Below are 57,671 nucleotides of genomic sequence, written 5' to 3'. Positions count from 1 at the left end.
TCAGGATCTCGATGTCGGGAACTTCATCAGTACGATCGGGGTATTCGGTATGACGATCGGTACCATCCTGTTCCTGGTTAACGTCGTTGTTTCCGCAAAAGGCAAACGCGCTCCTGCAGACCCGTGGGATGGACGTTCGCTTGAGTGGGCGATTCCGTCGCCACCGCCTGAGTACAACTTTGCGCAAACACCGCTGGTTCGCGGTCTGGATGCATTCTGGATTGAGAAAATGGCTGGCAACAAAGGCATGACACCTGCTGAACCGCTTGGTGACATCCACATGCCGTCGCCATCGTTCCTGCCTTTCCTGATGTCTGTAGGCTTGTTTGTTGCGGGTTACGGCTTCATGTACCACAACTACTTTGTCGTGGTTATCGGCTTGCTCGTGACATTCGCCAGCATGTTCGCCCGTTCTGTAAAAGACGATCCTGGTTATCATATTCATGAGGACGAAATCGAAGAGAAAGGGGTTAAGGCTTAATGGCTACACATCATGCAAACGCAGTATTACCTGATGAACCGGAAAAAGCCACCCTTGAAGGCAAGAACAAGATTCTTGGCTTCTGGCTCTTCCTTGGCGGGGAGACAGTTCTTTTCGGTTCCTTGTTCGCAACATTCATCGCGCTCCGCGATCAAGTAAACGGCGGTCCTACATCGCAGCAACTGTTCGACATGCCGCTGGTTGCAGCCGCAACGCTGATCCTGCTTACCAGCTCGATGACAAGTGTTATGGCTACGCTCGCCCTGCACAAGAAAAACCTGAAGATGATTCAGGTATGGCTGACCATCACTGTACTGCTCGGCCTCGGGTTCCTTGCGCTGGAGATTTACGAGTTCGTGCATTACGTGCATGAAGGCCACAAAATCTCGACGAGTGCATTCGGTTCCGCGTTCTATACGCTGGTTGGCTTCCACGGGGGCCACGTAGCGTTCGGGATTTTGTGGATCATCCTGTTGCAGTTGTCGGCAGTGAAAAAAGGTCTGACGGTAGTAACGGCTCCGAAGTTCTACCTGGCCTGCTTGTATTGGCACTTTATCGACGTAGTGTGGGTGTTCATCTTTACCGTTGTATATCTTATGGGTATGATCGGTGGAAAGGTGGGGTAATCTATGGGAGCACATGCTCAAAATGAAGAGGTACGCAAGCCGAAAGTAAAACACGACAGTCCTAAACGACACGTAGTGGCTTTCATCGGATCTCTCGTATTGACCGCACTGGCATTTATTGCAGTAGCGTATGAAGTGGTTCCGGCAGGTTTCACCGTACCGTTCATCGTCGTACTGGCCTTCGTTCAGGCGCTCTTCCAACTGTTTGTTTGGATGCACATGGACCAAAAAGGCCATGAGTTTGCACGAGTCAGCATTTTCGCCGGGTTGTTCTTTATTCTGGTTGCGATAATCGTCTTCGTTTACTGGGTGTGGATTTAGAACGCCAGGCGCGACAAAGAGGGCAGACGCCATGTCTGTCCTCTTTTTTTACAGATAAGAATGGATAAGGTTCTTATCCCGTATAGGGGCAACTAAGGCTGCGCCCATGGCTTGGCGCAGCCAAGTTTTCTGATCGGCTGTCGGAAGTCATTTCTGGCAGCCATTTTTTTGTACTATCGAAGCAAAACAAAGATAAGCATGATGATAGTAGCAGGTTTTGCACCAGAAGATTCCGGCGACAGAGTTTTCTTGCTTTTTGAAAAATACTTGCACCTGTCGGAAAGGCTTTATATAATAAAAATATAAACATGCGTTAAAATAACGTTATATCATTATCTCGTCACATGTTTTGTGAAATAAACTGATGAAAGCAGGGATCGTAATGGTGAAATTGGTGGCAATTTATCGCAAGCCTGAAGATATCGAGGCTTTTGACAAGCACTATTTCGAAGTGCACGCTGCACTCGCAGAAAAAATGCCTGGCCTGGTCAAGATGGAAGTGAGCAAGGTTTACGGCACGCCAATGGGCGAGTCCGATCTGCACCTGATCGCAGAAATGTACTTTGAAACAAAAGAGGCTCTGTTGGAAGCGTTGTCATCTCCAGAGGGACGTGCAGCAGGAAAAGACTTGCGTGGATTTGCCGGCCAAGTGGTGTCCATGCATTTTGCTGAAGTGGTCTAATCGATGAGCGGGAAAACATTTGTCGACGAGCGAGAGCTTCATCGCAAGCACTACGATGAAATTTGCGAAAAGCTGAAGCAAGACCAATTTGCCCAATTTTTAGGCGTCAAGCTGATCGAGCTTGGGGAAGGGACGGCGACAGCGGAAGTGACCGTGGCCGAACACATGCTGAACGCACACGGCACAGCGCATGGCGCGATCATTTTCTCCCTGGCTGATTTTGTTTTCGCAGCAGCCTGTAATTCCTACGGCAAAACATCCGTGGCGTTGTCTATGAACATCGGATTTTTGGCCGCAGCCATGAAAGGAAACCGACTGGTGGCAACTGCCACGGAGGAGAAGAAAAACAACCGGACAGCCTGGTACCGCATCCGTGTAGAAACCGAGCATGGCCTGGTAGCGACATTGGACGCACTGGCGTATCGGAAAAACGAATACTTCGTCGCGATTGACGAACCGAAATAAACCAAATGCGAAAATCAGACAGGGAAAGGAAGCCGAATGCGAGGAGCACAGGCTCCTTTCACTGTTTCACGAGGATACTAACACGGGGGCGAGAGGATGACAGTGGAAATCCGCAATCGTTTTAACCACTACCTGGGCATAGAAGTCGTACATCGAGATGAACAGGGCTGCAAGGTAGCGCTGAAAATTCGCCCTGAGCTGTTCAATAGCATCGATGGCGTCGTGCATGGAGGCGTAACGGCGACACTGGCTGATGTAGCGATGGGACATGGAGCCGCTCCCCATGTAGACGGTGTGCAACAATGCGTCACGGTAGAGAGCAAGATTCAATATTTGTACCCTGCTCGCGGAGAGCGGCTGGAAGCCGAATCGCGCGTTTTGAAGCAGGGAAAAAGCCTGATTATTATGGAAGCGCGCGTGACCTGCGACGGGAAGCTGGTTGCTTTTGCGACAGGGACGTATGCGCGGGTCAACCCGAACCGCTAACCGCACTGGAGGAAATGGCTGCACAAGGAGGACGCAGAGCATGGAGGAAACCGTTCGCTTTGAACGAGACGGCCACGTGGCGATCATCACGCTGAACCGTCCGGATGAGCTGAATGCACTGAACTACGACACGCTGGAACGTCTGGGTGACCTGATCGAGCAGGTGCGGCTGGAGTCAAAAGACATCCGCGTCCTGCTGATAAAAGGCGAAGGCCGGGCGTTTTGCGCAGGGGCCGATTTGAAAGAACGCCGCACGTTAAACGAGCAGCAAGTACGGCGCAACGTCCGCAAAATTCGCGATGTGTTCACCGCGTTGGAGCGGCTGCCACAGCCGACGATTGCGCTGATTAACGGCTTTGCCTTTGGCGGAGGCTTCGAGCTGGCGCTTGCCTGCGACTTCCGCTACGCACTGGAAGACGCCAAGATGGGGCTGACTGAGGTGAGCCTGGGCATCATTCCAGGGGCAGGGGGGACGCAGCGTTTGTCCCGGCTGATCGGTCCGGCCAAAGCGAAAGAGCTGATTTTGACGGCACGCCGCATTCAGGCGACGGAAGCCAACCGCTTAGGAATCGTGAATGGGACAGCCCTCGATCAGGAAGAATTGCATGCGCTGGCAATGGGACTGGCCCATGAAATTCTCGGCAACGCGCCGCTCGCCGTCTATCAGGCAAAAGCCGCCATCGACCGCGGCAGCAGCGTCGATTTGCAAACAGGGCTGGATGTAGAAACGATGTGCTACGAGGTCATTATTCCAACCAAAGACCGTCTGGAGGCGCTGGAAGCGTTCCGCGAAAAGCGCAAACCTGTATTCAAGGGCGAATAAGCAGCAAGCATGCAAAGACATAACGTAATGGAATGAGGGAAACGGCATGATCTTTAATACGGAAATGGAAACGCTGTCAAGAGAAAAAATGACTCAACTCCAACTGGAGCGCTTGAAGGAAACGGCCGCACGCGTCTACGAACGAGTGCCGTTTCATAAAAAAGCGTTCGACGAAGCAGGGGTAAAACCGGAAGACATCCAGTCCATCGAAGACATCCGCAAGCTGCCGTTCATGAAAAAGACAGACCTGCGGGAAAACTACCCATTCAAGCTGTTTGCGGTAGACATGAACGAAGTCGCCCGCATCCACGGCTCGTCGGGGACAAAAGGCAAACCGACCGTTGTCGGCTACACGAAAAAGGACCTGGAAAACTGGGCGGAAATCGTGGCCCGCGCGATCTGCTGTGCCGGCGGCCAGCCAGGGGACATTTTCCACAATGCGTACGGCTACGGCCTGTTCACAGGAGGGCTTGGCCTGCATAACGGCATCGAGTATCTCGGCGCAGTAGCGGTTCCTGTATCCGGCGGCAACACTTCCCGCCAGATCACGCTGATCGAGGACTTCCAGCCGCGCGGAATCGCAGCGACGCCTTCCTACGTGCTCAACATCGTCGAGGAAATGAAAAAACAAGGCATCAACCCGCGGGAAACCAGCGTCAAATACGGAATTTTCGGGGCGGAACCGTGGTCCGAGGAAATGCGCGTACAGCTTGAAGAAGCGCTCGATATTAAAGCGGTGGACATTTACGGCTTGAGCGAAGTCATGGGGCCAGGCGTATCCATCGAGTGCCACGAAGCGCAGGATGGACTGCACATCGCAGAAGACCATTTCTACGCCGAAATTATTGATCCGAATACAGGCGAAGTGCTGCCTTACGGACAGGAAGGCGAACTTGTTTTCACCTCTTTGACCAAAGAAGCGTTCCCGGTGATCCGCTATCGCACAGGAGACATCGCTTCGCTCAATCCGGAGCCCTGTAAGTGTGGCCGCACGACCATGCGCATGTCGCGGATCAAAGGGCGCGTAGACGATATGTTGATTATTCGCGGCGTCAACGTATTCCCGACAGAGATCGAGTCTGTTTTGCTGACCTTCAACCAACTGGCACCGCACTATCAAGTTGTGATCGAACGCGACGGAGCGCTTGATCGGTTTGAAGTCCACTGCGAGCTGACACAGGAGTACGCCAGCGAGATCAGCGGAAATGAAAGCGCTGCTTTGTCGCATCTTGTAAAAGAGATTGGGCACATGATTAAAAATACGTTGGGCGTATCCGTTGTGCTGCGCATTCAACCGCCGAATTCCTTGACGCGCAGCGAAGGAAAAGCAATCCGCATCGTAGACAATCGGGGCAAGGCTCAGGCTGCGATTTAGCTTGCGATTGTCGGATCGACTACCTGCGAAAAAGGGTGTGAAAAGCGCATGGCTTACGAATATATCCTAACAGCCAGCGAGGATGGAATCGGGATTATTACGTTGAATCGACCGAAGATTCTCAACGCACTGAATTTGCAATTAGTGGATGAGCTGGTTGCCGAGCTGGAGCGGATGGACCGGGACCCGGACATTCGCGCGATCATTTTGACGGGCAATGACAAGGCATTTGCAGCCGGAGCCGACATCAACGAGATGGCCGAGGCGTCCGCGATCGAGATCATGAAGCGGGACCAATTCGCCGTCTGGGATCGGATGTCGCTCATTTCCAAGCCGATTATCGGCGCAGTCAGCGGCTTCGTACTTGGCGGCGGCTGCGAGCTGATGATGAACTGCGATATCGTTATCGCTTCGGAAACAGCCGTGATCGGGCAGCCGGAGATCAAGCTGGGCGTCATGCCGGGGGCAGGCGGCACGCAGCGGCTGACCCGCGCGGTCGGCTTGCGCAAGGCGATGGAAATGCTGCTCACGGGCGAGCCGATCTCGGCGAAGGAGGCGCTGCGTTACGGGCTGGTCAATCGGGTCGTGCCGGTAGAGGCGTACTTTCAGGAGGCCCGCAAGCTGGCGAAGCAAATCGCCGCACAGCCGCCGCTCGCCGTGCAGATGATTAAAAAAGCGGTCCACAAAGCAGACGATTTGCCGCTGGGAGAAGGCATGGATTACGAGCGAAACGGCTTCTATCTGCTGCTCGCCAGCGAGGATCGCAAGGAAGGCATGCAAGCTTTCCTGGAAAAGCGCAAACCCCGGTTTACGGGTAAATAGGAGGCGGCCATGTACGAAACCATTCTTTATGAAGTAGCGGAAGGCGTAGCAGTCGTGACCTTGAACCGGCCGGACAAATTCAACGCTTTTACCGAGGTCATGCACAAGGAAATCGTTGCGGCGCTCAAAGAGGCGCAAAAGGATGACGCTGTGCGCTGCATTCTCCTGACGGGAGCGGGGCGGGCGTTCAATGCCGGACAGGACCTTGGCGAAGTATCGGGCGAAGACATCGACTTTGGCGGATTTTTGCGCAAGCGCTACAATCCGATGATCCTCCAGTTGCAAAAGACGGAAAAGCCGATTGTCGCGGCCGTAAACGGCGTGGCGGCAGGAGCAGGCATGAGCCTGGCGCTCGCCTGCGACATTCGCCTGGCATCGGAAAAGGCGTCTTTTGTCAACGCATTTGTCAGCATCGGGCTTGTGCCCGATTCGGGGGGCTGCTACTTCCTGCCGCGCATCGTCGGCATCGGCAAGGCGCTGGAGTTGGCGATGACTGGAGAAAAAGTATCGGCAGAGGAAGCGCTGCGCATCGGACTCGTGAACAAGGTGTATCCGGCGGAGAGATTCATGGAAGAAGCGGTAGCCTATGCGCGCAAACTCGCTGCCCTCCCGACGCGAGGCATTGGCCTCATCAAGCGCACGATGTACAAAGGGCTTGAAATGGGACTGGAAGAGACGTTGGACTACGAGGCGTATGCACAGGAGGTCGCAGGCAGCACAGCGGACCACAAAGAAGGGGTCGCGGCCTTCATGGAAAAGCGCGCTCCCCGTTTTACCGGCCGTTAGGAGCGAAGGGAGGCACAAGTCTAGTGAATACAAAAACAGTGGGCGTCATCGGTGCGGGAACGATGGGAGCGGGCATCGCTCTCGTCTGTATCCGCAAAGGGCATCAGGTAGTGCTGTTGGACGCCAATCAGGCGGTTTTGGACAAAGCACTCGCCTATTTGCAATCCATTTTGGGCAAGGACGTGGAAAAAGGCAAAATCAGCGAGCAGGAGCGGGCAGACACACTGGCCCGGGCAAAGCTTGTATCGGATATGGAGCAGTTGGCGCAGTGCGACATCGTCATCGAAGCAGTGCCGGAGCGCCTCGACCTGAAAAAAAGCATTTTCAGCGAGCTGAGCCGGATTTGCCGGGCAGATGCGCTGTTGCTCACCAATACTTCCTCCATTTCCATCACGCAAATTGCCGGAGGGCTTCCCCATCCCGAGCGCATTCTCGGGTTTCATTTTTTCAACCCGGCGCCCGTCATGCCGCTGGTGGAAGTCATTCGCGGCAAAAAATCGAGCGAGGAAAACGTGCAGGCAGCGTATCGCTTCGCAACGGAGCTGGGCAAAGTGCCCGTGCTGGTGACGGATACGCCCGGCTTCATCGTCAATCGCATCGCGCGTCCGTACTACAACGAGGCGCTGCGCATCTTGGGCGACCATGTCGCAGAGGTAGAGCAGGTCGACCGGATCATGAAGCGCGCAGGCGGGTTCAAAATGGGACCGTTTGAGCTGCAAGACATGATCGGCATCGACATCAATTTTGCCACGACCGAATCGGTCTATACCGACTTCTTCCATGAAGGACGATTTAAGCCCAGCCGGATTCAGCAGCGGATGGTGCAGGCCGGCAGCCTGGGCAGAAAGACGGGGGAAGGCTTCTATGACTATGACAAATAAGGCGGTCGTGCTCGCGGGTACAAGTCCGCTTTTTGCAGAGCTTCAACAGCTTTTTACAGAAAAAGGATACCAGGTGCTCTCTGTGGCGGAAGCGGCAGCAGAACCTGCGGCGGTTTCGCTCGCGGTAGAGGTGAGCAACCTCGACTTGCAGCAAAAGGGAGAGCTGATTCGCGCGCTGGACAGCCTGCTTGCCCCGGCAGTGCCGATCCTCACGACCTCGCTTGCGATCACGGCGACAGAAGTAGCTTCCTGGGCGCAGCATCCAAAGCGGGTGTGCGGGTTCGGGACGCTCGTGCCGCTCGCGGAGCGGGAGCTGATCGAGATCGCGCCTGCCCTGCAAACAGCGCCAGCGACGATTCAAGCGGCCGAAGTCTTTTTCCAGTCGCTCGGCAAAGAGACGGAAATCGTCGCGGACGAGGTGGGACTGGTTTTCCCGCGCATTCTCTCCCTGATTATTAACGAGGCGGCGTTCACGCTGATGGAGAAGGCGGCGACGGCCAGCGATATCGACATCGCGATGAAAAAAGGCACCAACTATCCGTATGGACCGCTGGAATGGGCGGACCGCATCGGGCTGGACGAGATTTTTGCCATTGTCAGAGGCTTGCAGCGCGATCTGGCGGAGGAGCGTTACCGCCCGGCACCACTGCTCAGAAAGCTCGTGCTGGCAGGACGCGTCGGCGTGCGCAGCGGACAGGGCTTTTACACCTATGAGAGCAAAGTGGGTGTGAAGGCATGACGATGAAAAAAAGTGACGTCTACGTAACGGCTGCCGTGCGCACGCCGATTGGCAAGCTGGGAGGCAGTCTGAGGCATACGCCGATTGATGACCTGACAGCCATCGTGCTGAACGGAGCATTGGCGCAAGCGGGACAAACCGGGGATGCTGTCGATGGCGTCATCATGGGCAATGTCATTTCGGCGGGGCCGTTTATCAATATTGCTCGCGTAGGTCTGCTCAAAGCAGGGCTGCCCGAGACGATTCCAGGGCTGACGGTGAACCGGGTGTGCGCGTCCGGGCTGGAAGCGGTCAATCTCGCTGCCCAGTCCATCCAGGCAGGACACAGCCAGGTCATGCTCGCAGGCGGAGTAGAAAATTTGACCCGTTCCCCGTACATCATGGAAAAATTCGAGCAGCCGTACCAGCGCGGCGCCCAGACGCTGATCGAATCGTTTGGCGGGCCGCGCTCTGCGCCTGTGTCGCTTTACGGCGATTTGACCATGGGCGATACCGCGGAAAACGTGGCGGAGCAGTTTGGCATCAGCCGCGAGGATCAGGATTTGTTTGCCGCCGAGAGCCAGCGCCGCGCGATCGCCGCGATTGACGCAGGCTTGTTCAAGGACGAGATCATTCCCGTCCTGTTGCGCGGGAAAAAAGGGGAAGAAACGCTGTTTGACACAGATGAGTTTCCGCGCCGCGACTCCACGGTCGAGTCGCTTGCGAAGCTGCGCCCTGCCTTTCGCAAAAACGGCAGCGTGACGGCCGGCAACTCCTCAGGGATTAACGATGGCGCGGCGGCTCTTTTGCTCATGAACGAAGAAATGGTGAAGCGTACAGGAGTCGCTCCGCTTGGGCGAATCGTGCATTTTGCCTGCGCCGGAGTCGATCCGCGCATCATGGGCATAGGACCAGTCGCAGCCATCCGCAAGCTGCTTGCCGAAGTCAGCATGACGGTAGAGGACATCGACCTGTTCGAGCTGAACGAAGCGTTTGCCTCCCAGTCGCTCGCCTGCATGCGCGAGCTGGGGCTTGATCCGGAGAAGACAAATGTAAACGGCGGAGCGATCGCCTTGGGCCATCCGCTCGGCATGAGCGGCGCCCGGCTGGCAGGCACGATCCTGTACGAGCTGCGCCGCCGCCAGAAAAAATACGGAATCGTCTCGCTGTGCATCGGCGGCGGCCAAGGGCTGGCGACGCTGGTAGAAGCGCTGTAGCAGAAGAGAAGTCCTACTGCATTGGAGGAGTGGAAGATGAAAACAGCGGTCATTATCGATGCTGTGCGGACGCCAATCGGACGGATTGGCGGCGCCTTGAAAGAAGTGCGCCCGGATGATCTGGGGGCATTGGTCATTCAAAAGCTGCTGGAACGAAATGACATTGATCCGAAGACGATTGATGACGTCATCATGGGCTGCGCCAACCAGGCAGGCGAAGACAACCGCAACGTGGCGCGGATGTCTTTGCTGCTGGCCGGAGTGCCTGTCGAAGTGCCGGGAGTGACGGTCAACCGCTTGTGCGGCTCCGGCCTGGAAGCTGTCAATCAGAGCGCGAATGCGATCAAGGCAGGCGCAGGTCAGGTGTACATCGCAGGCGGGCTGGAGAGCATGACGCGCGCTCCGCTGGTGATGATGAAGCCGGGGACTGCTTTTCAGCGCGGAAATCAGCAACTGGTCGACACGACGCTCGGCTGGCGGCTGGTCAACGATAAAATGAACGAGCTGTACCCGCCGATCAGCCTTGGAGAGACGGCGGAGAAGGTCGCGGAGCAGTACGGCATCAGCCGCGAAGCGCAGGACGAGTTCGCGCTGCGCAGCCAGCAAAACTACGCCCGCGCGCTCGCAGAAGGAAAATGGGCGCAGGAGATCGTTCCGGTCGAGCTGAAAGGGCGCAAAGGCGATGTGACCTTGTTTGACCGCGACGAACATGCGCGTCCGGAGACGACGATCGAGCAACTGCAAAAGCTGAAGCCTGCTTTTCAGGCCAACGGCACGGTCACAGCGGGCAATTCCAGCGGCTTGAATGACGGGGCGAGCGCCCTGCTCGTCATGGAGCAGGAGGCGGCTTTGACGGCCGGGCTGAAGCCTCGTGCGCGCATCGTCGCGTCCGCAGTGGCAGGGGTCGATCCGTCCGTCATGGGCATTGGGCCGGTTCCGGCAACGCGCAAGGCGTTGAAGCAGGCGGGCCTGTCGATTGAGCAAATCGAACTGTTCGAATTCAACGAAGCGTTTGCCGCACAAGCAGTAGCCTGCGTGCGCGAGTTGGGGGTCAACCCGGAGCTGGTCAACGTCAACGGCGGAGCGATTGCGCTGGGCCATCCGCTCGGGGCAAGCGGCGCGCGCATCCTCACGACCTTGCTGTATGAGATGGAGCGCCGTGAAGCCCGCTATGGCCTGGCTGCGATGTGCATCGGTGTGGGCCAGGGGATTGCGACCATCATCGAGCGCGTATAGGCGCTTGCGGGAGACTGGAGGCGAAGGCGTGTGAAGGAAGGACTGCAACCGGGGACGACGGCCGAGTTTACGGTGACCGTCACCGAAGACATGCTGCCTAAGTTTGAAGGCGAGGTCGTGCATCCGGTCATGTCGACCGTCAGCATGATCTACTACATGGAATGGGCAGGACGCCAGGTGATTTTGCCTTATTTGGAAGAGGATGAGGAAGGCTCCGGCTTCGCTGTGGACATCCGCCATGTCGGCCCCGCAGTAGTCGGCCAGACAGTGACCTTCAAGGCGGTTTGCCAGGAAGTGACGAAAAAACGGGTGGTGTGCGAGGTGACAGCGGACACCGCCCGCAATCGCGTCGGGGTCGGAACGTTTACCCAGGCGATCTTCAACAAGCACGAAATCAGGCAGCGTTTTGAGGCATTGCAAGCCGAAATCAGCGCTGAAAAATAAATCATCCAGAATAAATTGACTCTTTTAAAATGTTTTAATATAATTGCGTTAAAATAACGTAATATCATTTTGTCGTCATACTCTCAATCGATTCACGCACTCACTAGAGAATATGGTACAATTTCACAGCGAATAGGTATGAATCGATCTGGGGGTTGAAGAAACGTGAAGCCACAATCCATGCTTTTTACGATTTACGGGGAATACGTCCGTCATTACGGGAGCGAAATCTGGATCGGCAGCCTGACGCGGCTCATGGGAGAGTTCGGCCTGTCCGAGCCTGCTGTTCGCGCAGCGATCTCCCGGATGCTCCGCCAGGGCTGGCTGGAGTCGAGAAAAGTAGGCAACAAGAGCTATTATTCGGTATCCGAGCGTGGGAAAAAACGGCTGGAGGAAGCGGCGGCCCGCATTTATAAAGTCGAGACAGACGTGTGGGATGGCAAGTGGTGCATTGCCAGCTACAACATACCGGAGGAGCGCCGCGCTCTGCGCGACCAACTGCGCAAGGAACTGGGCTGGATGGGCTTCGGGATGCTGACGACGAGCACGTGGATCAGCCCGAACGACCTCGCCGACCGGGTAAAAGAACTGACCGAGTCGCACGAGATCACGGAGCACGTCGAAATTTTCAGCGCAGGGCACCTGGGCTGGAGCGATCCCAAGCAGTTGGTGCAGAAGTGCTGGAACATCGACGAGATCAACGCGAAGTACAAAGAATTTATTGATACGTATCGCGAGCAGTTCGAGCAGCTATCCGCGAAGATCAGCAGCGGCGAGGAAGTAGCCGACAGCCATTGCTTCGTGGAAAAGACCAAGCTCGTCCATGAATATCGCAAATTTTTGTTTATCGACCCGGACTTGCCGCAGGAACTGCTGCCGGATCTGTGGCTGGGCAAAGAAGCGGATCAATTGTTCCAAAACTATTATCAACTTTTGAATCCAGGGGCAGTTCGATTCTTCGAGACGGTGTATGAAGCTGCACCCGTACATTAGGCGGTTGCTACGAAGAAAGCGCCCTAGTCAATATGCTAGGGCATTTCTTCTGCAATAATATTTCCAATAAATAAAATGTAAGCGTTTTATGTGGTAGTTTTGTTCGGACGCGATACAAAAGGGGGTACAGCACGAATATGACGGAACTGTTGCAGTATGTCGCAAACGGCCTCGTCAGCGGCGGTATTTATGCGATCGTCGCGGTAGGGTTCATCACGATTTACAACGTGAGCAAAGTCATTAATCTCGCACAGGGAGAATTTTTGATGCTGGGCGGAATGGTGACGGTTGCCTTGATCGGGATGAATCTGCCGTACGGATTAGCAGCGCTGCTCGCCATCATAGCAGTGACGGCAATCGGCATCATCATGCAGAAGTATGTCATCGCTTATGTGAAAAAGGCTAGTCCTATTAGTTTGATAATTTTGACAATAGGCATTTCCACTTTGATTCGAGGCATCGCCAGCTTGATATGGGGCAAGGATGCATTTGCGCTGGAGCCGATCACGAGCAACGAGCCGATCTCGTTCGGGGGCGTGACGATTGCTACGCAAAGCGTGTGGATTTTGGCCGCTGTCCTTATTATTCTGTTTCTTCTCTGGTACTTGATGGATAAGACGATTTTGGGGAAAAAGATCAACGCCTGTTCGGTCAATCCGATGGCTGCCCGCCTGATGGGGATTTCACCCACGAAGATGAGCATGCTCGCCTTCGCAATCAGCGGAGCCACCGGAGCGATTGCCGGAATCGTGATTGCCCCGCTTAGCGTGACCTCCTACGACATCGGGGTGCTGCTCGGAATCAAAGGATTCTCCGCAGCCATTCTGGGCGGTCTGGGCAATCCGCTCGGTGCAGCGGTTGCCGCCTTTTTGCTCGGCATCGTCGAGTCGCTCGGAGCAGGCTACGTCAGCTCCGGGATGAAGGACGCGATCGCGTTTCTCGTTCTGATCGGCATGCTGCTGGTGAAGCCATCCGGCCTCTTTGGAGAACGCAGCGTAGGAAAAGGAGGGCTGTAGATGAAGCGGTTGTTGACGAAATGGGGAAAAGGCTTCGGCATTTATCTCGCCTTGATGGTGGTGTTCCCGTTCGTGATGCCGGATGAGTATTACCGCTCCGTCGGGATTATTATCGGGCTGCATGCCATCGTGACGATCGGGCTTTGTCTGGTGATGGGGCTTGCCGGACAGATTTCGCTCGGACAAGCAGCCTTTTGGGGAATCGGTGCATACACGTCCGCCGTTTTGACCACGAAGTACGGCCTGTCGCCGCTCGTCGGCCTCGTCGCCTCCGCAATCATTCCCGGCCTGTTCGCCTTTATTCTCGGCAGGGCGATCGCCGGGCTGCAAGGCTACTACCTCGCCATGGCGACCTTGGCCTTTGGCTACATCGTCCAGATCGGCATTACCGAGTGGGAGCCGGTCACTGGCGGGGCGAGCGGGATGATTAGCATTCCGCAGGTGCCGCTGTTCGGCGGCAGCGAGCTGTCCATGTACTACCTGATCTGGGCGATCGTCACCTGTGTGCTGTTATTCTCGCTCAACCTTATGCATTCGCGGGTCGGCAGAGCTTTTCGCGCGATTCACAAAAGCGAGATTGCCGCAACCTCGATGGGCGTTGACGTGCGCAAGTTCAAGCTGAACGCCTTCGTGGTCAGCGGGATGTTCGCCGGAATTTCCGGCGGCTTGTACGCCCACTACATGGGGATTCTCGATCCGCAGCCGTTCGGACTGCACGAATCGATCAAATTTCTCACCATGGTCGTCATCGGGGGGATGACGAGTATATGGGGGGCGCTGATCGGCACCGTACTGATCGGCTTTATCAGCGAAGGATTGATTCTGCTCAGCGAAGTCATTCCAGGCTTGCAGGGCGACGTCGATACGATCGTCTTCGGCGGCATCCTCGTCTTGATCGTCATGTTCATGCCAGAGGGACTTGTGCCGCGGATTCGTTCCGCCTATGAAAAAGCGCAAGCGAAAAAGGCAAAAGAACTGGCCGCGAAGACGCAGTCTGGCGAGCGGGTAGAAAGGAAGGCGGCAACATGACAACTCTGTTGGAAGTGCAGGAGCTGTCCCGCGATTTCGGCGGGGTACGAGCTGTCAACCAGGTGAACTTTCAAGTGCGGGAAGGCGAGATTTTGGCGCTGATCGGCCCGAACGGCGCGGGGAAAAGCACCGTGCTGAACATGGTGTCGGGCGTCATTCCTCCCTCCGAAGGCGAGATTCGCTTCCAGAGCAAGCCGATGACGCGAGTCCCCGGCTACGAATACGCCGGATTGGGGATCACCCGCACGTTTCAAAACCTCCAGACGTTTGACGATATGACCGTACTCGAAAACGTCATGGTCGGGATGCATACGAAGACGCGCTCCAGCCTGTTTGCCTGCGGCATGAACCTCGGCAGCGCGAAAAGAGAAGAGAAAATGATGGAACAAAAGGCGCACGCCTGGCTCGGGCGTGTCGGACTGGCGCCGGAATCCCAGCAGCTTGCGGGAAGCTTGCCGTACGGAAAGCTGAGGCTGATGGAGATTGCCCGGGCGATGGTCGCCGGACCGAAGCTGCTCTTGCTCGACGAGCCGGCGGCAGGCTTGAACCATACCGAGACGGCGGAGATGAGCCGGATGTTTTGCGAGATTCGCGACAGCGGCACGGCGATTTTGCTGGTAGAGCATGACATGGACATGATTATGACGATCGCAGACCGCATCGTCGTTCTCGATCAGGGCACGAAAATTGCGGAAGGAACCCCGCGCGAAATCCAGGAGAACCCGCGCGTCATCGCGGCCTATTTGGGAACGGAAGAAGAGTAGGGGGAAAACAGATGGAGAAAGCGATTTTGAAAGTGGACAACATCACGGCTCGCTACGGTCCCGTAGAAGTGTTGCACGGCATTACGATGCAAGTCAACGAAGGGGAGATCGTCTCGCTGCTCGGCGCAAACGGCGCAGGCAAAACGACGTTGTTGAACTGCATCTGCGGGCTGCACAGCGCGAAGGAAGGGAAAATCTGGTTCCGCGATACAGACATTACGGGGATTCCGGCCGAGCTTGTGGTGCCGCGCGGGATGGCGCACGTGCCGGAGCGCAGGCAAATTTTTTCCACGCTGACCGTAGAGGACAACTTGTGGCTCGGCGCTTCTCATCGCATGCCGAAGACGAGCAAAAAAGAAATCGCCAAAGAAATGCAGACAGTTTACGAGCGCTTTCCGATCCTGGCGGAGCGGAAGTGGCAACTAGGGGGAACGCTTTCAGGGGGGCAGCAGCAAATGCTTGCGATTGGCCGGGCGCTTTTATCCAGACCGCAGCTTTTGCTGCTGGACGAGCCGTCGCTTGGCCTCGCTCCGCTGATTGCCAAGGAAATTTTGACGATCGTGCAGGAGATTCGCTCCCAGTGGGGCACGACGGTGTTGCTGGTCGAGCAAAACGCTCGCGCCGCGCTGGCCATCTCCGACAGAGCCTACGTCCTGAGTACGGGAGAGGTCATGCTCGAAGGCAGCGCTGAAGAGATCAGTAACGATCCGCGAGTGCAATCTGCTTATTTGGGTCACTCCCATCAGGCAGTTTGACATTATAGAAGATAGATAATCGAAGGGGGTTTTACGATGAAAAAACGAACGTTTGTCAAGTGGCTGTACCCGGTTGCGATTGCTTCTCTCGTCATGCTCAGCGCCTGTGGCGGCGGCGGGCAGCAAGCACAACAATCCGGCGGCGGGCAGACTGCAGCGACAGAGAGCAAAGAACCGATCAAGGTAGGGGCGATTTTCTCCCTGACTGGTCCGAACAGCCCGCTCGGCGTACCGGAAAAGCAGGCAGTTGAGCTGTTGGTCAAGGAAATCAACGGAGCAGGCGGTGTGGATGGCCGTCCGGTAGAGGTTGTGCTCGAAGACGACAAGTCGGATAACACCGAAGCGGTCAAAGCGATCAAGAAGCTCGTTTCCAAAGAAAAAGTAGTCGCTGTGCTCGGCTCGTCCGGCAGCGGCCCTTCCCTGGGGATGGCGGAGTTTGCCGCAGCCGAGAAGCTGCCGCTGATCTCGATGGCAGCCGCGGACCAGATTACCAACCCTGTGCGCGCAGGCATTTTCAAAACACCGCATACCGATGTGCACGGCACGAAGCGCATTTTTAAATATTTGAAAGAAAAAGGCATTACGAAAATCGCAACGCTCAACGACAGCAATCCGTACGGTAGCGGCTGGACCACCCAACTGCAAAAATACGCGCCGGAGTACGGCATTACGATTGTGGCAGAAGAGAAGTACGGGACGAAGGACCCGTCCATGAGCTCCCAGTTGACCAAAATCAAAGGCACGGATGCACAGGCGCTGATCGTGGCAGGTACCAACCCTGGCCCGGCGACGATTGTGAAGGAAGCGAAGCAGTTGAACCTCGGCATTCCGATCATCAGCAGCCACGGGTCGGCGAACAGCAAGTTTCTTGAGCTGGTTGGCGACGCGGGCGAAGGCGTCCTGATGGTAGCGGGCAAGCTGCTCGTGCCCGATCAGGTCGATGCGAACGACCCGCAAGCGGCTATCATCAAAAAATTCACAGAAGGCTACCAGGCGGCGTACAACACGCAGCCGGACGGCTTTGCCGGATACGGCTATGACGGCTTGAACCTGCTCGTGGAAGGCTTGAAGCAGGCAGGCGGCGATGCTTCCAAGCTGGGTGAAGTCCTGGAAAAAGTGAAGTACGTAGGCGTTACCGGGGAATTTACGTTCTCGGCAGAAGATCACAACGGCCTGACGGAAGATAGCATGATTATGGTCGAAGTGAAGGATGGCAAATTCCAGATTGTAAAGTAGCAAAATCGATGAGGCAGTAGGAGACGATGGCTGTTCTTTCCGCAGACTTGACGATGGCGGGGAGAATAGCCGTTTTCGTCCCCGCGCCAGGAGGGAAGAAACATGTCGCAGCTTTTAAACAGCTTGCTTACGGTCGCGCCCATTTTGCAAAAAGCGTTTTTGTTCGATTGCATGGTCGGGGTCACCGACCGGGAAAAATTTCTCGCCTACTATCCGGCCCAAGGGCTGAATCTCGGGATCAAAACAGGGGACCCGCTGCGTCCGGGCAGCATCAATGCGACGGCGATTGCAGAAAACAAGCGGGTCGTGAAGAAGATCCCCAAGGAAATTTACGGCATTCCGTACATAGCAGTCGGCTATCCCATCGTCGAAAAGGGACAAGTGGTGGGCTGCCTGGCAACTGGCGTAACGACTGACCAGGAAGACCGTTTGCGCAACCTGGCGGAAAATTTGACGAGCGCACTGGAAAACATCGCCCTGCATACCGTGAGCCTGGCGAAAGACGCGGAAAATCTGGCGCAGGCCAGCCACACGCTGAGCGACGCAGCAAGCCAGATGGAAGTGAAGATCGCGGAGACGACGCAAATCAACGAGCTGATTCGCAACATTTCCACCCGTTCGAACGTGCTTGGCTTGAATGCTGTGCTGGAAGCAGCGCGTGCCGGAGCGGCCGGGCGGGGCTTTTCCGTCGTCGCAGAGGAGATTCGCCAGCTCTCGCAAACGACTTCGACGTCGGCGAAGGATATTTTTCGCATTTTGGCTGAGATGAACGAACTCGTCGCCACAGTGTCCGGGGAGATGGAAAAGACGCTGAACCACAGCCTGCAGCAGTCTACGCGCATACAGGAGCTGGATGCGGTCATGCAGGAGCTGCGGCATATGGCAGAGCAGTTGAAGAAGGCGGCTGCCCTGTCCGGACGGCTGGAATGAGCTGGTTCACGACGGAAGCGTATTGCAAAAACGTATGACGTTATGTTATTATAACGTTATAAAAACGTATTATAAAATTATCATAATGGACAACGGGTAAAAGGAGGTTTTCTCCATGCAAACACAGATGGAACGTTCTGATTTGACGGAAAACGAAAAAATGGAAGCGTTTTTAGCGAGAATCGATCGTGGAGAAAAGATCGAAGCGGATGACTGGATGCCAGACGATTATCGGAACCAGTTGATTAAGCTGATTTCGATGCACGGCATTAGCGAGATCATGGGCGCTTTGCCGGAAAAGGAATGGGTTCCCAAGGCACCGACACTGCGCCGCAAGCTGGCGATCATGGCGAAGGTACAGGATGAGATGGGACACGGACAGCTTTTGCTGCGCGTAGCGGAAGATTTGCTGGCGCCGCTCGGCAAGACGCGCGAAGACTTGATGCAAGATTTGTTCGCGAAAAGACTGAAATTTCACAATGTGTTCCACATGGAAGCGCCGACCTGGGCAGATGCCGGGGTGATCGGCTGGCTGGTTGACGGAGCCGCGATCATCACTCAGTCCATGTCGCTCGATACATCGTATGCGCCGTATGCGCGGGCTTTGCACCGCATCTGTGCGGAGGAAAAATTCCATGCGCAGCATGGCGAGAGCATCGTGCTGGAGCTGGCAGAAGGCACGGAGGAACAGCGCCAGATGCTGCAAGAGGCGATTACCCGCTGGTGGCCGTCGCTGTTGATGTTCTTCGGACCGCCTGAGAACGGCACGATCACGAGCAACCAATCGACCAACATGCGCTACAAGATTCGCACGCAGACCAACGAAGAGCTGCGTCAGGTCTTTTTGAAAAAGTATTTGCCGCGCATTTTCCACCTGGGCTTCACGGTTCCGGACGATACGATTCACTTCGACGAAGAAAAAGATGAGTGGGTGTATCAGCAGCCTGACTGGGAAGCGTTCAAGCAGATCGTCAAAGGCAACGGCCCTCGCTCTGCTCATCGTCTGAACCTTCGGGAAACATCGTATGAAGAAACAAAATGGGTGCGCGATGCGATTATGTCGTACGGCCGCCACGTAGGGTAGGTGAATGAATATGAACAACGAAACAGAAGCCAAAAACAACTTTTTCATATACGAGGTATTCAGCCAAAAAAGCGTAAACTCTTCGTTTGTCCATCAGTTCAGCCTTCTGGCTCCGAACAAGGAAGTGGCTTTGGCGATGGCGCGCGAGAACTTCCTGCGCCGCGAGACATGTTTTAATCTCTGGGTCGTCAAGCGCGACGATATTTACGGCTTGTCGCCGGAGGAGCGCCCGTTTTTGGAGCGGATCGACAACAAGAGCTACCGGGAGACGAGAGGCTACGGGGACTTGCAGGCGAGATGGCGCCATCACCGGGAGAAGTACGAAGAAAAACAGAAGCATGCGGAAAGCGGCAGCTAAGCAGGAGGGAAACAATCATGGGCGACTTTTCACGAGTAGAGACAGTAGAAGCGGCAAAGCAGAATCCAGAATACGCGCAAGCCTTGACTGATCTGTTGTTCCAACTGGCTGACGACGATTTTATTCTCGCGTACCGGGGCTCGGAATGGCTCGGGCTTGCCCCGCATATCGAAGAGGACGTCGCGTTTTCTTCCATGTCGCAGGACATGATGGGCCATGCCGTGATGTTTTATGAAATGCTGGAGCAGCTTGGCGTGGGCAAGGCAGACGATCTCGCGCAGCTTCGCGAAGCGGATGCGTTCCGCAACGCGATTCTGGTCGAACGCAAAAACGGGGAAGGCGACTACAACAGCGATCCACACTACGACTGGGCGTATGCGATTGTCCGCAGCTACGTGTACGGCTTGCACAAGCAAGTGCGCCTCGAGGCGTTGCTGCAATCGTCCTATGTGCCGCTCACGCTGGTCAGCCGCAAAATGCTGACCGAGCATCGCTACCATCTGATGCACTGGCAAGTGTGGCTGAAGCAGCTTGCGAACAGCACGCCGGAAGCGCGGCAACGGCTGGAAGCGGCGATTGCAAAAGTATGGCAGGATGCTGGAGAGCTTAGCCAGCTCGGTCCGAACGCGGACAGCATCGTCCGCTGTGGCCTGATTGCCGCTGAGAGCGAGCTGAAGCAGAAGTGGCTGACGCTTACGCAAGATATTTTCGAAAAAGCGGGACTTGTCTGGCCGGGAGAGCCGGGAGTGCCGGCGGAGCGCGGCCGTCATGGACAGCATACGGCTGAGCTGGCGCAAGCTTTGGCTACCTTGTCGGAAGTGTATCGCATCGATCCGGCCGCGAACTGGTAAAAAGGGGTGATCTGCATGGCGCAGGAAGGAATGCACGTACACGATGGGCTGGAAGCGACATGCTGGGAACTGCTGCAGCAAGTGACTGATCCGGAGATTCCGGTCATAAGCATGGTAGAGATGGGGATGATCCACCAGGTGCGGGTAGAGGACGATGTCGCGCATGTCGACGTGCTCCCTACCTTCGTCGGCTGTCCCGCGCTTGAGATCATGAAAAAGAACATCGCAGAAAAACTGGTGGAGGCGGAAGGCATCAGCAAAGTAGAAGTTCAGTTTGTCTACGACCCTGCCTGGACGTCCGATCGCATCGCGCCAGAGGCGAGAGGCAAGCTGAAAAGCTTTGGCATCGCACCGCCGCCAATCGATTTCAAACCGGGAGATGTCTGGGAGGTAACCTGTCCTTACTGCGACTCCCCATATACACAGATTGACAACCTGTTTGGCCCTGCCGCATGCCGCAGCATTTTGTACTGCCGGCATTGCAAAAATCCGTTCGAGGCCCTAAAGCCAATCTATTGAAGAGAGATTGAGAGGAGCGATAGTCATGGGAGAGTACAAGCAAATGTATATCAATGGGGAATGGGTTTCCGCCGAGGGCGGCGAATCGATTCAGATCGTCAATCCGGCTACTGGCGAAGTCGTGGGAAGCGCCGCTTTTGGGGATGATCGCGATGCCAAAAAAGCGATTGATGCCGCACATGAGGCGTTTGGAAGCTGGTCTCGCCTGACTGCTCGCGAGCGCTCCAAATATTTGTACACCTTGTCCGAACTGGTCAAAAAAAGCCGCGATGAGCTGGCTGGCATCATCTCAGCCGAAATGGGCAAGCCGCTCGGCGAGGCAAAAGGCGAAGTGCTGGGCGCGGCCGACAACTTCGTCTGGTACGCGGAAGAAGCGAAGCGCGTCTACGGCGAGACGATTCCTTCGTCCGTGCCGAACAAGCGGATCATGGTGCTCCGCCAGCCTGTAGGCGTGGTCGGGGCGATCACCCCATGGAACTTCCCGGTGAACATGGTCGCTCGCAAAATCGCTCCCGCTCTGGCGGCAGGCTGCACAGTGGTGTTGAAGCCTGCGGAGTCTACTCCTCTGTCTGCGATTCGCCTGTTTGAGCTGATCGAGCAGGCTGGCTTCCCGAAAGGCGTCGTCAACCTCGTCATCGGCAAGCCGGAATCGATCGGCCAGGAGTTTATCGAAAATCCGAAACTGAGCAAAATCGGCTTTACAGGCTCTACTCGCGTCGGCAAGCTGCTGATGGAGGGCGCAGCGAAGCAGGTGAAGCGCGTCAGCATGGAGCTGGGCGGACATGCGCCGTTCATCGTATTCCCGGACGCGGATCTGGACGCGGCGGTCAAAGGGCTGTTTGAGAGCAAGTTCCGCAACTCCGGGCAAATGTGCATTTGTACAAACCGCCTGTACGTCCACGAAGATGTGGCAGACGCGTTTACCGAAAAGCTGGTCGAGCGCCTGAAACGGGCAAAAGTAGGGGACGGACGCCTGAAGGAGACAGAAATCGGTCCGCTGGTGAACGAGCGCGCGCTGAACAAAGTGCTGGAGCACATTGAGGACGCCAAGGAAAAAGGCGGTCAGGTCGTGTACGGCGGCAGCCGACTGACCGAAGGCGAATACGCGAACGGCTTCTATTGCGAGCCGACGGTCATCACGGGTGTGACAGAAGCGATGAAGATCGCCAGCGAAGAAACGTTTGGCCCTGTCGTTCCGCTCGTTCGCTTCACAGACGAAGCAGACGTGGTGCGACAAGCAAACGACACGCGCTACGGCCTTGCTGCCTACGTGTACACGCGCGACAACCAGCGCTGCTTCCGCATGGCCGAGCAGTTGGAGTACGGCATTGTCGGCATCAATGACGGCTCGCCGACCCAGACGCAAGCTCCGTTCGGCGGATTCAAGGAAAGCGGTATCGGACGCGAAGGCGGACGCTACGGCATGGATGAGTATTTGGAGACGAAATTCGTTTCCTTCGGAGTGTAAGCCAAGCGAGTTTTTTTACGGGACCAGAGGAATCTGGTCTCTTTTTTTTACAGATAAGATAGGACAACCAAGGCTGCGCCAACGGCTTGGCCCAGCCAAGTTTTCTAATGTCAGCGCATTTGTCAACACTTTGTTCATTTTTCTTATCAAAGAAGAAGAGAATCAGCGGTATAATGGAGATTGTATAGAGGGCACCCTTATTAGGTAGATTAGAATTTAAAAAATTCCAATCGACATAGCGCGCAGCTCGGCCAGATTGTAAAACGAAGCGGGCAGCAAGACTTGCGCCCGGTTGGGAGCGCTGGCCCTGCAACGACTGACGTGGCGAAGCCCCAGGCTTTACTATTAGGAAGGGAGGATTTGAATGGGTCAGCATCAACACGAGCTGTCAGCGATGAACGCGACGGCATCCTTTTCAGATTTGTGGAGTCCCGATGTGATGCTTTTCACTCTGCTTATCGCTACGGTATATTTCCTGGTGACAGGTCCCATGCATAAACGTTTTGAAAATGCCACGATGGCAACCACGAGGCAAAAGCTGCTGTTTGTTTTTGCCCTGTTGCTGTTTTACGCAGCACAAGGGAGCCCGATCAGCTATTACGGCCATCATTACTTGTTCAGCTTGCACATGCTGCAGCAATCGATCTTATACTTTGCCCTGCCTCCCATCGTGCTTTTGGCGATGCCTGAGTGGCTTCTGGAAAAAATCTTTCAGCCACGGCCGCTCAACGCGATGCTGCGAGCTTTTACACATCCGTTAGTGGCTGCGCTTTTGTTCAATACGCTGTTTTCGTTTTACCACATCCCGTTTATTTTTGACGCGGCGGCGCTTCATCATCAATGGATGACGGTCTATCACGTTATTTTGATCCTGGCTGCCTTTGCGATGTGGTGGCCGATTGTCAGCCCGTTGTCCGACAGCAAGAGACAACTGGCCGGATTGAAAAAGCTGGTGTACATCTTCGTCAACGGCGTGCTGATTACGCCCGCCTGTGCGCTGATTATTTTCGCGTCCGATCCGCTGTATGCGACGTACATCTCGGCTCCGCAACTGTTCCCGAGCCTCAGCACTTTCAGCGACCAGCGGCTTGGCGGAATCATCATGAAGCTGGTGCAGGAGCTTGTGTACGGCTCTGTACTCGCCTATGTCTTCTACCACTGGTATAAGCAGGAGAAGCAGGACGACCTGCCCATGGATGAACAGCCAGGCGCCCTGCTGATGAAAACGCCGGCTACGGATGAAGGCAGGGTATAGAATTATAGATAGATTATTCGAATGAGGTGTAGAAATGTCCATCTTGCTGCCTACGATAAGCACATCGTTTATCGTCATCAGCGGTATTCTTGTCGCTTGTGGCTGGTATGCGGTCGCGAAGAAACAAATTGACAAACACATGAAGATCATGAAATGGGCTGCCATCTGTGCAACGATCTTCTTTATCACGTATGTATCCAGAACGGCTTTTGTCGGAAACACGCATTTCGGTGGGCCTGACAGCTTGAAGCCAATCTACCAGACGTTCCTGATCTTTCATATCGTACTGGCTACGGTAGGGGGAGTAATGGGGCTGGTGACGCTCAGACACGCCTACAAAAACAACATTGCCGCCCACAGAAAAATCGGGCCGTGGACGTCGATCGTCTGGTTTGTCACCGCCATTACCGGAGCTACGGTGTACACCTTGCTCTACATCATTTATCCGGGCGGCGAGACAGCCGGCGTTCTGGATGTTATTTTTGGCAAGTAGGGCGTGCGCTTTTCAAGTTGACTAGCTTCTTTGGCATTCGATACAATGAAAGTTAGTTTTTCAAATTGGATATTCGCATGTTCAGATAGATTCAGACAGGAGGTACAAAACGTGGACCAGCAAGTGACAATGCAGGAATCGCTTGATACTGAGACGCCCCTGCACGCACAACCGGGAGAGCCGGCAACTTTTCGGGACTACGTAGAACTGACAAAGCCTGGAATTACGATGTCCAACCTGATGACCACTTTCGCTGCTTTATGGCTGGCATCTTACGGTTTTCCAGACTGGAAATTGGCGATTTTCACCATGCTCGGTACAGCTTTGGTGATTATGTCGGGTGCGACGTTAAACAACTACTATGACCGCGATCTGGACAAAAAAATGAAGCGGACCAAAGGGCGCGCGCTCGCAGCAGGGCGGATTTCTCCGCGCACCGCGATTCTGCTCGGAATCGGCTTGCTGCTCGCAGGTTTGGCCGTGCTGGCGGTATTCGCGAATCCGCTGGCTGCTGTCTGGGGACTGATCGGCCATATTTTCTACGTGCTGATTTACACGCCGCTCAAGCGCGTGACTACCTTGAACACCGTCATTGGCGGGATTTCCGGTGCGGCTCCGCCAGTCATCGGCTGGGTAGCCGTCACAAACAGCATGGACCCGGCAGCGTGGCTGCTGTTCCTGATTTTGTTCCTGTGGCAGCCACCGCACTTCCTCGCGCTGGCGATGCTGAAAACAGAAGAATACCGCGCAGGCAATCTGCCGATGCTGCCAGTCGTCAAAGGCTTCGCCGAAACGAAGCGGCAAATGGTGCTGTGGGGCTCTGTCCTGTTCCCGGCTTCGCTCCTGCTCTTCATCCACGGCAGCGTAGGCTACGTCTACCTGGCTGTGATGGGCTTGATGGGCATCGTGTACATGGTGCTGCTGTTCCAAGGCTTCAAGGCCAAGGATGATCTCGCCTGGGCACGCAAGCTGTTCGGCTATTCGATCCTGTATTTGACGATCTTTTGTGCCGTCATTGTCATCAGCACAATGGTGTACCATTATTGACACGAAACACTCACGAAATGTTCACGGAACATCCCTTGCTTAGCAGGGGATGTTTCATTAATGTAAGAGAGGGCAACAGTTAAGAGGCTGCTTCACCGTGAGTCTCAAACATCACAGGAAACAGGGTGTATTCACTATGGAAAAATGGCTGAAACCTCTAGCCGTTCTTGCTACTCTCGTCATGTTTATCGTCATGATCGCCGGGTCGCTTGTGACCAAAACGGATTCCGGTCTGGGCTGTGGAAACGACTGGCCGCTCTGTAATGGCAAGTGGGTCCCGGAATATACATTGGCATCAATTATTGAATACATGCATCGGTTGATTACAGGTGTGGCTGGCATCGTTGTGGTTGTTTTTTCCGTGCTGTGCTGGCGCCACTATCGGGGCAACCAGGAAGTGCGCAATCTCGCCCTGTTCGGTCTGTTTTTTATCGTTCTGGAGTCCATTCTCGGCGCTTCTGCGGTCATTTGGCCGCAATCGTCATCCGTGCTGGCTCTGCACTTCGGGTTTTCCCTGCTGGCTTTTACCGGCGTGTTCCTCTTGACCGGGTTCGTGCTGCAGCGGGACAAGATGGAGAGCATGGTGCAAGATACGGCATCGACGGGTTTTCGCAACTGGATGTGGGCCGTGGCGGCCTATACGTACGGTGTGGTCTATCTCGGAGCGTACGTCCGGCATACCGGATCGAGCATGGCTTGTAGCGATTGGCCGCTGTGCCAGGGGCAACTGATTCCTCAGCTCTCCGGCCAGACAGGCATTCATTTTGCCCACCGGCTGGGCGCGTTGCTTCTCGTGTTTTTGCTGCTCGGAACGATGATTTATGCCATGCGCCACTTCAAGGAAAAGCGCCGCGATCTGTACGGCGCAAGCATTCTCGCCTTCGTGCTGGTCATCCTCCAGGTGTTCAGCGGCGGATTCGTGGTTCTGTTCCAGCTTCACCTCTATGCTACGCTGCTCCACTCGATGATTATTACGATTCTTTTCGGGGTCATCAGCTACATGTGCTTGCAGTCGCACAAGTCGCCGCAAGCAGGCAAGCTGAGAAGATAGAGACAGTGATTCGCGCTTGAAAAAAGCCGCACTCCCGCTTTTGTGCAGGGGGTGCGGCTTTGTGCATTTTACGTTTGCGAACTGGCTTTACGGAACAGGGGTGAAGACGCCCTGGTCAAATTGGTAGACCACAAGCTTGGTTGCGGTCTTGCCGGGGAGGGGGATTCCACTGTCCGGGTCAAGCTCTTGCTCTGTCGTCCAGTAGTATAGCTGCGGGATCTCTCCGCTTATAATCTGGTAGCTGCCGAGCGTCTGGAAAAGCTGACCGCCGGGAACGGAGGAGGTTTGCTTCAACAGTCCGCTCCAGGCTTCCACCAGCTTGCCTTTTTCCAAGTACCAGAGGTGAGCTTCGTAGACGCTCAGTCCGGTTCCTCCCGTATGGTCAACCGTTTCAAGCAGACGCGTTCCTGTCAGCTCGATGCGGCTGTCCAAATAATACGGGTCGAGCTCGGGATGGTTTACCTCCTGTGCATAATCCCAGCGTTCCGGTTGCAGCTGCGGGACGTTCCACCGCTTTTCTGCGATGAGCGAATACGTGCGGTCTGGCTTTTGATCGAGGACGTAAAACGTGCCGATATGTACGCTTGCATTTTGCTTGGCAATAATCTCCAAATCAGCGTCTTCATCCAGATTGACCAGTTCAAAATCAACGTGAGGCAGGTCAACAGGATCATGGGCACTTGCATTGATCCAGTTGATGACCTGCTCAGGTGTGGGGGAGACGGAAGCGGGCGACAAGGGAGCGGCAGCGTGGACCAGGCAGGGAAGAGCCAGTCCGGTGAAAGTGAAAAACAGCAGGCGGCGAACCAACAAGGGTAACAAGCTCCTTTCGGCGGATGGTAGGAAAGAACAGGGATCTAGTAGAAAGACGCAGGCAGAGCGCAAAAGTTACCGGCAAGTACCGTAAATTTCAACCACGCACCGCTCTGTCTTTTGTTACAATAAAAAGCAAACACATGATCGTGGAGAAAGGATGGGAGTCATGCGCATTTTACATACGGCCGACTGGCATTTCGGGCGGCAGCTCGAAGGCCGCGACCGCCGGGCGGAGCAGACGGCATTTGTGGACGAGCTCTGCCGGATCGCGGAAGAGCGGGAAGTCGATTTGGTGCTGGTGGCAGGAGATGTGTACGATTCGGTAAACCCGCCAGCGTGGGCGGAGGAGCTTTTTTACGAGGCGCTGGAGCGCTTGTCTGCGGAAGGCCGCCGGGGGGTTATCGTGATCGCGGGCAACCACGACCAGCCTGAGCGGGTCAGGGCAGCATCGCCGCTTGCCGCGAAGCACGGAATCGTTTTGCTCGGCTTGCCGAAGGAAGCGCCTTTGATCGCACAGTCACCGTCCCCGGACCGGGTACAGGTCGTCCAGGGAGGCCCTTCCTGGCTGGAGCTGAAGGTGCCGGGCTGTGAGCATCATGCGGTGGTGCTCGCGTTGCCGTACCCTTCCGAGTCGCGGCTGAAGGAGCTGCTCAGCGAGAGCTTTACGCAGGAGCAGATGCAGCTCGCCTTTTCAGAGCGGATCGCTCGGTTGTTTGCCGATTTGTCCGTCCATTTTCGCGAGGACACTGTGAATCTGGTCACGAGCCACTTGTTTGTGATGGGGGGCATGGAGACGGATTCGGAGCGGCCGATTCAAATTGGCGGCGCTTTGACGGTGTCTCCGCAAGCTTTTCCGAAAAACGCCGACTACGTGGCGCTCGGCCACCTGCATCGCCTGCAAAAGCTCAGCGACAAGCCGCTCGTGCGCTACAGCGGCTCGCCGCTCTCGTACAGCTTTTCCGAGGCGGGGCAGAGCAAGGCGGTGGTGTTGGTCGAGGTGGAGCCTGGGCAGGACGTGCGGGAGGAAATCATTTATTTGACGAGCGGCCGTCCGTTGGCGCGCTGGAAGGCGACAGAAGGAATCGCCCAGGTCGAGCGCTGGCTTGCCGAAGGACGGGACGCAGGCTCCTGGATCGACCTGGAACTGCACGTGACAGACGTGATCGACCCGGCGGAGTTTCAGCGTGTACGGAAGCTCTCGGACGACTTTTTGAAAATCCAGCGCGTCGTCATTCGCGAAGAGCGCGACGAGGAAGAGGCGCAGCGGGTGGAATTGACGAAGCTGACATCGGATCAGTTGTTTCGGCGTTTTTATGAGCGCAAAAAGGGAGCGGCGCCGGATGAGCGGCTCGTTGCCTTGTTCCAGCGGCTGCTGGCGGAAACCGGGGGAGAGGGGGAAGAAGCGTGAGGCCGATTCGATTGAAGCTGGCAGGGATGCACAGCTATCGGGAAATGCAAGAGGTTGACTTCGAAATTTTGTGCCAGGCGGGACTGTTTGGCATTTTCGGACCGACGGGCAGCGGCAAATCGACGATACTGGATGCGATCACGCTGGCGCTGTACGGACAGGTCGTCCGGCTCGGCGGCGGGAACCATCCCAAGGAAGTGCTGAATCAACTGGAGCAGCGCGTCTTCGTCTCCTTTACGTTTGAGCTGGGCACAGGTAATGAGCGCAAGCGATATACGATTGAACGGGAATTTGGACTGGATAAAAAAGGGAACAAACGCCAACCCGAGGTGCGACTGATTCAGTCCGGCGCGTTGAGCGGAGAGCCGGATGTCGTGCTGGAATCGAAGGCGACGGCAGCTACTGCGGCGGTCGAGGAACTGATTGGCCTGACTTTGCAAGATTTTACCCGCGCGGTTGTTTTGCCGCAGGGGCAGTTTTCCCGCTTTTTGACGCTCAAAGGCAGCGAGCGCAACGAGATGCTGCAGCGGATGTTCCGGCTGCACATCTACGGGGAAAAGCTGAGCGAGCGCGTGCGGCACGCTCTCGACCAGGCAAAGGAGCAGATGCACCGTCTGCAGCTCGAGACGGCGGCGTTGGGAGAAGCGGGGCCGGAAGCGCTGGAGCAGGCGCGACAGACTTTTGAGGAAGCAGCGCAAATGGAGCGGTCGTTCACGGAGCAAAAGCAGGAGCTGGCCGGAAAGCTCAAGGAACTGGAGCAGCTCGCCCAGTGGCAAGGGGAGCTTGCCCAAGTCCAGCAGCAGTTGCAGCAGCAGGCAGCGAAGGAGGCGGAAATCGCTCTGCTCACGGCAAACATCCGCGAGTGGGAGGCGAGCATTCGCCTGTGGCCGCTGGTGCAGCAGTACGAGCGGCTCGATCAGGAATGGAGCGTGACCGGGCAGGCGCTGGAGCAAAGCCGGGAACAGCAGGGGACAGCACGGCTTGCCCTGGAAGCGGCAGAAGCCGAGTACGCGCGGGCGCAGGCGGAGCTGGCCGCGCAGGAGCCGCAACTGATCCAGCAAAAAGGCAGGCTGGTTCAGGCCCAGGAATGGGAAGCAGAGCTGAAAGCGATTCGCGAAGAGCAGTCTGTGCTGGAGCGCGAATGGCAGGAAGTATCGCTTGGCCTGGCGCAGACAGAGGCGCAGCTTGAGCGGGACGAAGCCGCTCTGCAAAAGTGGGAGCAGGAGTGGAACAAGCTTGCGGAAGAAAGCAGGCAGGCGATGGTGGCTCCGGAGTGGCGAGAGCGCGTCGCGCGGGCGCGGGAAGCGAAGCAGCAGTGGGAGCGGGAAGAAAAGAAGCTGCGCGAGCTGGAAGCGGAGCAGGCAACGGCCGTGTCTCGCCTGCAGGCGGCGACGGATAGAGCCAGTGTGGACACACGCGATTGGGAACAGTCCGCAAACCGGCTGGCCGAGCTCAAAGAACGGCTGGCAAAAGCGGTGGACAAACCGCTCATGAGCGACGAGGAATGGGAGCGGTCGCGCAATGTGCTGGCGGAAATGAAGCAGGTAGGCCGCCAATGGCGCGAAGGCTTGACGGCGATCGCGAGCTGGCAGGAAAAGTGGCAGCAGATCGAGCAGGAGCGGCAGCAAGCGGCGAAGCGTTACCAGGAGCTGGCTGAGGCGGTTCAGGCGTGCGAAGCCGAGGCTCTTGCGCGGCTTGCCGAACGCGAAGGGCTGCGCCAGGAGTGGGAGCGCTGGCAGCAGGAAAACATGGCCCGCTACTTGCGCGAGCGGCTGGAAGAAGGCAAGGAATGCCCGGTGTGCGGCTCGCTGCATCATCCGCTGGACGGCCAGGGTCATCCGGCAGACGGCGAAGCAAAAGCGGCGGGTGACGACCTGCGCGCCCGGATCAAAGCGTCCGAAGAAGCCGTGAAGGCAGCCGAGCAAAAGACAGCGCAGGCGAAAGAAGCGTGGGTGACGGCCAGGGGGACACTGGCTGCTGCCGAAGAGAGAGCAGCCGCAGCGCAGGCCGAGTACAAAGAGCTGGAAGCGCGGCTGGCCGCCGTCAAGGCGGAGTGTCACGGACATGGGCAGCCTTGGCTGGTAGAGACGTTTGAAGAGCTGATTGCCGTCTACCAGCGCGAGGAAAAGGAGCTGGCGGCCAAGCACGCCGAGCGGGAGCAGGCCAGGGAAGAACGGGAGCGCCTGCAAAAGCAGTTGGAAGTGCTGCGCGAGGAAGAAGCCGAGAAGAAGCGGTTGATGGAAAAAAGCGGCCTGCTGCTCGAACATGCGCAAAAGGTACTGGATGAGAGCATTGCCCGCGTTGCCGTTGCTGTGGCAGCGGCGAAGCAGTCTGGCGAAGAGCTGGATGCGGTGCGCCAAGAGATGTTGATCGAGGAAATTGAACAGCGCTACGAGGAAATCGGCCGCCTGGACCGGAAGCTGGCAGAGCTAGAGCGCATGCGCGCCGAGCAGGAAGCTTTGCGCAGCCAGCTTATGACACAAGTAGAGGCTGCCAAATCGCGAAAAGCCGATTGGAAATCGCGTGAATCCGCTCTCGGGGAAAGGCTGGCCGACCGAAAACGGATGTGGGAGCAAAAGCATGCCCAGTGGCTGGAGCGGACCGGCGGCATTCCTGCGCAGGAGGGGCTGGCTCAGATAGAACAGACGCTAGACTCGCTGCGCCAGTCGCTGACAGAGGCCGAGGCGAAGCGCAAGGCAGCGGCAGAGGCGAGACAGGCAGCCCAAAACGATTTGGTCAAGCATTCGGAGACGCTGGCCGTTTTGACCAGACAGCGCACAGAGGCGCATGAGGCTTTGTATCAGGGGCTGCAGGAGACGGGCTTTGCCGCCTTGGAGCAAGTGCGTGAAAAGTACGCAGAGCGCGGCAAGCTGCCTCAGGCGAAGGAGCAGGTCGAGGCGTATGCGCGCGTTTTGGGACAGCTTCGCTACGAGGAAGACAGGCTGCTGCAAGCCATTGCAGGCCGTACGATCTCGCACGAGGAGCTTGTGAGCGCCAAAGAAGCGTGGGAGACGTGGGAGCAGTCTTTTGCGGAGGCGCAGAAGCAAGTCGCCGTCGCCAAAGAGCACGTCGAGCGCATGGAGAAAAACCATAGCAGGTGGCAGGAGCTGCATCAGCAAATCGTCGAGTTGCAAGACGAGCAGAGCCGCCTGGAAGAATTGAAAAAGCTGTTCGAAGCGAAGGCGTTCGTCCAGTTTATTGCAGAAGAAAAGCTCGTGTCCATCGCACGGGATGCATCCTATCACCTGAAGCGGATGACCGCAAATCGCTACGGTCTGGAAATCGGCGACGAGGGCGAATTCGTACTGCGCGATGAAGGCGCGGGCGGGATGCGCCGTCCGGTCAGCACCTTGTCCGGCGGCGAAACGTTTTTGACCTCGCTTGCGCTTGCGCTCGCCCTGTCGATGGAGATACAGATGCGCGGCGGCCGACTGGAGTTTTTCTTTTTGGACGAAGGCTTTGGAACGCTCGATCCGGAGCTTCTGGAGGTCGTCATGGACGCGCTGGAGCGGCTGCGGATGGACGATTTTACGATCGGCGTCATCAGTCACGTCCCGGAAATACGCGTGCGCATGCCGCGCCGCCTGGTCGTGACGCCGGCAGAGCCGATGGGCAAAGGCAGCACGCTGCAACTGGAGATGGAGTAGGGAAGGGGAAAAAACATGGCAGTCCAATTCATACTGGGACGGGCAGGCACGGGAAAAACGGAGGAGATTCATCAGCAGATTCAAAAGCGGCTGCGCGATACGCCGCTCGGCTCCCCGATGATTTTGCTCGTGCCGGAGCAGGCCAGCTTTCAGGAGGAATACGCCCTCGCCAACCTGCCCGGGCTGGGCGGCGTGATAGGGACCCAAGTGCTCAGCTTCGGCCGGCTGGCTCATCGGTTGCTGCAGGAGCTGGGCGATCTGACGACGGTGGCGGTCGACGATCTCGGGAAGCACATGGTACTGCGCATGCTTCTGGAGCGGCACAAGGAAGAGCTGCAAGTGTTTGGCCGTTCGGCCATGCAGCCGGGCTTCGCCTCTCAGCTTGGACGTTTGATAAGCGAGTGCAAGTCGTACGGCGTCTCTTTTGCCGATTCGGAAAACGTGGACTGGGGCGGAGCCAATCTCAATCAAAAAATCAGCGACCTGCGCCTGATTATGAACGCCTACGAAGGGTACATGGCAGAAGGGTACTGCGATGCTGACGATATTTTGAACCGGGTCGCTGTCATGGTGCGCGACTCGGCCTACATCAGACAGGCGGAAATTTTCATCGACGGCTTTACGGGCTTCACCAACCAGGAGCTGCGACTGATCGAACAGTTGATGCTGCACGCCAAACAGGTGACGATTGCGCTCACCCTGGACCCGGACGAGCGCGACGCGTCTGTCGACGAGCTTGGGTTGTTCCACCCGACTTTGCGCACGTACCAGGCGCTGTCGCTGATGGCGCGGGAATCGGGCGTTTCCGTTGCCAAGCCGCTGCTGTTGACCGAGACGCGCCGTTTTGCCGACAGCACGTGGCTGCGTCAGCTCGAACAGGTTTATTTTCAATGGGGGGCGCCGCCCGCAGTCGGCGAGCCTCGTCGCAATGATGAGGTTGCCTTGCTCTCTGCCGTGAACAGGCGGGCTGAGGTAGAGGCCGTCGCGCTGAAAATTCTCGCCCTTGCCCGAGAGGAAGGCTACCGCTGGCGGGACATGGCAATTTTGCTGCGGGAAATTGGCACCTATGCCGATGAGATTTCCGCCGTTTTTACCGATTACGGCATTCCGCACTTCCTGGACCAGAAGCGGACCGTGATGAACCATCCGTTGGTGGAGCTGGTGCGCTCGGCGTTGGAGGTCATCGTCACCAGATGGCGGTATGACGCAGTATTTCGCTGTTTGAAGACAGATCTGCTTACGCCAGACCTCGCCCATGAGCGCACGTCCCGCCAGGAGATCGACCGCTTGGAAAACTACGTGCTGGCTCACGGCGTCTTCGGCTACCAGTGGGCGGAGGAATCGGCCTGGCGTTTTCGCGGGCCGTCCGGTGCCGCCGAGGATGCGGAAGCAGACGAGCTGAGGCGCAAATACGCGGCTCCCTTGCTCGCTTTTGAAAAAGAGATGAAGCAGGCGGCAGGCAAAAACGTGCGGGAAATGACGGTGGCGCTGTACAATCTGCTGATCGCCCTGGACGTGCCGGGCAAGCTGGAATATTGGCAACGCAAGGCAGAGCAGGAGGGCGACCTCGATGCGGCACAGGTGCACGGCCAGGTGTGGACGGGTCTGGTCGAGCTGATGGACCAGGTCGTTGAGGTCATGGGCGACGAGAGCATGGAGCTGGCTACGTTTGCCCGCGTGCTCGACAGCGGTCTGGAAACGATTGAGCTTGGGCTTGTCCCTCCGGCCTTGGATCAGGTGCTGGTCGGGGCGATGGAGCGCTCCCGTCAGCCTGATGTCAAAGCTTTGTTTATTCTCGGGGTGAACGAGGGCATCATCCCTCTGCGCCCGAAGGAAGAAGGCATTTTGGACGAGGCGGAGCGCGAGCGGCTGGCGGAGATGGGCCAGGTGCTCGCGCCAAGCGCCAAGCAGAAGCTGATGGCGGAGCCGTACCTTTTGTACCAGGCGCTGACGCGGCCGTCCGAGCGGCTGATGCTGAGCTGTGCCCTGGCCGATGAGGAAGGCAAGGCGCTGCTTCCTTCCTCGGTGTTTTCGCGCATCAAGGAGGTGCTGCCAGACATCTCGCACCAGATGTTTTACAACGAGCCGACGGGCGAGGCGGACACAGATGCCTTTTTGCTCGGACAGCCGAGAAGGGTGTTCCGCCACTTGCTGACCTTGTTGCGCGCGATGAAAAAGACAGGCGAGCTGCCGGTGTTCTGGTGGGAGGTGTACGACTGGTTCGTCCGTTCCTCCCCAGAAGCATTGCGGGAAAAATGGCTGCTGTCCGGCTTGCGCTACCGGAATCTCCCGGACGGGCTGGACAGGCAGACGAGCACGACCTTGTACGGCAAGCAACTGAAAATGAGCGTGTCGCGCCTGGAGCGCTTTCAGGCGTGCCCGTTCTCGCATTTTTCCTCGCACGGGCTGAGGCTGTCGGAGAGAACGATGTACAAGCTGGAGCGGTTCGATGTGGGCGAGCTGTTCCACGCCTCGCTCAAGCGCGCGGTCGAAAAAATGAACGAGGAACATCTGGAGTGGAGCAAGCTGACGGAAGACCACAGCATGCAACTGGCGAGCGAGGTAGTGTCCGAGCTGGTGCCGCAGACCAGAAGCAGCATTCTCACGCGAACAGCGCGCTATCGCTTTTTGGCGGGCAAGCTGATGCGGGCGGTTGGCCGGGCGATCTACGTGCTGGGCGAGCACGCCAAGCGCAGCCGCTTCGCTCCGGTTGGATTGGAAGTTTCTTTCGGACCAAACTCCGACTTGCCGGGCCTCGTGCTCACCCTCGACAACGGCGTGGAGCTGCAACTGATCGGCCGCATCGACCGGGTGGACCAGTCGCTGGACAGCGAGGTTCCGTATTTGCGCGTGATCGACTACAAGTCAAGCCCCAAGCAACTGTCGCTGTCAGACGTGTGGAACGGCTTGAATTTGCAACTGCTCGTCTACCTGGACGTCGTCGTGGCAAACGCGGAGGAATGGCTGGGCAAAAAAGCCGAGATGGGCGGCGTCTTTTACTATCAGGTGGCCGATCCGTTTGTGACGGCGAAGCGGCTGCTGACGTCCGACGAGGCAGCCAAGGAGCGGGCGAAGCGCCTGCGGATGAAAGGCTTGATGCTCGCCGATCCCGAGTTGGCGAAAATGATGGACGGGTATGTAGAGCAGGGGCCGTCCGAGCTGGTTCCGTTTGAACTGAAAAAGGACGGGACGCTTTCTTCGCGTTCCTCTGTCGCTACAGCCGAGCAGTTCCAGACGCTGACGACGTATGTGCGCGACACGGTGAAGCAAATCAGCACGCGCATGACCGAAGGGGAAATCCAGATCAAGCCGTATTCCAACGGGACGATGACTGCCTGCGATTACTGTTCGTACAAGCCTGTGTGCCAGTTCGACGGGGAGACAGGCGGCAACGAGCACAGACAGCTTTCCAAATGGAACAACAAACAAATCTGGAGCATGCTGGCCGAGCAGCAACTGGCAGGAGAGGGAGGTGCTACCGATGGCGGAGCAACAAGTGCAGGCCAAGCCTGAACAATGGACGGATGAACAATGGCAAGCGATTATTCAGCGCGGGGGCAACTTGCTGGTAGCGGCTGCGGCAGGCTCCGGGAAAACGTCGGTGCTCGTCGAGCGGATCATCCGGCGCATCATGGACGAGAGCGAGCCTGTCGGCGTCGACCAGCTTCTGGTCGTGACCTTTACGAATGCGGCGGCAGCGGAAATGCGGCACAGAATTGGCGACGCGCTGCGCAAGGCGCTGAAAGAAGACCCGCATTCCGCCCACTTGCGGCGGCAGCTTGCGCTTCTCCAGCGAGCGACGATTACGACGCTCCACTCGTTCTGTCTGGGCATCTTGCGCCAGTACTACTACCTGATTGAGCTTGACCCGGAGTTTCGCATCGCCGACCAGATGGAGGGCGAGCTGCTGCGGCAGGACGTACTGGAGGAGCAACTGGAGGGCTGGTACGAAAGCGACCCGGACTTCCAGGCGTTGGCCGACATCATGCTGGACGGACAGGACGATCAGGCGCTGGCGACTTTGCTGTTGCGGCTGTACGAGTTTTCCCGCAGTCATCCGTCGCCTGAGCGCTGGCTTGCGGAAGCAGCCGACATGTTTGACATTCGCGCTGGGGCCGGTCTGGACGGGCTCGTCTGGGCGAAAAGCGTGCTGCGGTCTGTGGAGCTTTTGCTCGTCGGCATGGCTGGCAAGCTGCAGAGGGCGGCAGAGCTGGCAGCCTCCCCGGAAGGTCCGGCGGCTTATTTGCCGATGTTGGAAGCGGAAGCAGCGGCTTTGAGGCAGGCGGCTGCGGCTTGCAAGGAAGGTTGGGAGGCAGCGAGCCAGGCTATCCGTGGCGTTGCTTTTGCCAAGCTGCCGCCAGTCAAAGGAACCGATCCCGAGATCAAGGAGCAGGTTCAGGCGCTCAGAAACGGCGTGAAAAAGGAGCTGGCGGAGCAGATCGAGCAGTATTTTTCGATGACGGCCGAGCAATATGCCGCTGATTTGCAGCGACTGGCCCCGCACATGAAGACGCTGGCCCGGCTCGTTACCGAGTTTTCCGACGCGTTTCAGTTGGAAAAGCGGGCGCGCGGAATCGTCGACTTTGGCGATCTGGAGCATCTGGCCTTGCGCATTTTGACGGCAGCGGACGAAGCGGGCGAAGCGGGCGAGGCGGTTCCTTCGCCGATATCGGAGCAGCTTCGCGAACAGTTCGCAGAAGTGCTGGTCGACGAGTATCAGGATATCAATCTGGTGCAGGAGACGATTTTGCGCATGGTTTCCCGCGACGGAACGAACGGTGCTTGCGCCAACCGCTTTATGGTCGGTGACGTGAAGCAGAGTATTTACCGTTTCCGTCTGGCGGAGCCGAAGCTGTTTCTGGAAAAGTACTTGACCTATCAAAAAGGCGCGGCAGGCGAGCAGGATGCGGACGATGACGCTCCGGGACGGCGGATCGACCTTGCCGCCAACTTCCGCAGCAGACGCGAGGTTGTGGATGCGGTCAACTTTTTGTTCAGGCAAATCATGTCGCCGGGCGTGGGCGAGATCGACTACGATCCGTCGGCCGAGCTGATTAACCGCGCCTCTTATCCCGAGGCAGAGCCGGGCAGGCTGCAGGCAGAGGTGCACCTGATTAACCGCAACGTGGAGCAAGAAGCGGGGCAGGCAGTGTCTGCAGAGGCAACGGATGAGGCAGAGCTGGCAGGAATCCCCGAGGCGACAGGCGACTCGAGCGAGGAAGCGAGCGTAGCGCAACTGGAAGCGCGACTGATTGCCAGCCGGATTCGCCGCTGGATGGAGCCGGGCGAGGACGAGTCGCCACTGCTCGTGTTCGATAAAAAGGCAGGGGGAATGCGCCCGCTCGCTTACCGGGATATCGTCATTTTGCTGCGGGCTACGTCCGGCTGGGGGCAGACGATGCAGGAGGAACTGCATGCGGCGGGAATCCCTGTGTACGCCGAGCAGACGGCAGGCTATTTTGCGGCGACAGAAGTAGAGACGATGCTCTCGCTGTTGCGGGTGATCGACAATCCGTTGCAGGACATTCCGCTCGCTGCGGTGCTGCGCTCGCCTATCGTCGGCTTGCGCGAGGAACAGCTTGCCCAAATTCGCATCCAGTATCCGACGGGCCCTTTTCATCTCGCTGTCATCCAGTACGTGAAGGAGCGCCCGCCGCAGGAGTCGTGGGAAAAACGGCTGCGCCAGTTTTTCGCGAAGCTGGAAGGGTGGCGGACGCATGCGCGCAGGGGAGCGCTGTCTGAGCTGCTTTCCGTGCTGTACCGCGAGACGGGCTATCTCGACTACGTCGCTGCCCTGGAAAACGGACAGCAGCGGCAGGCCAACCTGCGTGCCTTGTACGACCGGGCAAGACAGTATGAGGCAGGCTCTTATCGCGGGCTGTTCCGCTTCCTGCGCTTCGTCGACAGGCTGCAGGAGGCGGGCAATGACATGGGCGAAGCGCGTACGATCGGGGAAAACGAGGATGTCGTGCGGATCATGACGATCCACAAGAGCAAAGGCTTGGAGTTTCCCGTCGTTTTCGTCGCGGGCATGGGCAAGCAGTTCAACACGATGGATTTGAAAAGCCAGTTTTTGCTGCACAAGGACCTGGGCTTCGGGCCGATGGCCGTGGAGCCGTCCATTCAGTTGCGCTACCCGAGCATCGCGGCGCTGGGCATTCGGCAGCAGTTGCGCCGGGATATGCTGGCAGAGGAAATGCGCGTGCTGTACGTCGCCTTGACCCGTGCGCGCGAGAAGCTGATTCTCGTCGGTTCAGCCAAAGACTTGGCGAAGAGCGTCATGGACTGGGGCAGACAAGGTGATGGCGAGCGGCTCAGCGACGAGGATCTGATCCAGGCCAAAGGCTATTTTGACTGGGTAGGCCGCGCCTTGCTGCGACATCCGGCAGCAGGCGAACTGCGCGCGTATCCTGCGAAGCAAGGCGCAGGCGAAGAAGTGCGAGTCAGAACCGTTCCCGATGACTCCGTCTGGTCGTTTCATTTTCATCAGGCGGACGAGCTGAAGGCGCAGCAGGAGGCCATGAGCGATGACATGGCACTGTGGGAGCGCGCGACCAGGCGGGAGGAGATTGCAGAACGGCCAGGCGACGAAGCGCTGCGCAAGCTGGTAGAAGCGAGACTGGGCTGGACCGACCCGCACCCGGTTGCCTCGCGCGTGGCGGCCAAATGGAGCGTCAGCGAGCTGAAGCGGCATGCCAAGGTCAGCAAAAGCGGGCAGGCGCTCACACTGCCTTCGATTACGGAAAAGCCGAAGTTTTTGGCGGAACAAAAATCGCACCGCCTGACAGCAGCCGAGAAAGGCACGATCACGCACCTGGTCTTCCAGCATCTCGATTTGCAGCGTCCGCTGGATGAGGCCGACATACGCGAGCAGGTGGCAGAGCTTGCGGCGCGCCGCTTTTTGACAGAGGAGCAGGTGCAGGCGGTGGATGCCGGACAAATTGCCACGTTTTTTGCCGACCCTCTGGGGCAGCGGATGAAAAGGGCCAAGGCGGTTCACCGCGAGCTGCCGTTTACGCTGGTGCTGCCCGCGCATGAAGTGGAGCCGGAGCTGGGCGAAGCAACTTCGGAGCGGATTATCGTCCAGGGTGTGATTGACTGTTTGCTGGAGGAAGACGACAATCGGCTGGTCTTGATTGATTTCAAGACTGACTGGATGGCCAAGGAAGCCTCAGCCGAAGCAATCGAAGAGATGGAGCGCAGGTACAGCGGCCAGATCAGCTTGTACGTTCGGGCGATCAGGCAGATCATCAAGCCGTCTCAGGAAGTGGAGAGCTATCTGTATTTGCTTTCCGGCGGCTTCTCCATCCGGTTTACGTAAAGGCAGACAAGACTGCCGAGCATAAGAGCGCCGTTTTTGAAGCGAATCGAAAACGGCGCTCTTTGTCATGTGCGAAAACACGCTAACGCTCCCTCTGCAAAGTCGGGGGAATGGATGAAGTTGTGGGAGAGCGGGTGAAGTTCAGGACAACAGATAACAAAAGCGGCAAGCAGGCTGGATAATGGCGAACGTACGTGTTAATGTATAGAAAATATTGACATTTCAGTCTATGGGAGGATTCAGGGTGAAAAAGCTGTTGGCGTACAACTGGATGGTGCGGGATGAATGGTTTGCCTGGTGTGCAAAGCTGCCGGAAGAAGAACTGCTGAAAACGAGAGTGGGAGGCGCCGGGACGATTTTGTACACGCTGTTTCATATTGCAGATGTGGAGTACAGTTGGCTGCGGGGCGTACAGGGGAAGCCGGATGTGCAAGTGCCTTACGAGGAACACCAGTCGCTTGCGCAGGTAAAGGCGCTGGCGGCTCAATGGCGGGAAGAGCTGCGCGATTTTATCGAGGCTTGGACAGACGACTGGGAGCGGGAGCCTGTGCGCGTGGCATGGAGCGACAAGGAGTACGCCAAAGGGGAGATCATGCGGCATGTGATCGCGCACGAGATTCACCATATGGGGCAACTGTCGATCTGGGCCAGGGAGCTTGGCTATACGCCAGTCTCCGCCAATTTTATTGGCAGGAACTTGGTGTAAGGCAGCGAGTTTTGCGCGGACAGGGCGCATCACCCAGGACTGCTTCGTTGTAATTTTGCACCGGAATGCAGGCACGGCAAAAAGGAACCGCCACGCCAGAGTCAGTTTGTAACAAGGCAACGCGATTCGCGTCTTCGCTGGTGTGCACCAAAGCAACACATGCCCCTGCCAGTGCCAGTCCGCAACAAAGGCCACGCCGTCCACACCTTCGCGCGACTGCAACCATCCAACTTGATCCCCCATGCATAATTTTCCTCTTGCCTGCCCATACTCCAACTGTTTCGATTGAAGCTGCTGGAGTTGGAATGTCCGGGCGGGAGGCACGCACAATATGTCGTTAAAAGAACAGTTGTTGAGAAAAAAATCGGTTGCCAGCTTGATGGCACAGGTTGAGAGCAGGCAGCTCAAAAAAACGTTGGGCGCTTTTGATTTGACCATGCTTGGCATCGGCGCGATTGTCGGGACGGGCATCTTCGTTCTCACTGGAGTCGCTGCGGCCGAGCATGCGGGGCCTGCGCTGGTGCTGTCGTTTGTCCTGTCGGGGCTCGCTTGCGTATTTGCGGCGCTGTGCTATGCAGAGTTTGCTTCCACCGTCCCCGTGTCCGGAAGCGCGTACACATACAGCTACACCGCGTTTGGCGAACTGGTGGCGTGGATGATCGGCTGGGACCTGATCCTGGAGTACGGGGTGGCTTCCGCAGCGGTGGCGAGCGGCTGGTCGGGCTATGCGCAAGGCTTGCTTGCAGGCTTCGGCATTCATCTGCCTGTCGCTTTGACGAATGCGTTCGACGCTTCTAAAGGAACGATCATTGACTTGCCTGCTGTTGTCATCATTTTTGTTATTACGCTTCTGCTCATGAAAGGGACAAGGGAGTCGGCCCGCTTTAACACGCTGATGGTCATTATCAAGGTCGCGGTGATCCTTTTGTTTCTCATCGTCGGGATCGGCTATGTGAAGCCGGAAAACTGGAGTCCCTTCATGCCGTTTGGCTTTGCCGGGGTCGCGACGGGCGCTGCGACAGTCTTTTTTGCTTTTATCGGATTTGACGCGGTTTCCACGGCCGCAGAAGAAGTGCGCAATCCGCAGCGCGACATGCCGATTGGCATCATCACATCGCTGCTGGTGTGCACGCTGCTCTACATCGACGTCTCCTTGACGCTGACCGGGATCGTTCCGTACGACATGCTCAATGTCAAAAATCCGGTTGCCTTTGCGCTCAACTACGTGAAACAAGATTGGGTAGCGGGATTCATTTCCCTCGGGGCCATCGTGGGCATCACCACTGTATTGCTCGTGATGATGTACGGACAGACGCGGCTGTTTTTCGCGATGAGACGCGATGGTCTGTTGCCCGCCGTTTTTTCGCAGGTGCATCCGACCACGCAGGTGCCGCGAAAAAGTACGCTCATCGTCGGCATTTTGGTTGCGATCTTCAGCGGATTGCTGCCGTTGAACAAGCTGGCTGAGCTGACGAATATCGGGACGCTGTTTGCGTTTATTCTCGTCTCCATTGGCGTCGTCGTACTGCGCCGGACGAATCCGGAATTGCGCCGTGCGTTTCGCACGCCGTTCGTTCCACTCGTCCCGATTCTCGCCGTGCTTTTCTGCGGATACCTGGTCTACAGCTTGCCTGCTGTCACGAAGATCGGGTTTCTCGGCTGGCTGGCTGCAGGCGCTGTCGTCTACTTCCTGTACGGACGCAGGCACAGCCATTTGCGGGATGGCGAATACGGCAAATAGCAAAAAAACGAGGCATGTTCTCCTGGGGACATGTCTTTGTTTGCATCTGACAAAACCATCCAATTCATGGTAGAGTAAAAGGAACCAAACTGACGAGGAGAACAGGCCATGAAGCGAAAACGAGCAGACCGACCTGGGTGGAGACGCGTCAAGCGAATGGGCTATCAGGAAAAGTGGGTAGAGGCTTTGTCTTTTTCCGGGTACGCTGTCCGTTTGACCCTGGACGAAGTAACCGAGCCCGCCTACATGCCTGTTGGTGAAAAACTGTTGTGCGTAGGCGACAGAGGGTATGTGTACCTGCAATACTTTCCGGATCAGAAGCCTTATGCCGTCACGAAAATGATGGACGAGCTTGGCAACACCGTGCAGTGGTACATTGACATTTGCAAGGCGCATGGCAAAGATGAGAACGGCCATATCTGGTATGACGATCTCTACCTCGACATTGTGGTGCTGCCGCAGGGCGAGGTTTATTTGCTCGACCAGGACGAACTGGACGAAGCGCTGCAAAAAGGAGTCATCGACAGCGACGAGCACAGCTTCGCGACGGAGGTGGCCGATCAGCTCCTGCGGGATATTTTGGCAGGCAAGCGGGATACCTTTGACTTTCCGAATTTCTTTGCATAAAGTGGGTGCTTTGCATAAAATGAGGAAGAGTTTGGAATGAATCCACATGCAGGAGGGGAAGCGGGATGCAAAAAAAGAGGATGCCAGCCGATTTCCCCTGTTTTTTTCAAGAACGAAGGCAACTGCTGCCCTCGTTCTTTTTTTGGTAGAGGGAACCAAAGATTTCGAAAACGTAAAAGACAACGATCGAGGAGGAGGCGCCATGAAGTATAAGCGGGTGTTGGTCAAATTGAGCGGCGGGGCTGTCGCGCAGGAGAACGGGTTTGGATTTGACCCGGGACAACTGGAGCATATCGCGGGGGAGATTCTTTCCTTGCTCGACATGGGCGTCGAGGTAGCGATTGTCATTGGCGGGGGAAACATTTTTCGCGGCAACATGGCGGACCAGTGGGGGATCGAGCGGGTTGAGGCAGACAACATCGGGACGCTGGCGACTGTCATCAACAGCCTGATGCTGCGAGGCGTGCTGAAGGCGCGCGTCAACCGGGAAGTCAGAGTGATGACAGCCGTGCCGATCAATGCCGTCGCGGAGCCGTACATTCGCCTGCGAGCCGTGCACCATCTGGAAAAGGGCTACGTCGTCATTTTCGCGGGCGGAAACGGGCAGCCGTATGTGACGACAGACTATCCGGCTGTGCAACGGGCGCTGGAGGTGGAGGCCGACGCTCTTTTGGTCGCGAAACACGGGGTAGATGGCGTCTACACGGCCGATCCGCGCAAGGACGCGACGGCGAGACAGTACCTGGAGGTTTCCTTTGACGAGGTGGTCAGAAAAGACTTGCGCGTCATGGACCAGTCCGCGATGATTTTGGCGCGGGACCACGGCTTGCCGCTGCATGTGTTCAACTTCGACCAGCCCGGAGCGATGGCGCAAATTTGCCGTGGGGAGCAGGCAGGGACTTTTATCAGCCGGGAGCTGGAACCTGTCTTCAAATAAAAGCGGATGAGTTTGGCCCAACCGCTTACTGGGGCGCGGCGCAGGGCCGCTCTTCTTTTTGCCCGAAAGCGACAGCGGGTCACAGCCGCCGCCATTGCCAAATGCTGCAAAAGATTTGGCGTAACCCGCGTTCTCATCTACAATGGATGAGAACACATAGCAGGAATGTGAAGCAGATGTAAGGTGGTGTCACTGATGAGCAAAACGCTTGTGCTGGCGGAAAAGCCATCCGTCGGCCGCGATATCGCGAAAGTATTGCAGTGCCAGAAAAAAGGGAACGGCTTTCTGGAAGGAGATAAATACATTGTGACGTGGGCCTTGGGGCATCTCGTGACCTTGGCCGATCCGGAAGCGTACGGGCAGCAGTTCAGCTCGTGGCGAATCGAGGATTTGCCGATCATGCCGTCTCCGTTGAAGCTCGTCGTCATCCGCGAGAGCAACAAACAGTTTCAGACCGTGAAGCAGCAAATGCGGCGCAGCGACGTCAGCCAGATTGTGATTGCGACAGATGCCGGGCGCGAAGGCGAGCTGGTCGCCCGCTGGATCATCGAAATGGCGCATGTGCAAAAGCCGATCAAGCGGCTGTGGATTTCGTCAGTCACCGACAAGGCGATTCGCGACGGCTTCCGCAACCTGAAGGACGGCAAGCAGTACGAAAACTTGTACGCTTCTGCGGCCGCCCGCGCCGAGGCGGACTGGCTCGTCGGAATCAATGCTACTCGCGCCTTGACGTGCAAGCACAACGCCCAGCTCTCGTGCGGGCGCGTCCAGACGCCGACGCTGGCCATCGTCGCGGCGAGAGAAGAAGAGATTCGCCGCTTTACGCCCAAGCCGTTCTTCGGCCTGCGCGCCGTGGCAGAGCAGTCGGTTTCGCTGCAATGGCAGGACCAGAAGACGAAGGACGTCAAAACGTTTTCCAAAGAGCGGGCGGACCAGCTTCTCGCTGCCTTGAAGCAGGAAAAAAGCGCAGAGGTCGTGGATGTGACCCGCACGAACAAAAAGACGTACGCCCCGCAACTTTACGATCTCACCGAGCTGCAGCGGGACGCGAACCGGATGTTTGGCTATTCGCCGAAAGAGACGCTGTCCATCATGCAAAGCCTCTACGAGCACCACAAGGCAGTGACGTATCCGCGGACCGATTCCCGCTACCTCTCGTCCGATATCGTCGAGACGTTGCCAGACAGGATCAAGGCTGTGCAGATGAAGCCGTATGCGCCGCTCGCGGCGAGAATTTTGCGGTCGCCGATCAAGGCGGCGAAGTCGTTTGTGGACGACAGCAAAGTTTCCGACCACCACGCCATCATCCCGACGGAGCAAGCGGTGTTTCTCGGCGATTTGAGCGACAAGGAGCGCAAAATTTTCGACCTGATCGTGAAGCGCTTCCTTGCTGTGCTCTTGCCTCCTTTTGAATACGAACAGACGACTATCCAGGCGAAAATAGGCGGCGAGCTGTTCCTGGCCAGAGGCAAGACCGTGCTGGCCCAAGGCTGGCGGGAAGCCTACGACCACGATGTCGAAGACGAGGAAGGACAGGACGGACTGGCGGAGCAGTGGCTGCCGAAGATCGAAAAAGGCGATCGGCTCGCCATCCAGAGCATCGCGCAAACGAAAGGCGAGACGAAGCCGCCGGAGCCGTTTACAGAGGCCAGCCTGTTGTCCGCGATGGAAAATCCGGCGAAATACATGGCAAACGAAAGCAAGGAGCTAATCAAAACGATCGGCGAGACAGGCGGACTCGGTACTGTGGCGACGCGCGCCGACATCATCGAAAAACTGTTTAACAGCTTCCTTTTGGAGAAGCGCGGCAAACATATTTTCGTCACGGCAAAAGGCAAGCAGCTCCTGGAGCTTGTTCCCGACGAGATGCAATCCCCGACGTTGACCGCCCAATGGGAGCAAAAGCTCGCCGCCATCGCCAAAGGAAGCCTGAGCAAGCGCGCCTTCATCGAAGAGATGAGAACGTACGCGCGAGAGGTCGTCCAGGAGATCAAAAACAGCGACAAAACATTCCGCCACGACAACCTGACGCGAAGCAAATGCCCGGAGTGCGGCAAGCTTCTTTTGGAGGTAAACGGAAAACGCGGCAAGATGCTCGTCTGCCAGGACCGCGAATGCGGCTACCGCAAAAGCATTGCCAAGCAGACGAACGCCCGCTGCCCGAAATGCCACAAGCGGCTGGAATTGCGCGGCGAGGGCGAAGGGCAAATGTTGGTTTGCGCTTGCGGGCACAGGGAAAAGCTCTCGACGTTCAAGGAGCGCAGAGAGAAGGAAAAGGGCAGCAAAGTGTCCAAGAAGGAAGTCGCCAAGTATTTGAAATCGCAGGAGAAGGAGAGCGACGAAGGTATCAACTTCGCGCTGAAGGACGCGCTCTCCAAGTTCAAATTCGAGTAGGGAAGCACGTGCGCAGCAACTGACGAAAACCCTGGCCAGCCGTTTTGGCCGGGGGCTTTTCAGCTCCGAACCAGTCTGCGCCTAGGCTCGTGAAAGAAAAGAGGATGGACATGGGATTTTTCGGCAGCCGTAAAGAAGAAACAGACGCAAAAGCAACAGCAAGCGTCCTGTTGACTATCCATGACAACGAACGAACCATCCGGCAGGAAACCGCCGCGATGGCTGCGTTTCTGAACACGCTCATCCAGCAAGCGAGCCGGGAACAAAGAGAGGTCGTCTTTTTGTGCATCGGGTCGGATCGCTCGATTGGCGATGCGCTGGGGCCATTGGTTGGAACGATGCTGCTGGAGGCGGGTGTCACCCACCGCGTTTACGGAACGCTGGAGGAGCCGGTTCATGCCTTCAATCTGGAGCCGACCTTGAAGGCGATCAAGCGACAGTTTCGGCAGCCGCTCATCATTGGCATTGACGCCGGGCTGGGGGAGAAGGAGCAGGTTGGCGCGGTCATTTTGAAGGAAGGTCCGCTGCTTCCGGGGCGGGCTTTGCAAAAAATGCTGCCGCCTGTAGGGGACTATCGCATGGCAAACGAGCCTATCATGCCCGCCCCTCCATGTAAAGCCGCCCACGTAACCATCCGCCTGTTAAAAACCCATTTACACAAAAAAATTTACATTCCCAGAAATGGACTGCGAACGCTTAGTCATTCAAGAATCCCACCCGTACACCGCAAGCTGGAAGGCTTGCGGCTTTAGCCGTGGGAGTCTCAAACCGATCTGACTGGCACTTATCGCAAAGCGGCGGACATGGATCTCGCCATTCGCATGATGTCGATGCAAAAGCCGCACCAGGCGCTGGCGATCACGGGAGCGATCTGCACCACGGCGGCCGCTTTTCTGCCTGACACCGTCCTCTCCGAGCTGATCGACATCAAGCGGGAGGTGCTGCGGCTCGCGCATCCCGGCGGCATCATCGAAACGAAGGCGGAATTTGTCGCGGGCCACATCAGCGCAATCAAAGTCGTGCGCACGGCACGGATGATTTTGGAAGGGTATGTGTACACGAAAAGCCATTACGCGCTTGCTGCCCAGTCCCAGTTGGCGTAATGGGGGGAGAGCAGCCCGCGGAACGCCGCCGAAAGCCAGCGAAAGCCGCTGACGGATGCGCTCGTCGAGTGGCATCCCAGGTCCCGGCACTGCAGCAACAAAGAACGCTCCACTACCAAAAAACCTCCGCCAGCCAAAAACGCTCCGGTCGGACTGGGGATGAATCCCTGGTTCTGGCGGGAGCGTTTTTGGCTGTTGACGCGTGTTCACAAAATAAAAATTGCAAGTTAGGCGCAGGGGGCATATACTCACAGTAAGAAGTGAGTAATCACTCGCTTTTTGTGAAGTTCATCCGGCGACGTGCATCATGATCTGCACAAAGAGGGCAAACTGCCCGTTTTTTGACCGTAAAAATAAAGTGATTACTCACTCATTACAGATGGGAGAGGTTTTGCATGAAACGTGTCTTGCGCGCTGTAAGTATCGGCAGCCTGCTTCTCGCTCTGTCAGGCTGCGGCCTGCTCGGGGAAAAGCAGCAGCCACTGTCGGGGACAATCGAGGCGGATGAATGGCCGATCGTGGCCGAGGTAGGCGGGCTGGTGACGAAGGTGATCGCCGAGGAAGGTAGCGAGGTGAAAAAAGGCGAGGTGCTGGCGGAAATCGACCCGCGCAGCTACCAGATCAGCGTGGCGGAGGCCAAGGCCGCATGGGAGCAGGCGAGGGCCAGGCTGGAGGAAGCGAAGGCAGGCTCGCGCGACCAGACGATTCAGAAGGGAGTGGCCGCCGTTCAGCAGGCGAATGCCAGCATCCGTTTGGCGCAGGCGAGAAAAAGCCAGGCAGAGGCCGGAATTGCCCGGGCGCAGGAGCAACTGGCGCAGGCCGAATCGCAGCGCGCAGGAGCGGAGGAGACGCTGCGCTACCAGCAAAAGCGGCTGCAAGAGGCGACGGCCTTATATGAAAAAGGGGCGATCTCGCAAAAAGATTTGGATACGCAAAAAGAGGCGGTCAGCCAGGCGACTACCCAGTTGAACCAGTGGACGGCACAGGTGGCGCAGGCCAAGGCGGCGTACCGTTCCGCCCAGGAGGACGCGGCTGCGGCGGCTGCTCAGGTCGGCACAGCAAAAGCCCAGCAGCAAGGAGCGCAAGCAGAGCTTGATCTGGTGCGGGCAGGCAGTACGGACTACGCCATCCGGGCACTGCTGGCAGCGGAGGAACAGGCGCAGGCGAGGCTCGACCAGGCGATGCTGCAGCTTGAAAAGGCGCGGATTGTCGCCGCAGAAGACGGCGTTTTGCTGCGCTCCTCCATCGAGCAGGGAGAGGTCGCCAAACCGGGGGCTACGTTGTTTACGATGATGAAGGCAGACCAGCTCAAGCTCGTGGTGTACATCCCGGAAGCGCAGTTGAACCGGGTGCAAAAAGGGCAGGAGGTCGGCATCAAGGTCGATGCGTACCCGGATGAGACGTTTACGGGCACGATCAGCCGCATCGCGGACAAAGCGGAGTTTACGCCGCGCAATGTGCAGACGCAAGACGAGCGGACCAAGCTTGTGTTTGCCGTCACGATTGACGTCGCCAAAGGCCAGGACAAACTCAAGCCGGGCATGCCTGCCGATGTGCTGCTGCCAGACGGGGAGGGAGGCCGATGAGCGCCGCCGCCATTACGTGCCAGCAACTGACCAAGCGCTTCGGGGAGCGGGTCGCCGTCAACAGCCTGACCTTGACGGTGCCCAAAGGCTCGATTTACGGCTTCCTCGGCCCGAACGGCTCGGGAAAATCGACGACGATTCGCATGCTGTGCGGGCTGATGACGCCGACGACGGGCAGCGGGACGGTACTCGGCTATGACGTCATGACGCAGAGCGAAGAGATCAAGCAGCGCATTGGCTACATGTCGCAAAAGTTCAGCCTGTATGAAGATTTGACAGTGGAAGAAAACCTTGATTTTTACGCCGGCGTCTACCAGCTTGGCGCAGCGGAGCGGCGGAATAGAAAGGCGGAGTTGATCGAAATGGCAGGGCTGACAGGCCGGGAAAAGCAGCTCGCAGGCTCGCTGTCCGGCGGCTGGAAGCAGCGTCTTGCCTTGTCCTGCGCCCTTTTGCACAAGCCGGAGCTGCTGATTCTCGACGAACCGACGGCCGGAGTCGATCCGGTGTCCCGGCGCATTTTCTGGGAAGTGATTCACGAGCTGGCCGAGCAAGGCATGACCGTGCTGGTGACGACGCACTATATGGATGAGGCCCAGACGTGCGACTGGATCGGGTTCATTTTTTTCGGCAACCTGCTTGCGGAAGGAACCCCGCAGGAATTGATCGAGCAGTTGGGCGCGGCCAATCTGGAGGACGTGTTCATCGAGTTGGTGCGGCGCGAAGAAGCGCGGCAGGCGGCGGAGGGGGGAGCGCGATGAGACGATTTGTCTGGGGGCGCTACTGGTCTATCGTCAAAAAGGAAGTAATCCAGATCAAACGCGATCGGCCCAGCCTGGCAATTGCGCTGGTCATGCCGCTGATGCTTTTGTTTTTGTTCGGATACGCCGTCAACACGGATGTGAACGACATCCGCATGGCGGTCTGGAACCAGAGTCCGTCAGCCGCAAGCCGGGAGCTGGTCGATCAGTTCGTGCACACGAAAATTTTTCAGGCGACAGCGAGCGTCGGAGGCTACCGGGAGCTGGAGGCGATGCTGGACGAGGGAACGGCAGATGTCGGGCTGGTGATCGGGCCGGACTACACGCGGCAAAAAAACCGCGGCGAGCCAGCGCACATTCAGCTTCTCGTCAACGGCTCCGATCCGAACATCGCGCGCACGGCTGTGTCCAACGCCCAACTGATCGTGCAGCACCAGGCGATCAGCTTGCAGGAAAAGAAGCTGGAAAAGCAGGGAATGGGCGAGCTGACGCTGCCGCTTGCGCTGGAGACGCGCGTGCTGTTCAATCCGAATATGGAGAGCATCGTCTTCAATATCCCTGGGCTGATCGGGCTGATTATGCAAAACGTCACGATGATTTTGACCGCCTTTTCGCTCGTCCGGGAAAAAGAACGGGGCACGATGGAGCAGCTTGTCGTGACGCCGATTCGCCCGCTGGAGCTGATGCTTGGCAAAATTACGCCGTATGTCGGCGTCGGGCTGTTTTCGTTTTGCCTCGTGCTCTTCGTTGGGACTGCCTGGTTCGGGGTTCCGGTCAAAGGCAGCATCGGCCTGTTGGTCGCCTTGTCCGTCCTGTTTCTCGTGACCACGCTGCTGCTGGGAATTTTGATCTCGACCGTAGCGAAGACGCAGCTTCAGGCGATGCAGATGGCCTTCGCGCTCATCCTGCCCAGCGTGCTTTTGTCCGGGTTCATGTTCCCGCGCGATTCGATGCCGGTCGTGATACAATGGTTAGGCGGGCTTGTCCCGTTGACCTATTTTCTGGAAATTTTGCGGGGAATCTTTTTGAAAGGCGTAGGCGCCGAGGCACTCTGGAAAGAGATCGTCGGGATGGGCGCATTCAGCCTGGTCATTTTGGCCGTTGCCATCGGCAGATTCCGCAAAAAGATCGAATAGAGGAGCGTAAACGTCGTATGAACAAGCCGCCGTCGTTTGAAGAGGGCCTGTTGCAATATGTGGAAGAGCTGAAAGACGAGAGCGAGATGACGGAAAAGCAGCGCAATATTTTGCGGGCCTCCGTTAAGCTGTTCGCGGAAAAAGGCTTCCATGCCAGCTCTACCTCGGAAATCGCCAAAGAGGCGGGAGTGGCTGAAGGGACGATTTTCCGCCATTACAAATCGAAAAAAGACATTTTGCTTGCCGTCGTGGCACCCGTGCTGGTGAAATTCGCGGCGCCGTTCATCCTGAAGGACGTGCGCGAGATCTTCAAGGAGCAGGCGCAAAAGCCGTTTGGCGAAATCGTCACGGAGCTGTACCGGAATCGCCTGAACCTGGTCGTCGCCAACGAAAAGCACATTCGCATCTTGCTCCAGGAGGCGTTTTTCCACGACGAGATTCGGGAAGCGCTGATCGCGACTGTCTTTAAGGATGCCAAACTGATGGCGCAAAAGCTGATCGAAGCAAAAGTGGCTGAGGGCGAGCTGCGTCCGCTGCCGAGCCAGGCGGTCTTTCGCGTCGTGCTGTCTGCGATGATCGGCCTGGTGCTGTTTCGCCAGGTGCTGGACGAGGACGATTATGCAGCCTACAGCGATGAAGAGCAAATTGCTATGACCGTCGATATTTTGCTGAACGGGATTGGAAAATGATTTTTTATCGATAAGCAAGCGTTTTCTCTCAAATTGCCTCTAGAAAATCCGCCGAGGAATGGTATAATTGCAAACAACTTTTTGCTGTTTGCTTTTGGAGGAGAGAAACCATGCATTTGTTATCAGAGAGAGAATGGCTCGCGTATCGGGAAAAAAACAAAGACCGCGCGCGCATGCTGATTTCCTGCCCGGACCGTGCGGGGATCGTGGCGGCGGTCTCGAATTTTTTGTTTCAGCAGGGCGCAAACATCGTCCAGTCTGACCAGTACACGACTGACCCGGAGACAGGCCGCTTTTTCATGCGGATTGAATTTGATCTGGTCAACCTGCAAGAGCGCTTCGAGGCGATCAAGGCGGAGTTCGGTCAGGTAGCCGACAGCTTCGGCATGGACTGGTCGTTGGTCGAAGCGAACAAGCGCAAAAAGGTTGCCCTGTTTGTTTCGAAGGAAGACCACTGTCTGTTGGAGCTGCTGTGGCGCTGGAAGTCCGGCGAACTGCACGCGGATATATCCGTTGTGGTCAGCAACCATCCGGACATGCAGGAGACGGTGGAGTCGTTTGGCATCCCGTACCGCTGCATTCCGGTGACGAAGGAAAACAAGCCGCAGGCGGAACAAGAACAACTGGAAGCGGCAGCGGGCGTCGACCTGATCGTCCTGGCGCGCTACATGCAGATTTTGTCCCCGCGCTTTCTTACGGACTACGCGATGCGGATCATCAACATCCACCATTCGTTCCTCCCTGCCTTCGTGGGTGCCAAGCCTTACGAGCAGGCGTATCGCCGCGGCGTGAAGCTGATCGGGGCGACCGCGCACTACGTCACCGAGGAGCTGGACGCAGGTCCGATCATCGAGCAGGACGTGCAGCGCGTCTCGCATCAGGAGGATGTCGAAGCGTTGAAGCAGCTCGGACGCCAGGTGGAGCGCACCGTGCTGGCGCGCGCCGTCCGCTGGCATCTGGAAGACCGCGTGCTGGTGTACGGCAACAAGACGATTGTGTTTCCGTAAACACGATAGAGGGCAAAACGGCTTCTTGTATGTGGTTTGGCCAAGCAGGAAAAAGCTTCCCCGGGGAGGGAAGCTTTTTTTGTGCGCCATGCATGGCGACTAACTAATGGAAAGTGCGTTTGAGTTACATTTGCTGGTCCCTTTGTAAATTCGGTTAAAAGAACGGTGTACGAGATATTTTTGCTTTACTGGTAATTAGTGGTATAATATACACGCCCTTCAAAAAGAAAAAGGGTGCCGATTTTTGGAAAAAACAATATCAATCTTCCTAGGCTTTTTGATTGGGTTTGTATTCAGTTTTTTTAGAAATTCCAGTCGTTATTCAAAATTTTATCGAGTTCATAATAATGGTGATATTTGGATACTTAACTATAGCCTTCAATCATCCAAAGGTTTTTTCGCGATGCAGTCGCAACAGGAAGACCGAGAAGACGGTAACGAGCGAATACGGCGAGGTGAATATCACGGTGCCACGGAACATAATGGCGAATTTGAGTTCTTTATCGTTCCAGTCAGAAATTGAGAAACGGTGAAATAGCGAGAATGAATGAGAAAAACTTAATATATATAGGGAGGGATTCTCTTGGATTTAAATTTTACGGTTGCATTTATTATTCTGTTCGTTATTTTGCTAAGTATTTTAAACACACTAAAAAAATCAACTCATCAGTCGAAACATTAAAGAACAAAATAACCGATAAGATAGATTAGCTTATCGAGTATTCAGTGAATATTACCAATCTGTCCAGGAAGTCGGTTTTGACTGGCTTTCTGGAGCAAAAGCTGGTCCATTAACTACTCTGGATCAGCTTTTTTATCTGAAACGGCAGTCCCCAAAACCATCCCCAAAAACCGCTCCACCACCGGGCGATGGCTGACTTCCTCCTCGCGCGTGCAGATGTAGACAGGGCGCTTGATCTCCACGCCGGGGACGGTCACGCGCCCGATTTCGTTGCGATCGACCATTTCCTTGACGGCCAGCGCAGGGGCAAGCATCGTTCCGTACCCTGCGCGTACAGATTGGATCGACTCGACCAGCCCGTGGTATTGCAGCCCGACGCGCGGGCGCTTGACGCCGTGCTCGCGGCAGAGGGAAAACAGCCATTCCCGCGTCGAGCTGCCTTGCTCCCGCAGCAAAAACGGCTCCTGCACAAGCTGCTCCATGCTCACCTCTTTGCCCGCATACGGGTGATCGGCAGGCAGGATGAACCAGTAAAGCACATCGGTCATGTGTACGCGCCGGACGGGCAGCTCGTCCCACGATTCCTTGATGACGATGGCCAGATCGACCTGCCCGCCGAGCAAAAGCTCGATGGACTGGGCGGAGTTGCGGGTGCGGATTTCCACATCGACCTGTTCGTACTGCCGCTTGAATGCGGCGAGCCACTTGGGCACCAGATAGTGGGAGGGCAGGTAGGTGGAAGCGATGCGCAGTTTGCCCTTTTTGCCCTGTTTGATCTCTGCGAGCTGCCACTCGATCTCGCGCTCCCAGTCGTAAATGCGGCGGGCTTTTTCCAACAGGAAGCGGCCTTCGTCGGTCAAGGCAATTCCCCGGCCGCGAGGGGCGACGAGCGCAACGCCCAGCTCGTTTTCCAGCTTGCGGATTTGCGCGCTGACCGCCGGCTGGCTGATTGCGAGGGCAGCGGCGGCTTCGGTCACGCTTTGGCGCAAGGCTACCTCCACAAAAATTCGCAAGGCATGCAGGTTCATTTTGCTCCTCCATTCATAACTGTTGTTTATGGATTGCGCAACAATATGTATTAGATCCGATGAATGATTCCTTGTATGGTAATCCATAGGACGACGGGAAGTAAAGGAGCAAAAAGAGATGAGAGAAATCAGCGGGAAAACGCAGGTCGTCGCGGTTGCATTGGTGACGGCGCTGTGCATGCTCGGAGATTCGATGTTGTATGTGGTGTTGCCGCTCTATTGGCAGGAGGCCGGGCTTGGTTCGCTGTGGGAAGTGGGCGTGCTGTTGTCGATCAATCGCTTCGTCCGGGTTCCGCTCGGGCCGCTCGTCGGGAAGTGGTACGAGCGGACGGGAGGGCGCGCCGGACTGGTTCTCGCAGTGGTGCTTGCTTTTGTGACGACGCTGTCGTACGGCTTCCAAGGTTTTTGGCTGTGGCTTTTGATGCGCTCTTTGTGGGGCGTCGCCTGGACGTTTTTGCGGCTGGGGGCGTATTCCTTGATTGTGGCTGTCGCAGACGAACATAACCGCGGGCAGTTGATGGGGCTGTACAACGGCCTGTACCGTCTCGGCAGCCTGGGGGGAATGCTCGTGGGGGCGCTGTTCGCCTCCTGGTACGGCTTGCTGCCGGCTTCGCTTCTGCTCGCCTGCTGCTCGCTGTTTGCGCTGTTGCTCGTCTTTCTCTACATTCGCCCGGGCTTTACCAACCGGACGGCGGCAGCCGTAGAGAAAGGCGGGGAGTCGCACAGGCTGAGGTTGTGGCGACAGGCGGCCATGCAAAAGACCATGCTGACCGCGCTTATCGTCACCATGATTTATCAAGGGATGTTTGCGTCCACGCTGAGCAGGCTGGTAGAGCAGCGGACACCGTTTCTCGCGCTCGGGGGCATCGTGCTGGGAGCTGCCGTGCTCGCAAGCCTGGTGCAAGGGCTGCGCTGGTGCTGGGAGCCGTGGGCCGCGCCTGTTGTCGGCAGGCTGGCGGATCGGTACGGCAGAAGGAAAATGTTTGCCGCCACCCTTTTTGCAGGCGCGCTGCTGTTTGCGCTCATTCAGGCGGGGGTGCCGCTTGGCGCGTGGTTTGCGGTGCTGCTCGGCATCCAGTTGACCGCGACGATCATCACCACGGTGATGGACACGCTCGCGGCAGATGAAGCAGCCAGGCATGCGAACAGCACAGCGGTAATGACGTTTTATTCCGTCATCACAGACCTGGGAGCAGCCTTGGGACCGCTATTCGCCTTTTGGCTTGATGAGCATGCCGGGCTGTCCGTCATGTACGTCGGGCTTGCCGCAGCGCTTCTGCTTATAGCTGCGGCGTGGAGCGTCAGACAGAGACGGGAGAGTCTGGAAAGCGCTCCTTGAGCGCAGCGAGGACGCGAGCGATGGCCGCTTCCTTGTCCGGGCCGTGCAGCAGCATGTGATTGGAGTGCTCGTACCAGGTGATTTGCGGCGAGGCGGATTCGTCTACGCTTTTGGCGAGAAGCTGTGCGCTGATGGCATGCACCGTGTCGTCCCGCTTTGCCTGCAGCAAAAGGTACGGGGTCTTGATCTGGCCCAGGAGCGGCTTCGTTTCCGACAAAAGTCGGCGAAACTCCAGCATGCTGCTGACAGGGATTCTGCCGATGCTTCTTACGTAGCGGCGCGAATGGGTAGGGAAGTCCTCGCGCAAGTAGTGTATGGCTTCCTTTACGTCCCAGTACTTGTACGGCGTATTGATCGTAATCAGCAGCTCGACAGGGTAGCGGGTCGTCAGATGAAAGGCGAGCAGGCCGCCCATGGAAAACCCGATAATGACGATCGTGTCTGCGCGCATGGAGAGGCGTTTGTAGCCTTCCTCCGCAGAGCGCAGCCAGTCTTTGCGGGTGCTTCGGGCCATTTGGCGGCGAGTCGTCCCGTGCCCTTCCAGAGTGGGACACTCGACCTGGTAGCCAGCCTCGCGCAGCGCTTTGGCGAGAGGCAAAACGTCGTTGATGTCTCCGGCGAATCCGTGGATGAGCAGACAACCGACTGTTCCTGACATCGTAATCTCTCCCTCTCAAATGTTGGGAATTTGCTTTGTGTACGTATTATATACCGAATGCGGGCGAGAAGCGACTGCGCGGGTGCAGCTTGCGAGTGAAAGCAAAAAGGCCCCATCCCGGTAGGATGAGGCCGATTTTGTGAAAGCGGCGAGCAGGAATGAAGCTGTCAGGTGTAGGGCTGGTCAAAAGGTTACAGGCCAATCGTTTTCAGCTCTGGCGAAATGAGTAGCTTCGGTTCTGTGCACGCCTGGATGTCTTCTGGCGTATAGCCTTCCGCGACTTCGACCAAAAGCAGGCCGTCCGGTGTCACATCGAGAACGGCTCTGTCCGTGATGATCCGGTTGACTACTTTTTTGCCAGTGAGCGGGAGAGCGCACTTGTTCAAAATTTTCGTTTCGCCATGTTTGTTGACGTGGTCCATGATGACGACGATTTTTTTCGCGCCGTGCACGAGGTCCATCGCTCCGCCCATCCCTTTGACCATCTTGCCGGGAATCATCCAGTTCGCCAGATCGCCCTCGGCAGAAACTTCCATGGCTCCAAGAATGGCCAGGTCGATGTGCCCGCCGCGAATCATCGCAAACGACTCGGCGCTGGAGAAGTAAGCCGCGCCGGGAATCGCCGTGACGGTTTCTTTTCCGGCGTTAATCAGATCGGGATCGAGTTCGTCCTCGGTCGGATAAGGGCCGATTCCGAGCAGGCCGTTTTCCGATTGCAGCACGACGGTTTTTCCTTCCGGGATGTAGTTGGCGACGAGTGTAGGCATCCCGATTCCGAGATTCACGTAAAAGCCATCCTCGATTTCTTTGGCAGCCCGAGTGGCAATTTGCTCACGAGTAAGCGACATATCTGTTTCCTCCCTTGAATGACCTTTGTATGTGATCGTGTCGTCGGTTAGGAGCGGACCGTGCGCCGCTCAATCCGTTTTTCAAACGATGGCGCCTGAATCAGCCGCTGGACGTACACGCTTGGCGTATGGATGTGATCCGGGTCCAGCTCGCCTGTTTCCACGATTTCTTCTACCTCGACAATCGTGATTTTTCCGGCGGCGGCCATCATCGGATTGAAGTTTTGCGCGGTCTTGCGGAAGACGAGATTGCCCATCTTGTCGGCTTTCCACGCCTTGATGAGCGCGAAGTCGCCCGTGATCGCATGCTCCAGCAAATACTCCTTGCCGTTGAAGACGCGCGTCTCGCGGCCTTCCGCAATCGGAGTGCCGACGCCCGCAGGCGTGTAGAAGGCAGGGATGCCAGCGCCGCCAGCGCGGATTCTTTCCGCCAGCGTGCCTTGCGGCGTCAGCTCGACTTCCAGTTCGCCAGACAGGAACTGGCGTTCAAATTCCTTGTTTTCCCCGACGTAGGAGGAGACCATTTTTTTGATCTGCTTTTCGCGCAGGAGCAGGCCCAGGCCCCAATCATCCACGCCGCAGTTGTTGGAGACGACAGTGAGGTTTTTCACTGCTTTGTCGCGCAGGGCGATAATGAGATTTTCCGGAATGCCGACCAGTCCGAAGCCGCCGACCAAAAGGGTAGCTCCATCGTGAATATCTGCCACGATCTCCGCATAAGAAGAGTAAATTTTTGCCATGACGATCACTCCCACCATGAAAAAATGTCGTTGTACGCGAGTAAAGGCTTTTTGTAAGCGCTAACAAGCAATCGGACAATTGCTTGAATATTTCCGCCCTTCCATCATACAAGATACGAGTTACAAACAAGTGACGAGAATCCGCCCGATAATAAAAAAATATAAAAAATGACAGAAAAGTGATACAACTGTTTTTATTTTCTGTAAAATATCATTAGCGTTGCATAAAAAATGAATCCATCTATTGTCAAATTATTCTGAATGACATTTTCAACTTCACAACCAAAA

Annotated in this window: 53 protein-coding genes (1 of these 53 running past the window's edge); 48 read left to right on the top strand and 5 right to left on the bottom strand. The window is 56.8% G+C overall.

Going from position 1 to position 57,671, the window contains the following annotated elements; genetic code table 11:
• The 31 genes from ctaD to AC3WJN_RS09865 all read left to right on the top strand — a co-directional run.
• A protein-coding gene (ctaD, locus tag AC3WJN_RS10015; RefSeq protein WP_238502977.1) for a cytochrome c oxidase subunit I crosses the window boundary here: on the top strand, positions 1 to 481 show its end. It extends 1,367 nt beyond the left edge of the window; only the last 481 of its 1,848 coding nucleotides appear in the window; its start codon lies off the left edge, out of view; the stop codon is at positions 479 to 481.
• Positions 481 to 1,107, top strand: a complete 627-nt coding sequence (locus tag AC3WJN_RS10010; protein ID WP_005830705.1) for a cytochrome (ubi)quinol oxidase subunit III — start codon at positions 481 to 483, stop codon at positions 1,105 to 1,107. The genes ctaD and AC3WJN_RS10010 overlap by 1 nt, the downstream gene beginning before the upstream one ends.
• A gap of 3 nt (positions 1,108 to 1,110) precedes the next feature.
• Positions 1,111 to 1,428, top strand: coding sequence for a cytochrome C oxidase subunit IV family protein (locus AC3WJN_RS10005; protein WP_005830707.1), 318 nt, complete (start codon positions 1,111 to 1,113; stop codon positions 1,426 to 1,428).
• Positions 1,429 to 1,810: 382 nt separating this feature from the next.
• Complete coding sequence (locus AC3WJN_RS10000; RefSeq protein WP_005830709.1) at positions 1,811 to 2,110, top strand: EthD family reductase; 300 nt, start codon at positions 1,811 to 1,813, stop codon at positions 2,108 to 2,110.
• Between the two features lie 3 nt (positions 2,111 to 2,113).
• Positions 2,114 to 2,575, top strand: coding sequence for a hotdog fold thioesterase (locus AC3WJN_RS09995; protein WP_007782943.1), 462 nt, complete (start codon positions 2,114 to 2,116; stop codon positions 2,573 to 2,575).
• 96 nt (positions 2,576 to 2,671) lie between these two features.
• A complete protein-coding gene (locus AC3WJN_RS09990; protein WP_005830712.1) occupies positions 2,672 to 3,061 on the top strand; it encodes a PaaI family thioesterase in 390 nt (129 codons plus the stop codon).
• Between the two features lie 40 nt (positions 3,062 to 3,101).
• Positions 3,102 to 3,884 carry an enoyl-CoA hydratase-related protein gene (locus tag AC3WJN_RS09985; protein WP_007782941.1) on the top strand — a complete coding sequence of 261 codons (783 nt, stop codon included), beginning with the start codon at positions 3,102 to 3,104 and terminating at the stop codon, positions 3,882 to 3,884.
• A 46-nt stretch (positions 3,885 to 3,930) separates the two neighbouring features.
• On the top strand, positions 3,931 to 5,259 hold the full coding sequence (gene paaK, locus AC3WJN_RS09980; RefSeq protein ID WP_005830715.1) for a phenylacetate--CoA ligase PaaK: 1,329 nt from the start codon (positions 3,931 to 3,933) through the stop codon (positions 5,257 to 5,259).
• Between the two features lie 48 nt (positions 5,260 to 5,307).
• On the top strand, positions 5,308 to 6,081 hold the full coding sequence (locus AC3WJN_RS09975; RefSeq protein ID WP_005830716.1) for an enoyl-CoA hydratase-related protein: 774 nt from the start codon (positions 5,308 to 5,310) through the stop codon (positions 6,079 to 6,081).
• A 9-nt stretch (positions 6,082 to 6,090) separates the two neighbouring features.
• Positions 6,091 to 6,867: an enoyl-CoA hydratase-related protein gene (locus AC3WJN_RS09970; protein WP_007782937.1), complete on the top strand. Its 777-nt coding sequence runs from the start codon at positions 6,091 to 6,093 to the stop codon at positions 6,865 to 6,867.
• 23 nt (positions 6,868 to 6,890) lie between these two features.
• A complete protein-coding gene (locus tag AC3WJN_RS09965) occupies positions 6,891 to 7,748 on the top strand; it encodes a 3-hydroxyacyl-CoA dehydrogenase family protein (RefSeq protein WP_005830720.1) in 858 nt (285 codons plus the stop codon).
• Positions 7,732 to 8,487, top strand: a complete 756-nt coding sequence (locus AC3WJN_RS09960; RefSeq protein WP_007782935.1) for a 3-hydroxyacyl-CoA dehydrogenase family protein — start codon at positions 7,732 to 7,734, stop codon at positions 8,485 to 8,487. Before AC3WJN_RS09965 ends, AC3WJN_RS09960 begins: the two co-directional genes overlap by 17 nt.
• A complete protein-coding gene (locus AC3WJN_RS09955; RefSeq protein WP_026558009.1) occupies positions 8,484 to 9,683 on the top strand; it encodes a thiolase family protein in 1,200 nt (399 codons plus the stop codon). The genes AC3WJN_RS09960 and AC3WJN_RS09955 overlap by 4 nt, the downstream gene beginning before the upstream one ends.
• Before the next feature lie 36 nt (positions 9,684 to 9,719).
• Positions 9,720 to 10,919 (top strand): thiolase family protein, encoded by a 1,200-nt coding sequence (locus AC3WJN_RS09950; RefSeq protein ID WP_005830725.1) that lies wholly within the window; start codon positions 9,720 to 9,722, stop codon positions 10,917 to 10,919.
• A 30-nt stretch (positions 10,920 to 10,949) separates the two neighbouring features.
• Positions 10,950 to 11,363, top strand: coding sequence for a thioesterase family protein (locus AC3WJN_RS09945; RefSeq protein WP_025848315.1), 414 nt, complete (start codon positions 10,950 to 10,952; stop codon positions 11,361 to 11,363).
• A 165-nt stretch (positions 11,364 to 11,528) separates the two neighbouring features.
• A complete protein-coding gene (gene paaX / locus AC3WJN_RS09940) occupies positions 11,529 to 12,356 on the top strand; it encodes a phenylacetic acid degradation operon negative regulatory protein PaaX (protein WP_005830729.1) in 828 nt (275 codons plus the stop codon).
• A gap of 137 nt (positions 12,357 to 12,493) precedes the next feature.
• Positions 12,494 to 13,372 carry a branched-chain amino acid ABC transporter permease gene (locus AC3WJN_RS09935; protein ID WP_007782929.1) on the top strand — a complete coding sequence of 293 codons (879 nt, stop codon included), beginning with the start codon at positions 12,494 to 12,496 and terminating at the stop codon, positions 13,370 to 13,372.
• Entirely contained in the window at positions 13,373 to 14,401 is a 1,029-nt protein-coding gene (locus tag AC3WJN_RS09930) for a branched-chain amino acid ABC transporter permease (RefSeq protein WP_005830733.1), read from the top strand.
• Positions 14,398 to 15,165, top strand: coding sequence for an ABC transporter ATP-binding protein (locus AC3WJN_RS09925; RefSeq protein WP_007782926.1), 768 nt, complete (start codon positions 14,398 to 14,400; stop codon positions 15,163 to 15,165). The genes AC3WJN_RS09930 and AC3WJN_RS09925 overlap by 4 nt, the downstream gene beginning before the upstream one ends.
• Positions 15,166 to 15,176: 11 nt before the next feature.
• On the top strand, positions 15,177 to 15,920 hold the full coding sequence (locus AC3WJN_RS09920) for an ABC transporter ATP-binding protein (protein ID WP_005830736.1): 744 nt from the start codon (positions 15,177 to 15,179) through the stop codon (positions 15,918 to 15,920).
• 36 nt (positions 15,921 to 15,956) lie between these two features.
• Positions 15,957 to 17,156, top strand: a complete 1,200-nt coding sequence (locus tag AC3WJN_RS09915; RefSeq protein ID WP_007782923.1) for an ABC transporter substrate-binding protein — start codon at positions 15,957 to 15,959, stop codon at positions 17,154 to 17,156.
• A 102-nt stretch (positions 17,157 to 17,258) separates the two neighbouring features.
• Positions 17,259 to 18,086, top strand: coding sequence for a methyl-accepting chemotaxis protein (locus AC3WJN_RS09910; protein WP_005830740.1), 828 nt, complete (start codon positions 17,259 to 17,261; stop codon positions 18,084 to 18,086).
• A gap of 115 nt (positions 18,087 to 18,201) precedes the next feature.
• On the top strand, positions 18,202 to 19,170 hold the full coding sequence (paaA, locus tag AC3WJN_RS09905; protein ID WP_005830742.1) for a 1,2-phenylacetyl-CoA epoxidase subunit PaaA: 969 nt from the start codon (positions 18,202 to 18,204) through the stop codon (positions 19,168 to 19,170).
• Between the two features lie 10 nt (positions 19,171 to 19,180).
• Complete coding sequence (paaB, locus tag AC3WJN_RS09900; RefSeq protein WP_005830744.1) at positions 19,181 to 19,528, top strand: 1,2-phenylacetyl-CoA epoxidase subunit PaaB; 348 nt, start codon at positions 19,181 to 19,183, stop codon at positions 19,526 to 19,528.
• A 17-nt stretch (positions 19,529 to 19,545) separates the two neighbouring features.
• A complete protein-coding gene (paaC, locus tag AC3WJN_RS09895) occupies positions 19,546 to 20,379 on the top strand; it encodes a 1,2-phenylacetyl-CoA epoxidase subunit PaaC (RefSeq protein WP_005830746.1) in 834 nt (277 codons plus the stop codon).
• A 15-nt stretch (positions 20,380 to 20,394) separates the two neighbouring features.
• Positions 20,395 to 20,898 carry a 1,2-phenylacetyl-CoA epoxidase subunit PaaD gene (gene paaD, locus AC3WJN_RS09890; protein ID WP_005830748.1) on the top strand — a complete coding sequence of 168 codons (504 nt, stop codon included), beginning with the start codon at positions 20,395 to 20,397 and terminating at the stop codon, positions 20,896 to 20,898.
• A gap of 25 nt (positions 20,899 to 20,923) precedes the next feature.
• A complete protein-coding gene (locus AC3WJN_RS09885; RefSeq protein ID WP_005830750.1) occupies positions 20,924 to 22,366 on the top strand; it encodes an NAD-dependent succinate-semialdehyde dehydrogenase in 1,443 nt (480 codons plus the stop codon).
• Between the two features lie 364 nt (positions 22,367 to 22,730).
• Positions 22,731 to 23,621, top strand: a complete 891-nt coding sequence (locus AC3WJN_RS09880; RefSeq protein ID WP_005830751.1) for a cytochrome c oxidase assembly protein — start codon at positions 22,731 to 22,733, stop codon at positions 23,619 to 23,621.
• 34 nt (positions 23,622 to 23,655) lie between these two features.
• On the top strand, positions 23,656 to 24,114 hold the full coding sequence (locus AC3WJN_RS09875; protein WP_005830753.1) for a DUF420 domain-containing protein: 459 nt from the start codon (positions 23,656 to 23,658) through the stop codon (positions 24,112 to 24,114).
• A gap of 111 nt (positions 24,115 to 24,225) precedes the next feature.
• A complete protein-coding gene (gene cyoE / locus AC3WJN_RS09870) occupies positions 24,226 to 25,161 on the top strand; it encodes a heme o synthase (protein ID WP_025848327.1) in 936 nt (311 codons plus the stop codon).
• 136 nt (positions 25,162 to 25,297) lie between these two features.
• Positions 25,298 to 26,212, top strand: coding sequence for a COX15/CtaA family protein (locus AC3WJN_RS09865; RefSeq protein WP_026558007.1), 915 nt, complete (start codon positions 25,298 to 25,300; stop codon positions 26,210 to 26,212).
• An 87-nt stretch (positions 26,213 to 26,299) separates the two neighbouring features.
• Here the strand turns inward: AC3WJN_RS09865 and AC3WJN_RS09860 are convergent, their stop codons facing one another.
• Positions 26,300 to 27,025: a hypothetical protein gene (locus AC3WJN_RS09860; protein ID WP_007782896.1), complete on the bottom strand. Its 726-nt coding sequence runs from the start codon at positions 27,023 to 27,025 to the stop codon at positions 26,300 to 26,302.
• 169 nt (positions 27,026 to 27,194) lie between these two features.
• Here AC3WJN_RS09860 and AC3WJN_RS09855 point away from each other — a divergent pair, with 169 nt between their 5' ends.
• From AC3WJN_RS09855 to purU, 16 genes are all read left to right on the top strand, one after another.
• Positions 27,195 to 28,436: an exonuclease SbcCD subunit D gene (locus tag AC3WJN_RS09855; protein WP_035317214.1), complete on the top strand. Its 1,242-nt coding sequence runs from the start codon at positions 27,195 to 27,197 to the stop codon at positions 28,434 to 28,436.
• A complete protein-coding gene (locus tag AC3WJN_RS09850; RefSeq protein WP_433947751.1) occupies positions 28,433 to 32,083 on the top strand; it encodes an AAA family ATPase in 3,651 nt (1,216 codons plus the stop codon). The genes AC3WJN_RS09855 and AC3WJN_RS09850 overlap by 4 nt, the downstream gene beginning before the upstream one ends.
• Before the next feature lie 15 nt (positions 32,084 to 32,098).
• Positions 32,099 to 35,596: a helicase-exonuclease AddAB subunit AddB gene (addB, locus tag AC3WJN_RS09845; protein WP_007783971.1), complete on the top strand. Its 3,498-nt coding sequence runs from the start codon at positions 32,099 to 32,101 to the stop codon at positions 35,594 to 35,596.
• Positions 35,565 to 39,404 (top strand): helicase-exonuclease AddAB subunit AddA, encoded by a 3,840-nt coding sequence (gene addA, locus AC3WJN_RS09840; protein WP_007783973.1) that lies wholly within the window; start codon positions 35,565 to 35,567, stop codon positions 39,402 to 39,404. Before addB ends, addA begins: the two co-directional genes overlap by 32 nt.
• Before the next feature lie 244 nt (positions 39,405 to 39,648).
• Entirely contained in the window at positions 39,649 to 40,110 is a 462-nt protein-coding gene (locus AC3WJN_RS09835) for a DinB family protein (RefSeq protein WP_007783975.1), read from the top strand.
• Positions 40,111 to 40,441: 331 nt separating this feature from the next.
• Positions 40,442 to 41,851 (top strand): branched-chain amino acid transporter BcaP, encoded by a 1,410-nt coding sequence (gene bcaP / locus AC3WJN_RS09830; protein WP_492329260.1) that lies wholly within the window; start codon positions 40,442 to 40,444, stop codon positions 41,849 to 41,851.
• A 108-nt stretch (positions 41,852 to 41,959) separates the two neighbouring features.
• Complete coding sequence (locus tag AC3WJN_RS09825) at positions 41,960 to 42,478, top strand: ribonuclease FAU-1 family protein (RefSeq protein ID WP_007783978.1); 519 nt, start codon at positions 41,960 to 41,962, stop codon at positions 42,476 to 42,478.
• 202 nt (positions 42,479 to 42,680) lie between these two features.
• Positions 42,681 to 43,415, top strand: coding sequence for a UMP kinase (gene pyrH / locus AC3WJN_RS09820; RefSeq protein WP_007783980.1), 735 nt, complete (start codon positions 42,681 to 42,683; stop codon positions 43,413 to 43,415).
• Between the two features lie 195 nt (positions 43,416 to 43,610).
• A complete protein-coding gene (locus tag AC3WJN_RS09815; protein ID WP_007783982.1) occupies positions 43,611 to 45,809 on the top strand; it encodes a DNA topoisomerase III in 2,199 nt (732 codons plus the stop codon).
• A gap of 110 nt (positions 45,810 to 45,919) precedes the next feature.
• Positions 45,920 to 46,561: a spore protease YyaC gene (gene yyaC / locus AC3WJN_RS09810; RefSeq protein WP_242507457.1), complete on the top strand. Its 642-nt coding sequence runs from the start codon at positions 45,920 to 45,922 to the stop codon at positions 46,559 to 46,561.
• 21 nt (positions 46,562 to 46,582) lie between these two features.
• Entirely contained in the window at positions 46,583 to 46,912 is a 330-nt protein-coding gene (locus AC3WJN_RS09805) for a 2-methylaconitate cis-trans isomerase PrpF family protein (RefSeq protein WP_255344314.1), read from the top strand.
• 395 nt (positions 46,913 to 47,307) lie between these two features.
• The gene (locus tag AC3WJN_RS09800) at positions 47,308 to 48,498 is read left to right on the top strand and encodes an HlyD family secretion protein (protein ID WP_433947752.1); all 1,191 of its coding nucleotides are present in this window, start codon (positions 47,308 to 47,310) and stop codon (positions 48,496 to 48,498) included.
• On the top strand, positions 48,495 to 49,256 hold the full coding sequence (locus tag AC3WJN_RS09795) for an ABC transporter ATP-binding protein (RefSeq protein ID WP_005836383.1): 762 nt from the start codon (positions 48,495 to 48,497) through the stop codon (positions 49,254 to 49,256). Before AC3WJN_RS09800 ends, AC3WJN_RS09795 begins: the two co-directional genes overlap by 4 nt.
• Positions 49,253 to 50,392: an ABC transporter permease gene (locus AC3WJN_RS09790; protein ID WP_007787551.1), complete on the top strand. Its 1,140-nt coding sequence runs from the start codon at positions 49,253 to 49,255 to the stop codon at positions 50,390 to 50,392. Before AC3WJN_RS09795 ends, AC3WJN_RS09790 begins: the two co-directional genes overlap by 4 nt.
• A gap of 17 nt (positions 50,393 to 50,409) precedes the next feature.
• Entirely contained in the window at positions 50,410 to 51,081 is a 672-nt protein-coding gene (locus AC3WJN_RS09785) for a TetR/AcrR family transcriptional regulator (RefSeq protein WP_005836380.1), read from the top strand.
• A 110-nt stretch (positions 51,082 to 51,191) separates the two neighbouring features.
• On the top strand, positions 51,192 to 52,088 hold the full coding sequence (purU, locus tag AC3WJN_RS09780; RefSeq protein ID WP_007784458.1) for a formyltetrahydrofolate deformylase: 897 nt from the start codon (positions 51,192 to 51,194) through the stop codon (positions 52,086 to 52,088).
• A gap of 795 nt (positions 52,089 to 52,883) precedes the next feature.
• Here the strand turns inward: purU and AC3WJN_RS09775 are convergent.
• Positions 52,884 to 53,798 carry a LysR family transcriptional regulator gene (locus AC3WJN_RS09775; RefSeq protein ID WP_327944551.1) on the bottom strand — a complete coding sequence of 305 codons (915 nt, stop codon included), beginning with the start codon at positions 53,796 to 53,798 and terminating at the stop codon, positions 52,884 to 52,886.
• Between the two features lie 118 nt (positions 53,799 to 53,916).
• On the opposite strand from AC3WJN_RS09775, the gene AC3WJN_RS09770 reads away from it, so the two are divergent.
• Positions 53,917 to 55,137 (top strand): MFS transporter, encoded by a 1,221-nt coding sequence (locus AC3WJN_RS09770; RefSeq protein ID WP_310670660.1) that lies wholly within the window; start codon positions 53,917 to 53,919, stop codon positions 55,135 to 55,137.
• Here AC3WJN_RS09770 and AC3WJN_RS09765 read toward each other — a convergent pair.
• From AC3WJN_RS09765 to AC3WJN_RS09755, 3 genes are all read right to left on the bottom strand, one after another.
• Complete coding sequence (locus tag AC3WJN_RS09765) at positions 55,100 to 55,795, bottom strand: alpha/beta hydrolase (RefSeq protein ID WP_005835683.1); 696 nt, start codon at positions 55,793 to 55,795, stop codon at positions 55,100 to 55,102. The genes AC3WJN_RS09770 and AC3WJN_RS09765 overlap by 38 nt on opposite strands.
• A 191-nt stretch (positions 55,796 to 55,986) precedes the next feature.
• The gene (locus AC3WJN_RS09760; protein WP_005835685.1) at positions 55,987 to 56,643 is read right to left on the bottom strand and encodes a CoA transferase subunit B; all 657 of its coding nucleotides are present in this window, start codon (positions 56,641 to 56,643) and stop codon (positions 55,987 to 55,989) included.
• A 47-nt stretch (positions 56,644 to 56,690) separates the two neighbouring features.
• A complete protein-coding gene (locus tag AC3WJN_RS09755; protein ID WP_005835687.1) occupies positions 56,691 to 57,383 on the bottom strand; it encodes a CoA transferase subunit A in 693 nt (230 codons plus the stop codon).
• Positions 57,384 to 57,671 lie beyond the last annotated feature (288 nt).

The organism is Brevibacillus sp. FW306-2-1A-C05A, assembly GCF_058781555.1.
This window is presented reverse-complemented; position numbering and strand designations above follow the sequence as displayed.

Excerpts from the sequence above, each read along its gene's own strand:
- AC3WJN_RS09960 (WP_007782935.1), top strand. The coding sequence starts at position 7,732 with ATGACTATGACAAATAAGGCGGTCGTGCTCGCGGGTACAAGTCCGCTT.
- AC3WJN_RS09825 (WP_007783978.1), top strand. The coding sequence starts at position 41,960 with ATGAAGCGAAAACGAGCAGACCGACCTGGGTGGAGACGCGTCAAGCGA.
- pyrH (WP_007783980.1), top strand. The coding sequence starts at position 42,681 with ATGAAGTATAAGCGGGTGTTGGTCAAATTGAGCGGCGGGGCTGTCGCG.
- AC3WJN_RS09930 (WP_005830733.1), top strand. The coding sequence starts at position 13,373 with ATGAAGCGGTTGTTGACGAAATGGGGAAAAGGCTTCGGCATTTATCTC.
- AC3WJN_RS09790 (WP_007787551.1), top strand. The coding sequence starts at position 49,253 with ATGAGACGATTTGTCTGGGGGCGCTACTGGTCTATCGTCAAAAAGGAA.
- yyaC (WP_242507457.1), top strand. The coding sequence starts at position 45,920 with ATGGGATTTTTCGGCAGCCGTAAAGAAGAAACAGACGCAAAAGCAACA.
- AC3WJN_RS09910 (WP_005830740.1), top strand. The coding sequence starts at position 17,259 with ATGTCGCAGCTTTTAAACAGCTTGCTTACGGTCGCGCCCATTTTGCAA.
- AC3WJN_RS09760 (WP_005835685.1), bottom strand. The coding sequence starts at position 56,643 with ATGTCGCTTACTCGTGAGCAAATTGCCACTCGGGCTGCCAAAGAAATC.
- AC3WJN_RS09755 (WP_005835687.1), bottom strand. The coding sequence starts at position 57,383 with ATGGCAAAAATTTACTCTTCTTATGCGGAGATCGTGGCAGATATTCAC.
- AC3WJN_RS09950 (WP_005830725.1), top strand. The coding sequence starts at position 9,720 with ATGAAAACAGCGGTCATTATCGATGCTGTGCGGACGCCAATCGGACGG.
- AC3WJN_RS10010 (WP_005830705.1), top strand. The coding sequence starts at position 481 with ATGGCTACACATCATGCAAACGCAGTATTACCTGATGAACCGGAAAAA.
- AC3WJN_RS09880 (WP_005830751.1), top strand. The coding sequence starts at position 22,731 with ATGGGTCAGCATCAACACGAGCTGTCAGCGATGAACGCGACGGCATCC.
- paaB (WP_005830744.1), top strand. The coding sequence starts at position 19,181 with ATGAACAACGAAACAGAAGCCAAAAACAACTTTTTCATATACGAGGTA.
- AC3WJN_RS09765 (WP_005835683.1), bottom strand. The coding sequence starts at position 55,795 with ATGTCAGGAACAGTCGGTTGTCTGCTCATCCACGGATTCGCCGGAGAC.
- AC3WJN_RS09800 (WP_433947752.1), top strand. The coding sequence starts at position 47,308 with ATGAAACGTGTCTTGCGCGCTGTAAGTATCGGCAGCCTGCTTCTCGCT.
- paaA (WP_005830742.1), top strand. The coding sequence starts at position 18,202 with ATGCAAACACAGATGGAACGTTCTGATTTGACGGAAAACGAAAAAATG.
- paaC (WP_005830746.1), top strand. The coding sequence starts at position 19,546 with ATGGGCGACTTTTCACGAGTAGAGACAGTAGAAGCGGCAAAGCAGAAT.
- bcaP (WP_492329260.1), top strand. The coding sequence starts at position 40,442 with ATGTCGTTAAAAGAACAGTTGTTGAGAAAAAAATCGGTTGCCAGCTTG.
- AC3WJN_RS09975 (WP_005830716.1), top strand. The coding sequence starts at position 5,308 with ATGGCTTACGAATATATCCTAACAGCCAGCGAGGATGGAATCGGGATT.
- AC3WJN_RS09855 (WP_035317214.1), top strand. The coding sequence starts at position 27,195 with ATGCGCATTTTACATACGGCCGACTGGCATTTCGGGCGGCAGCTCGAA.
- AC3WJN_RS09785 (WP_005836380.1), top strand. The coding sequence starts at position 50,410 with ATGAACAAGCCGCCGTCGTTTGAAGAGGGCCTGTTGCAATATGTGGAA.
- paaD (WP_005830748.1), top strand. The coding sequence starts at position 20,395 with ATGGCGCAGGAAGGAATGCACGTACACGATGGGCTGGAAGCGACATGC.
- AC3WJN_RS09995 (WP_007782943.1), top strand. The coding sequence starts at position 2,114 with ATGAGCGGGAAAACATTTGTCGACGAGCGAGAGCTTCATCGCAAGCAC.
- addA (WP_007783973.1), top strand. The coding sequence starts at position 35,565 with ATGGCGGAGCAACAAGTGCAGGCCAAGCCTGAACAATGGACGGATGAA.
- AC3WJN_RS09920 (WP_005830736.1), top strand. The coding sequence starts at position 15,177 with ATGGAGAAAGCGATTTTGAAAGTGGACAACATCACGGCTCGCTACGGT.
- AC3WJN_RS10000 (WP_005830709.1), top strand. The coding sequence starts at position 1,811 with ATGGTGAAATTGGTGGCAATTTATCGCAAGCCTGAAGATATCGAGGCT.
- AC3WJN_RS09935 (WP_007782929.1), top strand. The coding sequence starts at position 12,494 with ATGACGGAACTGTTGCAGTATGTCGCAAACGGCCTCGTCAGCGGCGGT.
- AC3WJN_RS09775 (WP_327944551.1), bottom strand. The coding sequence starts at position 53,798 with ATGAACCTGCATGCCTTGCGAATTTTTGTGGAGGTAGCCTTGCGCCAA.
- AC3WJN_RS09970 (WP_007782937.1), top strand. The coding sequence starts at position 6,091 with ATGTACGAAACCATTCTTTATGAAGTAGCGGAAGGCGTAGCAGTCGTG.
- AC3WJN_RS09925 (WP_007782926.1), top strand. The coding sequence starts at position 14,398 with ATGACAACTCTGTTGGAAGTGCAGGAGCTGTCCCGCGATTTCGGCGGG.
- purU (WP_007784458.1), top strand. The coding sequence starts at position 51,192 with ATGCATTTGTTATCAGAGAGAGAATGGCTCGCGTATCGGGAAAAAAAC.
- AC3WJN_RS09875 (WP_005830753.1), top strand. The coding sequence starts at position 23,656 with ATGTCCATCTTGCTGCCTACGATAAGCACATCGTTTATCGTCATCAGC.
- AC3WJN_RS09865 (WP_026558007.1), top strand. The coding sequence starts at position 25,298 with ATGGAAAAATGGCTGAAACCTCTAGCCGTTCTTGCTACTCTCGTCATG.
- AC3WJN_RS09770 (WP_310670660.1), top strand. The coding sequence starts at position 53,917 with ATGAGAGAAATCAGCGGGAAAACGCAGGTCGTCGCGGTTGCATTGGTG.
- AC3WJN_RS09985 (WP_007782941.1), top strand. The coding sequence starts at position 3,102 with ATGGAGGAAACCGTTCGCTTTGAACGAGACGGCCACGTGGCGATCATC.
- AC3WJN_RS10005 (WP_005830707.1), top strand. The coding sequence starts at position 1,111 with ATGGGAGCACATGCTCAAAATGAAGAGGTACGCAAGCCGAAAGTAAAA.
- AC3WJN_RS09795 (WP_005836383.1), top strand. The coding sequence starts at position 48,495 with ATGAGCGCCGCCGCCATTACGTGCCAGCAACTGACCAAGCGCTTCGGG.
- AC3WJN_RS09885 (WP_005830750.1), top strand. The coding sequence starts at position 20,924 with ATGGGAGAGTACAAGCAAATGTATATCAATGGGGAATGGGTTTCCGCC.
- AC3WJN_RS09955 (WP_026558009.1), top strand. The coding sequence starts at position 8,484 with ATGACGATGAAAAAAAGTGACGTCTACGTAACGGCTGCCGTGCGCACG.
- paaK (WP_005830715.1), top strand. The coding sequence starts at position 3,931 with ATGATCTTTAATACGGAAATGGAAACGCTGTCAAGAGAAAAAATGACT.
- AC3WJN_RS09815 (WP_007783982.1), top strand. The coding sequence starts at position 43,611 with ATGAGCAAAACGCTTGTGCTGGCGGAAAAGCCATCCGTCGGCCGCGAT.
- AC3WJN_RS09990 (WP_005830712.1), top strand. The coding sequence starts at position 2,672 with ATGACAGTGGAAATCCGCAATCGTTTTAACCACTACCTGGGCATAGAA.
- addB (WP_007783971.1), top strand. The coding sequence starts at position 32,099 with ATGGCAGTCCAATTCATACTGGGACGGGCAGGCACGGGAAAAACGGAG.
- AC3WJN_RS09915 (WP_007782923.1), top strand. The coding sequence starts at position 15,957 with ATGAAAAAACGAACGTTTGTCAAGTGGCTGTACCCGGTTGCGATTGCT.